At 63.8% G+C, this 57,671-nt stretch carries 46 protein-coding genes (1 of these 46 running past the window's edge); 28 read left to right on the plus strand and 18 right to left on the minus strand.

The window, feature by feature from the left end; all coding sequences use genetic code 11:
• On the minus strand, nt 1-892 hold the 5' portion of the coding sequence (locus CKW40_RS06510; protein ID WP_244571106.1) for an ABC transporter substrate-binding protein. Its footprint begins 314 nt before the window's first position; the window shows 892 of its 1,206 coding nt (coding positions 1-892); its start codon is at nt 890-892; its stop codon lies beyond the left edge, outside the window.
• Between the two features lie 185 nt (nt 893-1,077).
• On the opposite strand from CKW40_RS06510, the gene CKW40_RS06515 reads away from it, so the two are divergent.
• Entirely contained in the window at nt 1,078-2,064 is a 987-nt protein-coding gene (locus tag CKW40_RS06515; RefSeq protein ID WP_095199065.1) for an aldo/keto reductase, read from the plus strand.
• Nucleotides 2,065-2,078: 14 nt separating this feature from the next.
• Here CKW40_RS06515 and CKW40_RS06520 read toward each other — a convergent pair whose 3' ends face one another.
• The 3 genes from CKW40_RS06520 to CKW40_RS06530 are packed head-to-tail and all read right to left on the minus strand — an operon-like array spanning nt 2,079 to nt 4,790.
• A complete protein-coding gene (locus CKW40_RS06520; protein ID WP_095199066.1) occupies nt 2,079-2,597 on the minus strand; it encodes a DUF5943 domain-containing protein in 519 nt (172 codons plus the stop codon).
• Nucleotides 2,598-2,602: 5 nt separating this feature from the next.
• Nucleotides 2,603-3,877, minus strand: a complete 1,275-nt coding sequence (locus CKW40_RS06525; protein WP_095199067.1) for a metal-dependent hydrolase family protein — start codon at nt 3,875-3,877, stop codon at nt 2,603-2,605.
• A 28-nt stretch (nt 3,878-3,905) separates the two neighbouring features.
• On the minus strand, nt 3,906-4,790 hold the full coding sequence (locus CKW40_RS06530) for a fumarylacetoacetate hydrolase family protein (protein ID WP_095199189.1): 885 nt from the start codon (nt 4,788-4,790) through the stop codon (nt 3,906-3,908).
• 145 nt (nt 4,791-4,935) lie between these two features.
• On the opposite strand from CKW40_RS06530, the gene CKW40_RS06535 reads away from it, so the two are divergent.
• Nucleotides 4,936-5,637, plus strand: coding sequence for a GntR family transcriptional regulator (locus tag CKW40_RS06535; protein ID WP_095199068.1), 702 nt, complete (start codon nt 4,936-4,938; stop codon nt 5,635-5,637).
• A gap of 73 nt (nt 5,638-5,710) precedes the next feature.
• On the opposite strand, the gene CKW40_RS06540 is transcribed toward CKW40_RS06535, so the two are convergent.
• The 10 genes from CKW40_RS06540 to CKW40_RS06585 form a co-directional block, all read right to left on the minus strand.
• A complete protein-coding gene (locus CKW40_RS06540; RefSeq protein ID WP_198421138.1) occupies nt 5,711-6,757 on the minus strand; it encodes an extracellular solute-binding protein in 1,047 nt (348 codons plus the stop codon).
• 31 nt (nt 6,758-6,788) lie between these two features.
• Entirely contained in the window at nt 6,789-7,592 is an 804-nt protein-coding gene (locus tag CKW40_RS06545; RefSeq protein WP_095199070.1) for an ABC transporter permease, read from the minus strand.
• The gene (locus CKW40_RS06550) at nt 7,589-8,458 is read right to left on the minus strand and encodes an ABC transporter permease (protein ID WP_095199071.1); all 870 of its coding nucleotides are present in this window, start codon (nt 8,456-8,458) and stop codon (nt 7,589-7,591) included. Before CKW40_RS06550 ends, CKW40_RS06545 begins: the two co-directional genes overlap by 4 nt.
• A gap of 1 nt (nt 8,459) precedes the next feature.
• Nucleotides 8,460-9,458 carry an ABC transporter ATP-binding protein gene (locus CKW40_RS06555; protein ID WP_095199190.1) on the minus strand — a complete coding sequence of 333 codons (999 nt, stop codon included), beginning with the start codon at nt 9,456-9,458 and terminating at the stop codon, nt 8,460-8,462.
• Between the two features lie 178 nt (nt 9,459-9,636).
• Complete coding sequence (locus CKW40_RS06560) at nt 9,637-10,728, minus strand: ABC transporter ATP-binding protein (protein WP_095199072.1); 1,092 nt, start codon at nt 10,726-10,728, stop codon at nt 9,637-9,639.
• Between the two features lie 4 nt (nt 10,729-10,732).
• Entirely contained in the window at nt 10,733-11,662 is a 930-nt protein-coding gene (locus CKW40_RS06565) for an ROK family protein (RefSeq protein ID WP_179297846.1), read from the minus strand.
• Complete coding sequence (locus CKW40_RS06570) at nt 11,662-12,705, minus strand: SIS domain-containing protein (RefSeq protein WP_095199074.1); 1,044 nt, start codon at nt 12,703-12,705, stop codon at nt 11,662-11,664. Before CKW40_RS06570 ends, CKW40_RS06565 begins: the two co-directional genes overlap by 1 nt.
• A gap of 57 nt (nt 12,706-12,762) precedes the next feature.
• The gene (locus CKW40_RS06575) at nt 12,763-13,575 is read right to left on the minus strand and encodes an ABC transporter permease subunit (RefSeq protein ID WP_095199191.1); all 813 of its coding nucleotides are present in this window, start codon (nt 13,573-13,575) and stop codon (nt 12,763-12,765) included.
• Between the two features lie 71 nt (nt 13,576-13,646).
• Nucleotides 13,647-14,534 carry a carbohydrate ABC transporter permease gene (locus tag CKW40_RS06580; RefSeq protein WP_095199075.1) on the minus strand — a complete coding sequence of 296 codons (888 nt, stop codon included), beginning with the start codon at nt 14,532-14,534 and terminating at the stop codon, nt 13,647-13,649.
• Nucleotides 14,535-14,632: 98 nt separating this feature from the next.
• Nucleotides 14,633-15,901 (minus strand): ABC transporter substrate-binding protein, encoded by a 1,269-nt coding sequence (locus CKW40_RS06585; RefSeq protein WP_095199076.1) that lies wholly within the window; start codon nt 15,899-15,901, stop codon nt 14,633-14,635.
• Between the two features lie 178 nt (nt 15,902-16,079).
• On the opposite strand from CKW40_RS06585, the gene CKW40_RS06590 reads away from it, so the two are divergent.
• Together CKW40_RS06590 and CKW40_RS06595 are read left to right on the plus strand one after the other, a co-directional pair.
• A complete protein-coding gene (locus CKW40_RS06590; protein WP_095199077.1) occupies nt 16,080-17,120 on the plus strand; it encodes a Gfo/Idh/MocA family protein in 1,041 nt (346 codons plus the stop codon).
• Nucleotides 17,117-17,911, plus strand: coding sequence for a GntR family transcriptional regulator (locus CKW40_RS06595; protein WP_095199078.1), 795 nt, complete (start codon nt 17,117-17,119; stop codon nt 17,909-17,911). Before CKW40_RS06590 ends, CKW40_RS06595 begins: the two co-directional genes overlap by 4 nt.
• 65 nt (nt 17,912-17,976) lie before the next feature.
• Here the strand turns inward: CKW40_RS06595 and CKW40_RS06600 are convergent, their stop codons facing one another.
• A complete protein-coding gene (locus tag CKW40_RS06600; protein ID WP_095199192.1) occupies nt 17,977-20,805 on the minus strand; it encodes a type VI secretion system ATPase TssH in 2,829 nt (942 codons plus the stop codon).
• Between the two features lie 336 nt (nt 20,806-21,141).
• Here CKW40_RS06600 and tssA point away from each other — a divergent pair, with 336 nt between their 5' ends.
• The 17 genes from tssA to CKW40_RS06685 are packed head-to-tail and all read left to right on the plus strand — an operon-like array spanning nt 21,142 to nt 41,361.
• Complete coding sequence (gene tssA, locus CKW40_RS06605; RefSeq protein ID WP_095199079.1) at nt 21,142-22,314, plus strand: type VI secretion system protein TssA; 1,173 nt, start codon at nt 21,142-21,144, stop codon at nt 22,312-22,314.
• Nucleotides 22,315-22,320: 6 nt separating this feature from the next.
• Entirely contained in the window at nt 22,321-22,860 is a 540-nt protein-coding gene (gene tssB / locus CKW40_RS06610) for a type VI secretion system contractile sheath small subunit (RefSeq protein ID WP_095199080.1), read from the plus strand.
• A gap of 3 nt (nt 22,861-22,863) precedes the next feature.
• A complete protein-coding gene (gene tssC, locus CKW40_RS06615) occupies nt 22,864-24,366 on the plus strand; it encodes a type VI secretion system contractile sheath large subunit (protein WP_095199081.1) in 1,503 nt (500 codons plus the stop codon).
• Between the two features lie 48 nt (nt 24,367-24,414).
• Nucleotides 24,415-24,870: an Hcp family type VI secretion system effector gene (locus CKW40_RS06620; RefSeq protein WP_095199082.1), complete on the plus strand. Its 456-nt coding sequence runs from the start codon at nt 24,415-24,417 to the stop codon at nt 24,868-24,870.
• Nucleotides 24,857-25,612 (plus strand): type VI secretion system baseplate subunit TssE, encoded by a 756-nt coding sequence (gene tssE / locus CKW40_RS06625; RefSeq protein ID WP_095199083.1) that lies wholly within the window; start codon nt 24,857-24,859, stop codon nt 25,610-25,612. The genes CKW40_RS06620 and tssE overlap by 14 nt, the downstream gene beginning before the upstream one ends.
• Before the next feature lies 1 nt (nt 25,613).
• On the plus strand, nt 25,614-27,488 hold the full coding sequence (gene tssF, locus CKW40_RS06630; RefSeq protein ID WP_095199084.1) for a type VI secretion system baseplate subunit TssF: 1,875 nt from the start codon (nt 25,614-25,616) through the stop codon (nt 27,486-27,488).
• On the plus strand, nt 27,452-28,537 hold the full coding sequence (gene tssG, locus CKW40_RS06635; protein ID WP_095199085.1) for a type VI secretion system baseplate subunit TssG: 1,086 nt from the start codon (nt 27,452-27,454) through the stop codon (nt 28,535-28,537). The genes tssF and tssG overlap by 37 nt, the downstream gene beginning before the upstream one ends.
• Nucleotides 28,534-30,000, plus strand: a complete 1,467-nt coding sequence (gene tagH / locus CKW40_RS06640; RefSeq protein ID WP_095199193.1) for a type VI secretion system-associated FHA domain protein TagH — start codon at nt 28,534-28,536, stop codon at nt 29,998-30,000. Before tssG ends, tagH (CKW40_RS06640) begins: the two co-directional genes overlap by 4 nt.
• Nucleotides 30,001-30,003: 3 nt before the next feature.
• On the plus strand, nt 30,004-30,456 hold the full coding sequence (tssJ, locus tag CKW40_RS06645; protein ID WP_095199086.1) for a type VI secretion system lipoprotein TssJ: 453 nt from the start codon (nt 30,004-30,006) through the stop codon (nt 30,454-30,456).
• Between the two features lie 39 nt (nt 30,457-30,495).
• On the plus strand, nt 30,496-31,830 hold the full coding sequence (tssK, locus tag CKW40_RS06650; protein ID WP_095199087.1) for a type VI secretion system baseplate subunit TssK: 1,335 nt from the start codon (nt 30,496-30,498) through the stop codon (nt 31,828-31,830).
• A 4-nt stretch (nt 31,831-31,834) separates the two neighbouring features.
• Nucleotides 31,835-33,157 (plus strand): type IVB secretion system protein IcmH/DotU, encoded by a 1,323-nt coding sequence (icmH, locus tag CKW40_RS06655; protein WP_095199194.1) that lies wholly within the window; start codon nt 31,835-31,837, stop codon nt 33,155-33,157.
• A 1-nt stretch (nt 33,158) separates the two neighbouring features.
• Nucleotides 33,159-36,695, plus strand: a complete 3,537-nt coding sequence (gene tssM / locus CKW40_RS06660; protein ID WP_095199088.1) for a type VI secretion system membrane subunit TssM — start codon at nt 33,159-33,161, stop codon at nt 36,693-36,695.
• Nucleotides 36,677-37,219 (plus strand): type VI secretion system-associated protein TagF, encoded by a 543-nt coding sequence (tagF, locus tag CKW40_RS06665; RefSeq protein ID WP_244571100.1) that lies wholly within the window; start codon nt 36,677-36,679, stop codon nt 37,217-37,219. The genes tssM (CKW40_RS06660) and tagF overlap by 19 nt, the downstream gene beginning before the upstream one ends.
• Entirely contained in the window at nt 37,219-38,316 is a 1,098-nt protein-coding gene (locus CKW40_RS06670) for a DUF2169 family type VI secretion system accessory protein (protein WP_095199090.1), read from the plus strand. The genes tagF and CKW40_RS06670 overlap by 1 nt, the downstream gene beginning before the upstream one ends.
• Nucleotides 38,313-39,338: a beta-ketoacyl synthase N-terminal-like domain-containing protein gene (locus CKW40_RS06675; protein WP_095199091.1), complete on the plus strand. Its 1,026-nt coding sequence runs from the start codon at nt 38,313-38,315 to the stop codon at nt 39,336-39,338. The genes CKW40_RS06670 and CKW40_RS06675 overlap by 4 nt, the downstream gene beginning before the upstream one ends.
• On the plus strand, nt 39,335-40,402 hold the full coding sequence (locus CKW40_RS44555) for a PAAR-like domain-containing protein (RefSeq protein WP_244571101.1): 1,068 nt from the start codon (nt 39,335-39,337) through the stop codon (nt 40,400-40,402). The genes CKW40_RS06675 and CKW40_RS44555 overlap by 4 nt, the downstream gene beginning before the upstream one ends.
• A 53-nt stretch (nt 40,403-40,455) precedes the next feature.
• Nucleotides 40,456-41,361 carry a hypothetical protein gene (locus tag CKW40_RS06685; RefSeq protein ID WP_095199092.1) on the plus strand — a complete coding sequence of 302 codons (906 nt, stop codon included), beginning with the start codon at nt 40,456-40,458 and terminating at the stop codon, nt 41,359-41,361.
• A gap of 60 nt (nt 41,362-41,421) precedes the next feature.
• Here the strand turns inward: CKW40_RS06685 and CKW40_RS06690 are convergent, their stop codons facing one another.
• From CKW40_RS06690 to CKW40_RS06700, 3 genes are read right to left on the minus strand one after another with little or no spacing between them, the layout of a single operon-like run.
• A complete protein-coding gene (locus tag CKW40_RS06690) occupies nt 41,422-41,757 on the minus strand; it encodes a hypothetical protein (protein WP_095199093.1) in 336 nt (111 codons plus the stop codon).
• Nucleotides 41,757-42,182: a DUF6484 domain-containing protein gene (locus CKW40_RS06695; RefSeq protein WP_095199094.1), complete on the minus strand. Its 426-nt coding sequence runs from the start codon at nt 42,180-42,182 to the stop codon at nt 41,757-41,759. The genes CKW40_RS06690 and CKW40_RS06695 overlap by 1 nt, the downstream gene beginning before the upstream one ends.
• Nucleotides 42,183-42,191: 9 nt before the next feature.
• Complete coding sequence (locus CKW40_RS06700) at nt 42,192-44,516, minus strand: type VI secretion system Vgr family protein (protein WP_095199095.1); 2,325 nt, start codon at nt 44,514-44,516, stop codon at nt 42,192-42,194.
• Between the two features lie 249 nt (nt 44,517-44,765).
• Between CKW40_RS06700 and tagH (CKW40_RS06705) the strand changes: the two genes are divergently transcribed.
• The 7 genes from tagH (CKW40_RS06705) to CKW40_RS06735 all read left to right on the plus strand — a co-directional run bounded on the left by tagH (CKW40_RS06705) (nt 44,766) and on the right by CKW40_RS06735 (nt 57,610).
• On the plus strand, nt 44,766-45,818 hold the full coding sequence (gene tagH / locus CKW40_RS06705; RefSeq protein WP_095199096.1) for a type VI secretion system-associated FHA domain protein TagH: 1,053 nt from the start codon (nt 44,766-44,768) through the stop codon (nt 45,816-45,818).
• Between the two features lie 249 nt (nt 45,819-46,067).
• The gene (gene tssL / locus CKW40_RS06710) at nt 46,068-47,558 is read left to right on the plus strand and encodes a type VI secretion system protein TssL, long form (protein ID WP_095199097.1); all 1,491 of its coding nucleotides are present in this window, start codon (nt 46,068-46,070) and stop codon (nt 47,556-47,558) included.
• Nucleotides 47,559-47,580: 22 nt separating this feature from the next.
• Entirely contained in the window at nt 47,581-51,144 is a 3,564-nt protein-coding gene (gene tssM, locus CKW40_RS06715; protein ID WP_095199195.1) for a type VI secretion system membrane subunit TssM, read from the plus strand.
• Between the two features lie 159 nt (nt 51,145-51,303).
• A complete protein-coding gene (locus CKW40_RS06720) occupies nt 51,304-52,083 on the plus strand; it encodes a PP2C family protein-serine/threonine phosphatase (protein ID WP_095199098.1) in 780 nt (259 codons plus the stop codon).
• A complete protein-coding gene (locus CKW40_RS06725) occupies nt 52,083-54,677 on the plus strand; it encodes a serine/threonine-protein kinase (RefSeq protein WP_095199099.1) in 2,595 nt (864 codons plus the stop codon). Before CKW40_RS06720 ends, CKW40_RS06725 begins: the two co-directional genes overlap by 1 nt.
• A 108-nt stretch (nt 54,678-54,785) precedes the next feature.
• Nucleotides 54,786-55,196, plus strand: a complete 411-nt coding sequence (locus CKW40_RS06730; RefSeq protein ID WP_179297847.1) for a DUF1036 domain-containing protein — start codon at nt 54,786-54,788, stop codon at nt 55,194-55,196.
• A complete protein-coding gene (locus CKW40_RS06735; protein ID WP_095199100.1) occupies nt 55,193-57,610 on the plus strand; it encodes a M23 family metallopeptidase in 2,418 nt (805 codons plus the stop codon). Before CKW40_RS06730 ends, CKW40_RS06735 begins: the two co-directional genes overlap by 4 nt.
• The last annotated feature ends 61 nt before the right edge of the window (nt 57,611-57,671 follow it).

Here is a 57,671-nt window from a genome sequence, read left to right on the forward strand (position 1 = left end):
TGGAGGACTCGCCCCAGCACACCGGCACGCAGCTCATCGCCACCGGTACATCGGCCGAAAGCTGCTTTTCCTTCCAGATGCCAGGGTCGACGCCGAACAGGAAATAGCTTTTTGCGGCCCCGAGTTCGAGCGCCTGCGGCAGCGCCGTCAGCGTTGAATCGCCATTGTACCAGAAGTGGATGATATCCGGATTGAGGCTCTTGGCCCGCGTCAGGAAGGGCGAGAAGTCGGTCGTGTCCGGCGGATAGAAGATGATGTCGGGGACATCCTGGCCTTCCGCCTTCAGTGCCTTGTAGTAGTAGGACGACAGGAACTGGCCGGTAGCATCGTTGCCGACGATCATCACCGATTTCCTCGGCTTGAAGCCAAGCAGCGGCTCGAGCAGGGACAGGACACCACGCGCCGTCGAGCCGGAGCGCTGGAATTCCTGCGGTTCGGACTGGAAGAGATAGTGGTCCTCGCCGCCCGGCTTGACGGAATCCGGGTTGAGGATTTTCGCCAGCGTCGAATTGCCGGCGAAATGGATGATCTTGGCCGGCTGGGTGATCTTGGCCATGGCGAGCGTGAAGTCATGCGTTTCCGAGCCGAAGATCGCCTGCACCTTGACGTCGCGCACCAGTTCCTGGGTGGCGGCGATCGCGGTGGCGATATCGGTGCGGTCGTCGCGCTTGACCATTTCGAGCTTGTAGGTCTTGCCGCCGACCTTGAAGCCGCCGGCATCGTTGATCTGCTTGACGGCCAGGCCGACGCCGGCCGGCAAGGTATGGCCGGCGGAAACGAACGAGCCCGATTCCGCCGCGACGACGCCGATCTTGACGATATTGTCCTCAGCCCACGCCGGATGAGCGAGCGCGCCAAGGCACAAGGCCGCCGAGGCGGCCAGTTTAAGCACGGTTTTCAATTTGAGATCCTCCCGACTCCAAATCATTGCAGTCTTACCTGGTTGTCATACAACCCTGTAATCTGGTAAATCTTACGAACGGGGATGTCAATCGCATTGCCATGCGATAAGAGGCTTCCCGAAAATCAGAATCGCAGAGCCGGAATTGCCGGCAAGCCGCAGTCAGGAACAACAAGATGCAATCACGGAAATTCGGCCGCACCGGCAGATCAGTCAGCGAAATCGGTTTTGGCGCCTGGGCGATCGGCGCCGCCTGGGGTGAGGTCAATGACGACGACGCGGTCGCCGCCCTGCATGCCGCACTCGACGCCGGCGTCACCTTCCTCGACACGGCCGACGTCTATGGCGACGGCCGCTCGGAGAAGCTGATCGCCAGGGTGATGAAGGAGCGCGGCGGCGAGCGGCCGTTCATCGCCACCAAGGCCGGACGGCGGCTGCCGGTGCAGACCGTCGAAGGCTACAGCCTGGAAAACCTGACCGGCTGGATCGACCGCAGCCTGAAGTACCTCGAGGCCGACACGCTCGACCTGGTGCAACTGCACTGCCCGCCGACCGACCTCTACTACCACCCGGAGGTGTTCGAGCGGCTCGACCGTCTCGTCGAGCAAGGCAAGATCCGCCATTACGGGGTCAGCGTCGAGCGCGTCGATGAGGCGCTGAAGGCGATGCAATATCCCGGCGTCGTCAGCGTGCAGATCATCTTCAACGCCTTCCGCCAGCGTCCGGCCGAACTGTTCTTCGACCAGGCGAAAAAGAACGATGTGGCGATCATCGCCCGCGTGCCGCTGGCCAGCGGCTTGCTGTCCGGCAAGTTCAAGGCCGACACCAAGTTCGAGACCACGGACCATCGCCTGTTCAACCGCAACGGCGAAGCCTTCGATGTTGGCGAAACCTTCTCGGGCGTGCCCTATGAGGTTGGGCTGGCAGCGGTCGAGAAGATCCGGCCGCTGGTTTCGGGCGACACGACGATGGCGAAATTCGCGCTGCGCTGGATCCTGATGTTCGACGCGGTGAGCGTGGTCATCCCCGGCGCCCGCAACCCGGCGCAGGCGGTTTCCAATGCCGAAGCGGCAGCGCTTGCGCCGCTGTCGGATGCGCTGATGGCCAAGGTAAAAGCGATCTACGACCAGGACATCAGGCCCTACGTGCATCAGCGCTGGTGATTGGTTTCGGCAGGCTACAGGCTAGCTTCGAAATCGAACCGGCAATGGTCATGCCGGCCATCGCAGGCGCAATAGGCCTCCTCGCATGCGATTGCCATCGGGTCCGCAATGCCGAGCAGGAATGAGAAGGCGCCGGTGACGAAGCCTTCGAACATGTAGCAGACGCGCTGGCCGGGTTGCTGCCCGGCCTCCAGCGCGAAGACCGAATTGCGCAGGCTGATGCTGCCGCGACGGCCGGCGAGCTCATCGATCGAGAACTGGCCCCAGCCGCGCTGCGACAGGCGCTGGAAATAGTGGCGGAAGGTGGCCTCGGGATCGAGACCTTTGACCCGCACCTGCGCCTCGCACCATTCGACGGCGGACTTCGCCGTCGAGCCCCTCAGGATGGCGCGGTAGACTTCACGGCCGAGGGCTGCCTCGACCGCGAGGTGATTGTTCACCAGGAAATGCCTGGGCAGATAGACCATCGGCAGCCCGTCGGTCCGCCAGATGCCGCTGGTGTCATCGACGTCGATCGGAACCGCGGGCTGCATGATACCTAGGCCGCCTGCCGCTGCGATGCGACCGAGGCCGACTGGTCCTTGTAGAGCTCGCCATCCTTCATGATGACGATGAGGTTCTTCTCATGCACCATCATGTCGAGGTCCTTCAGCGGGTCGCCATTGACCAGCAGAAGGTCGGCGATAAAGCCTTCCTTGACCATGCCGAGTTCGTCGCCGAGGCCCATCACCTGGCCGCCAAGCCGCGTGCCGCATTGCAGGGCTTCGCTGGGCGAATATCCCAAGAGGTCGACGAAGTGCTTGAGGTCGCGCGCGTTGGTGCCTTGCGGCGTCTGCGCGAAACCGTAGTCGCCGCCGATCAGTGCGCGCACGCCGCGCTTGCGCAATTCGGTGTAGACCTTGCGGCTGTCGTCGAGGATGCGCTGCATGCCGAACTTCACCGCCATCTCATGGGTGAAGCCGAAGGGCTCGCCCTCGTAGAGCGTGCCGTAGATGATGCCGATCGCCGGGCCGACGAAGATGCGGTCCTTGGCCGATTCCAGCGCGTCGAGCGCCTCCTCGTCGGCGGATTCGCAGTGGTAGATGACGTCGACGCCGCACTTCACCGCGCGCTTCACCGAACCGGCGGCACGGGCGTGGCAGTTGATCTTCTTGCCGAAGTCGCGTGCCACCTGCACCGCCGTCAGCACTTCGGCCTCGCTCATCACGGTGAGGCCGCCATGCGCGGCGGGGCTGAGATCATCGCCGGAAATGTTGATCTTGATGTTGTCGGCGCCTTCGCGGCAGCACAGCCGCACCGCCTTGGTGATCTCCTCGACGCCATCGGCGATCATGCCGAAGCTCTCGTGGTACATATGCTGCTGGCGCTCGTCGCCGAGGCCGCCGGTCACCGTGATCTCCGGACTGCCGGCGCGCATGCGCGGCCCCGGCAGGCGGCCGGCATTGATCTCGTTGCGGATGACGATATCGAGCCGGAGCTTCGAGGTGGCGGCGCTGTAGGCGCTGGTGAAGCCATGGTCGAGCAAGGTTTTGGCGTTGCGCATGGTGAGCAGCAGATGCTCCTCGGGCGGGATCAGGCCGAGGTCGGAATCCTTGATCGCGCCGCCGAAGGAGATGTGGGCATGGCCTTCGACCAGGCCCGGCATCAGCGTCATGCCGCGGCATTCGACCGTCGTCGCGCCCTCGCCCGACAATTGGCCCGGCGTGCGCGCAATGGTGACGATGCGGCCATTGTCGACCAGCAGATCGGCCGGATAGGCATCAGTGCCCGTGCCGTCCCAGATCATGGCATTTCGAAACATCACTCTTGTCATGACTTCGTCCTTTCGGAGTTGGCGAGTGTTATTGGTTGACGGCCTGGGCTGCGATGACGTCGTCGGCCACGACATTGGACAGGATGCCGACGCCTTCCAGCTCGACTTCGCAGACATCGCCATGCTTCATGAACAGCTGCGGCTTGCGCGCCACGCCGACGCCGGACGGCGTGCCGGTGACGAGGATGTCGCCCGGCTCCAGCGTGATGGCTTCGCTGATGATCGAGATCAGCGAGACGACATCGAAGATCATGTCGTCGGTCGAGGCGTTCTGGACGATCTCGCCGTTGAGCCGCGTCTGGATGCGCAGGCCCTTGCCGCCCGGCGGCAATTCGTCCGCCGTGACGAAGATCGGCCCGAAGGAGCCGGTGCCGTCGAAATTCTTGCCGACGGTCCACTGCGGCGCCTTGGTCTGGAAGTCGCGGATCGAGCCGTCGTTGAAGATGGAATAGCCTGCGACATGGCTGAGCGCCTGGCTAGGGGCAATGTGGCGGCCGGCCTTGCCGATCACCGCCACCATCTCGCCTTCATAGTCGAGCTGGATCGAGGCCTCCGGCCGGCGGATCGCGGCGCCATGGCCGATCAGGCTGGTCGAGAAGCGGGCGAACAAAGTCGGATAGGTCGGCGGCACGAAGCCGCTCTCGATTGAATGGTCGACATAGTTGAGGCCGACACAGATGATCTTGCCGGGCCTCGAGATCGGCGGCAGCCATTCGACGGATTTGGCATCGATCTTGCGCCCGCAGGCCAGCTTCTCGCCGGCGGCTTGGAGCGCCGGTGTGCCTTCGGCGATCAGTTCGTCCAGCCATCCGGGAAACATCGCATCGCTGGCGTCGATGCCGCGGAACTCGCCTGCCGGCAAGGCAATCGCCAGCCCAGGTCCCCGCGACGATTTATAGGCTGCAAATCGCACTGGCCACATCCTTGCTCGTGAAGACTGGACTTTGTTGAGAAATTATATATCTGTCAACAGAGAATATATTATTTTGCATTCTGATTTTCCGCTGGGATAATGTATCAAGGCCCCTCGAAGGACGGATTCGCCCGCAGGCAAACGAATGGCTAGGGAAGGCTCGATCAATCTCACCCAGGGCGCGTATGAGGATCTGCGCGCCGACCTGCTGTCGTGCCGGATCGCGCCCGGCAGCCGGCTCAAGGTCCAGGAACTGTGCGACAGGCTGTCCGTCAGCCTCGGCGCCATCCGCGAGGCCTTGTCGCGGCTGACATCCGAGGGACTTGTCGTGGCCGAACCGCAGCGCGGCTTTCGCGCCGCCCCGATCTCGGCCGAGGACCTGCTCGACCTCACCAAGACACGCATCCAGATCGAAACACTCTGCATCCGCCGCGCCATCGAGGTCGGCGACGTCGCCTGGGAATCGCTGCTGGTCGCAGCACTCCACCGGCTGTCGCGCACGCCCGAGCACACGCCCGACGATCCGGTGCATTCGAGCGACGAATGGGCGACCGCGCATGCGGCCTTCCACAAGGCGCTGGTCGCCGGCTGTGATAGCCGCTGGCTGCTGCGCCTGCGCGACCAGCTTTACGACCAGAGCGAACGCTACCGCCGCCGCTCGGTCTCGCTGGCGCCACGGGCGCGCAACATCAGCAAGGAACATCAGGACCTCGCCAATGCTGTGCTCGACCGCAATGCGGAGAAGGCCTGCGAATTGCTGGCGGCGCATCTGGCTGTCACCACCGACATCCTGCTGGCCGCCGAAGCCGACGACCTGCCGGCGCGCAAGACGATCGAGCGGGCGTAGCGTTTCATCCAGCTTCCTCCGGCAGAAAACAAAACGCCGCTCCTGTGAGGGAGCGGCGTTCTGCGTTGCAGTCTTATTGGCGCAGGTTCGTCCAGATCCGGTCATAGGCGCGGATCGCCTTCTCGTCGCAGGACGGCGCGAAGGTGATCTTGAGATCGGCCGGCGGATTGAATTCCGGCGAGCCGCCAACGTCCGGCGCGAGCAGCTTGTTCGATCCGGCGATCCCGCTCTGGTAGCCGGTGTATTTCTGCTGCAGCGCGATGTTTTCCGGGTCCATCAGGAAGTTCAGGAACTTCTTGGCGTTCTCGACATTGGGCGCGCTGGTCGGTACGGCGACATTGTCCATCCAGCCAACAACGCCTTCCCTAGGATAGACGTATTTGACCGTCGACTTCTGCTGGCGTGTCGCCAGCGCCTTGCCCGACCACTGCTCGTGCATGACCGTTTCGCCGGCGACCTGGCGCTCGACGATGCCGTCGGAATTGTAGACTTTCACGAAGGGCTTTTGCGCTTCGAGCAAGGCGTCGAGTTCCTTGAGGTCGGCCGGATTGCTGTTGCACTGGTCCTTGCCGAGATAGACGAGTGCCAGCGATATCACCTCGGTCGGCGAGCCGAACATGCCGACCTTGCCTTTCAATTCCGCCGGCGGATCGAACAGCGGCTTCAGGCTGTCGGTCGGGCCTTTGTAAACCGCGGTATCGACGGAATAGGAGGTGGTGCCCCACACCCATGGCACGGTGTATTTCGCATCCGGATCCCAGGGCCGGTGCTGCCATTTCGGATCGACATTCTTGAAGTTCGGCATCGCCGCCGCGTCGACTTCCTGGAACAGCTTCTGCTTGACGAAGATCGGCACGAAGTCGTTGCTGATGATCATGACGTCGTAGCCGGCGGCTCCGGAACTCAGCTTGGCGAGCGCGGTCTCGTTGGAATCATAGGTGTCGATGGTGACCTTGATCCCGGTCTCGGCCTCGAACTTCTTGATCATCTCGTCCGACGTGTAGTCGGTCCAGTTGTAGATGTGCAGCTCGCCGGCGTCCGCCAGCGCGCTGGTGGTGATTGCGCCGAACATCGCGGCGGCAAGAGCTATCCTCGAAAGTCCTTCTTTCCATTTGGTCACGGTCGTTCTCCTCTGGTCTGGTCTTATTTTTCTAGGCAAGCTTGTTGCGCCGTCCGATCAGCAGGGCCGCGGCGACGAAGACGATGGAAACGGCAAGCAGGATGGTGGAGATGGCGTTGACCTCCGGCGTCACGCCGAGCCGCATCATGCCGTAGATGTAGACGGGCAGCGTGGTCGAGCCGGCGCTCGACACCATCATCGAGATCAGGAAATCGTCGAGCGAAACGACGAAGGCCATGATGGCGCCGGCCGAGATCGCAGGCAGCAGCAGGGGCAGCGTAACGCGTCGGAACAGCCGCCACTCGTCGGCATAGAGATCGCGCCCCGCTTCCTCCAATGTCCCGCCCATGTCGCGCAGCCGCGCCTGGATCGGCAGCAGCGCGAACGGGATGCAGAAGACGGTGTGGGCGATCATCAGGTTGATCAGCCCGTGATGCATGCCGAGCCCGGAGAAGAAGATCAGCGTGGTGATCGCCACGACGATCTCGGGCACCACCAGCGGCATCGCGATCAGCGCTGTCGCCGCCCCCCGCCCGAAACGCAGCCGGCCGCGTTCCAGCGCCAGCGCGCCGGCCGTGGCGATCGCGGTCGAAGCAATGGTGGCGACGATGGCAATGATGACGCTGTTGAAGGCGGCGTCGCGGATCGCGCCATTGTTGGCGACCGCGACGAACCATTTGAAGCTGAAGCCGGACCAGACGGTGACCAGCCGGCTCGAGTTGAAGGCATAGATCACCAGGATCAGCAGCGGCGCGTAGAAGAACACGAAGATCAGCGCGGTGTAGGCCGACAGGCCGGGCGTGTGCCGCCAGTCGAAAGGCTTGGCGCCGTTCATCGCCGCTCCTCCTGCACCCGGCGCGAGCGGATAACGAAGACGGTCAGCACGACGACCGTGACGACCGTCGAGAGCGCGGCGCCAAACGGCCAGTTGCGCGATGAGGTGAACTGCATCTGGATCAGGCTGCCGATGAGCAGCTTCTTGCCGCCGCCGAGCAGGTCGGGCGCCAGGAAAGAACCCAGCGCCGGCGCGAAGACCAGTGTGGCGCCGGCCAGCGCGCCGGGCCGTGCCAAGGGCCAGACGATGCGGCGGAAGACGGCGGCGCGGCTGGCGTAGAGATCGTGCGCCGCCTCGATCAGCCGGGGGTCGATGCGCTCCAGCGTCGAATAGATCGGCAGCACCATGAAGGGCAGGAAGGTGTAGACGAGGCCGAGCAGGATCGAGCCGTCATTGTAGAGCAGCGGCAGCGGATCGGTGATGATGCCGGCATGGCGCAACGCGCCATTCGCCAACCCCTCGTCTCGCAGGATCAGGATCCAGCAATAGGTGCGGATCAGCGTGTTGATCCAGAACGGCAGCGTGACGGCGAACAGCAGGATGCGCCGCCGCTCCGGCGTCTGGCAGACGATGTACCAGGCCACGGGAAGGCCGAGCACGAGGCAGATGACGGTGGTGGCGATGGCCAGGTAAATCGAGCGCAGGATGATCAGCGCATAGCTCGGCGAAAACACCAGGCTGTCGTCGAAGTCGCGCTGGTAGAGGAACTGCAGATAGGCATCGAAGGTCGCCGGCGCGGTGACGCCGCCATAGGGGTTGGCGGTCATGAAGGAATAGGCGACCGCCAGGAACAGCGGCAGCACCATGAAGATGCCGATGACCAGCATGGCCGGCGCAATCAGCAGCCAGGTGCGGTTCGGACCCATCTCAGTTCGCCAGTTCGCGTTCGACAGAGTGCGCCCAGTCGACGACGACCCTGTCGCCTGTCGAAAGCGAAGCACCGCCGCGCGAGCGCGAATGCAGTTTTGCCCCCTCCTCCAGCACGACCTCATAGAGCGTGTCGGAGCCAAGGAAGGTGATGGCTGAGACCGCGCCCGTGGCGTGCCCCTTCGTGCCGTCCGCTACCGGCGACACGACGATGTGTTCGGGGCGCACGACGATCGTCTTTGCCGGATCCCGACCAAGGGCTGCACCAGGCAAAAGGTTGGACTCGCCGATGAAGTCGGCGACGAAACGATCCTGCGGATTGTCGTAGATGTCGCGCGGTGTGCCGACCTGCAGCACGTCGCCGCTGCGCATGACCGCAATGCGGTCGGACATGGCTAGCGCCTCTTCCTGGTCGTGGGTGACCAGCACGAAGGTGATGCCGGTTTCGCGCTGCAGCCGCTTCAGCTCGCTCTGCATGCCCTTGCGCAATTTGAGGTCGAGCGCCGACAGCGGCTCGTCGAGCAGGAGCACGCTGGGCTTCGGCGCCAGCGCGCGCGCCACCGCGACGCGCTGCTGCTGGCCACCCGACAATTGCGAAGGCCTGCGGGTGGCGAAGCCTTCGAGCCGGACCATCTCGAGCGCTTCGCGGACGCGCTCGTCGATCAGCGCTTTCGGCGCGTTCTGCATTTCCAACCCGAACGCGACATTCTCGGCAACGCTCATATGCGGGAACAGCGCGTAGCTCTGGAACACGGTGTTGACCGGCCGCTTCTGCGGCGGCAGCGCGGCGACATCATTGCCGGCGATGCGGATGGCGCCCGAACTCGGCGCCTCGAAGCCGGCGATCAGACGCAGCAGGGTTGTCTTGCCGCAGCCCGACGGGCCGAGCAGCGTGAAGAACTCATTGTCGTAGATTTCCAGGTTGACGTCCTTCAGCGCATGCACCGGATCGGCATCCCGGGTCACGAAGGATTTTGACACGCTGTGGATGTCGATCATGACCGGCACATTCCTGGACTGCATGGAGACGGCCTCGAAGGCCATCACGGCCGTCTCGCGCCGCACCTAAAAATTCGCTCCAAAATTATATTTGTCAACGGATAATATATTGTTTTTGTATTTTGACACGCAGATGTGTGGCGGGCCCGTTTTTGACTTGTGTTGGAGCCTCGGCGTCTCAGAGTACCTTGCCGCTTTCGAGGTCGAGCAGGTGCATGTGGCCCATGCCGAGCGACAGCGTCGCCATCTCGCCGGGCTTCGGTGTCGCTACCGGATCGATGCGCGCCGTGGCCTCGGCGCCGGCGACCAGCACATGCAGCAGCGTCTCCATGCCCATCGGCTCGACGACCTCGACCGGAACCTTGATGTCGACGGTATCGGGCCGCTCGCGCTGCTCGGTGATGTGCTCGGGACGCAGGCCGAATTCGAGCTCGCGCCCGACATGGCCGGCATAGCGCGTGGTGCGGGAGGCAGGCACCGCGAGCGCGGTGCCATCGCCGAGCACGACCGCCAGCCTGTCGCCGCGCCCTTCCAGCCGGCACTTGAAGAAATTCATGCCGGGGCTGCCGATGAAGCCGGCAACGAAGCGGCTGGCCGGCTCATGGTAGAGATCATTGGGTGGGCCGATCTGTTCGATGCGCCCCTTGTTCATGACCACGACGCGGTCGGCCAGTGTCATCGCCTCGACCTGGTCGTGGGTGACGTAGACCGTGGTGGTGGCGACCATCTGGTGCAGCTTCTTGATCTCGGCGCGCATCTTGACCCGGAGCTTGGCGTCGAGGTTGGAAAGCGGCTCGTCGAACAGGAAGACTTTCGGCTGGCGCACCATGGCGCGGCCCATGGCAACGCGCTGGCGCTGGCCGCCGGAGAGCTGGTGCGGCTTGCGCTGCAAAAGTTCGCTGAGATCGAGGATGTCGGCGACACGGGCGATGCGCTGCGTCACCTCGGCGTCCGGAACCTTGCGGATGCGCAGGCCGAAAGCCATGTTCTGCGCCACCGTCATCTGCGGATAGAGCGCGTAGCTCTGGAAGACCATGGCGATGTCGCGGTCCCTGGCCTGGACGTCGTTGACCAGCCTGCCGCCAATATGGATCTCGCCGCCGCTCGGCCGGTCCAGTCCCGCCACCATGCGCAGCGTCGTCGACTTGCCGCAGCCGGAAGGGCCGACAAGAACGACGAACTCGCCCTCGGCGATCTCAAGATCGATATCGTGCACGACCTTCAGGTTCTGAAAACTCTTGGAAATCTTGCGCAGTTCGACATCGGCCATGGCGCTATTCCCTTGCCGCGGGCGCGAACATGTCGAGCGCCAGTGCTGCGGTGCCGATCACGCCGGCATCATTGCCATGCTCGGCTGCCACGATCACCGGCGGGCGGCCGGGCTTGAGCAGCACGAAATCCCTGACATTGTTGGCGATGCGATCGATGAAGAAGGGACCGGCCAGCGACAGGCCGCCGCCGATGATCGCCGCCTCGATGTTGAGCATGTTCGACATGATGCCGATCATCTGGCCGAGCCAGCGCGCCACCTCGTCGACGACCTGCAGCGCAATCGGCTCGCCTCCCTTGGCCAAATCCACGACGGTCTCGGCGTCTTTGGCATCCGTGTCCGGCTTGAGCTGGCGATAGCGGTTGACCAGCGCGCGGGCGCTGGCCAGGTTCTCGACCATGCCCGGCACCGGATCGGCGATGTCGGTGCGGGCCGGGTCGAGCGAGATGCAGCCGAACTGCGGCGGCAGCCCGTCCGGGCCGTCAATGACCTTGCGGTCGATGACCATCGACCCGCCAATGCCGGTGCCGAGCGTCAGCAGCGCAAAGCGCGAGTACGGACGCCCGGCGCCATGGCGCATTTCGCCATGGGTGGCACTGACGGCATCGTTGCGGACAACGGCCGGCACGCCGAAGCGGATCGAGAACAGTTTTGATAGCGACCCCTTGAGCAGTGCTGGGATCGCCGGGCAGCGGCCGTTGAGCATGCCGGTCTCGGGATTGGGCGTGCCCGGAACGCCGATGCCGATGGCTGTGATGTCAGGAAACGCCCGCCTCAACTCTTCGCTGGCATTGGTGACCAGATGGACGAAATCCGAGAACTCGATATCGCGATGCACCGGCACCGCGCCGCGAGCGAGGACCTTGCCTGAACCATCGACGACACCGAGCTTGACCAGGCTGCCGCCAATGTCGATTCCAACAGCGGTTACCATCAGGCCTCCTTGCGGATGCGCACGTTGAGCCGCTTTCCGAGGTTGGGGTAGATCATCTTGTCGGGATCGATGCCGCGCGCGATCGCCAGTTCGCAGCCATACCATTGCAGCGGCATCGGCGCCCAGCAACCGGCCAACAATTGCTGTTTTGGCTCTGTCGGCCAGCTCACCGCCAAATCGAACCGTGTTGGGTGGCCGGAGAGGTTGAGGACGACCGCGCGCGGTCCAAGTTCGGCGAGCGCCTCGCCGAGATTGGCGGCGACCTTGGCCTCGGTCTCGGTCTGCGCGATTGCGATCACCAGGCTGTTGTTCGTGGTGCCGTAGACATGCCCGTGCAGAGCCTCTTCGGTATCGAATCCAGCGGTGGGCACGCCGCTGATCTCGGCGATCTTGAGCGACGTCTCGAGCGCAGTGCCGAGATGCGTCGCCTGACCTGCGACCAGAATGTAATCGGGGACGCCGAAGCGGGTGACCAAGTCTTTCGCTGCAACCAAGCCGGTTTCCGCCGTCTGCTCCAGTTGCGCGAGCAGCCCCGACACATCGACCGGTTTGCCGGCAAGCTTGGCAGCGACGGCCAGCACCGACATGACGGTGGCGGTGTAGCCCATGGTCTTCGGCCCGACCGTCTCCGGACCGATCGGCATGACGATGATCTCAGCGCCGGTCTCGGTGATCAGGCTGCCCGCCTCGCCGGTGATCACAAGGGTCGGGAAACCCAGCTGCACCGAGAGACGCACCGCCTCGATCGTGGTGATGCTCATGCCGGACTGCGAAGCGGCCAAAACCAACGTGCACTGGTTTGACGCCCTGGGCGGCAGGCGCAGGAAAGCCTCCGGCTCCTTGGCGATCACCGAGGCGCCCGTGCCCTCCTCCAGAGCCTCGGCGCCGGCCAGAAGCGCATTCATCGACGAGCCGGTGCCGAGCAGCACGATCCGTTCCGGCTTCTGGCGCAGGCTGGCAAAACTGTCGAGCTCCGCGCCGATTGCCGCTGGCAGGCTGGTGAGCGTCGCGGGCTGCCGGCGGATGTAAGTGCCTATCTGCATCTCAGTGTTCCATCAGTTCGAAATTATCGGTCTTGTTAAAATCTGTCGGAGGTCCGGTTATTTGCTGTAGCCCTTGCTGAGGCCGCTGATGAATTGCCGCGAGAACAGGGTGAACAGCAGCACCAGCGGCACCGCGCCAAGCGTCAGCGCGGCGAGCAGGGCCGGATAGTCGTTCATGAACTGGCCGACGAATTGCTGCACGCCGAGTGTCACCGTCTGGTTCTGCCGGCTCGGCGCCAAGATCAGCGGGAACCAGAGATCGTTCCAGACCGGCAGCATGGTGAGTGCCGCGACCGCGGCGAGGCCCGGCCTGACCAAAGGCAGCACGATCCAGAAGGTGCGCAGCTCGCTCGCGCCATCCATGCGCGCCGCTTCCTTGAGATCGGTCGGCACGGTGCGGAAATAGGTAACCATCAGCGTCACCGCGATCGGGATGCTCATGGCGGTGTAGACGAGGATGAGCGCGGCAAGCGTGTCCATCAGCCGCCAGGCCAGCATCATCTGGATAAGCGGGATGGTGCCGAGCCTAATCGGCAGCATGATGCCGAGCACGAACAGGCCGCCGAGCAGCGAGGCCAGCCGCACGCGGTATTCGACGAGCGCAAAGGCGGCGAGCGTCGACAGCACCACGGTCAGCCCGATCGTCGTCACCGTGACGATCAGGCTGTTGCGGTAATTGACGATGAAATTGCCGCGGGTGAAGACGCGCCTGTAGCCTTCAAGGCTGAAGGTTTTTGCCGTCGGCAGGTCGAACGGGCCGCCGAAGATCGCCGGCGTTGTCTTCAGCGAATTGATGATGACGATCAGCACCGGCCCGATGGCAAGCAGCACGAACAGGATCAGCAGCGCGTGCACGATGATGCGCTCCATCGTCCAGGGTTCGCGGTCCTGGCGGCGGCGGGCGGCTGGTATGGTGAGGTCCGGGGCGCTCATCTCAGCTCCTAGACCGAATAGGATTTCAGGCGGCGCTGGATCAGCCAGAAATAGGCCGCGGTGACCAGCAACACGGTGAGGAAGATGACGGTTGCGACCGCGCTACCCAGATCGAGATCGGCAAGCTGGCCGCTCGAGCCGAAGAAGGTGCGGTAGAAGTAGGTGCCGAGAATATCGGTGCTGTAATTCGGCCCGGGCGCCGAGCCGTTGAGGGCGAAGACCAGGTCGAAGCCGTTGAAGGTCCAGATGTAGGTGAGGATCGCGATCAGCCCGAATTGCGGCGCGATCAGCGGGAACTTGATCTTCCAGAAGGTCGTCCAGCCACCGGCGCCATCGATGTTGGCGGCTTCGACGAGCTCGTTGGGCACCGCCAGAAGGGCGCTGTAGAGGAAGACCATGGGGATGCCGAAATACTGCCAGACCGACATCAGCGAGATGGTGGTGAGTGCGGTCGATTCCGTGCCCAGCAACGGAAAGCCGACCAGCCCCCAGAGCGGGTTGATGATCAGCCGCCAGACGAAGCCGACGATGACCACCGACAGCGTCGCCGGAATGAACAGCAGCGTGCGGTAGATGCCTTCCGACCGCGCCAGTTTGCCTGACGTCAGCAACGCCGCCAAAAGCAGGCCCATCGGCACTTCGACGATCAGATGGATGGCGAAATACTGCATGTTGTTGAGCAACGCATTCCAGAAGCGGGCGCTGATGGTCGGGTGGGTAAACAGGCGCACGTAATTGGCAAAGCCGACGAAGGTGTCACCCGAAGCGCCGCTGGTCTGGAAGAAGCTCATGACAATCGAGGTCGCCAACGGCAGCACGGCAAAGACCAGATAGACGGCCAGCGCCGGCAGCACGAACAGCAGCAGGTTTCGGTAAGCGGCAGCGGGAGATATCAACGGAAAACCTCATCTTCACGCCGGCCATGATGGCTGGCGCGCCGTCAGGCTTGCGCATGCCCTGCCCTCTGGCAAGGCATGCGCGAAGCGAAGCCGGATTACTTCTTCTGCGGCCCGTACCAGGAGGCGAGACCGGCCTGGAGTTCGGTCGCGACCTGCTGCGGCGTGACGTCCGACTTGGTGAACATCACCTGCAGCAGGCGCCAGGTCTCGTCGTCGAGCGGCGGCGTGCCGGCGCTGAGGCGATCAAGCGCCAGGCGTGGCGTCAGCTCGGCGCCCTTCTTCAGGTCGGCGAAATCCTGCGCCAGCTTGTTCTTGTAGGTCACCGGCTTCGAGCTCATGGCAAAGAAGCCCGGGGCGGCGTTCACGTAGAGTTCCTGGAATTCAGGCCCGGCAACCCAGTCGAGGAAGGTTTTTGCGGCTTCCTTGTGCGTGCTCTTGGCGTTGATGCCGATGCCCATGTCGGGCATTTCCTGCAGATAGCGCTTGTCGCCCGCCTTCGGCACCGGCGGCCCGAAGACGCCGACATTGAGGTTGGTCGAGGTCACCTGGTTGATGTCCCACGAACCGTCGGGGAGGATCGCCGCCTTGCCGAGCGTGAACAGCTGCGTCATGTCGGCATAGTTCAGGCTCTCCTGGCCGGCGGGCAGGAACGGCTTCCAGGCGGCGAAGGCGGCGATGGCGTCGACGAATTCCGGATCGGTCAGCTTCTTCTTGCCGTCGATCAGGCCAAGCCGGCCCTCCTCGCCTTTCCAGTAGGCGGGGCCGATCGAGTAGAGGCCATTATAGGCGAGCTGCCAGGATTCGGCCGCGCCATAGGCCAGCGGCGTGTAGCGGCCATCCTTCTTGATCGCCTGGAGCACATCGATGAACTCGGCGCTGGTGGTCGGCACCTTGAGGCCCAGTTCCTTGAAGATATCGGCATTGTAGTAGAAGCCAGCGAGCACGGCGGCGACCGGCAGGCAGTAGGCCTTGTCGTCGGCGCCCGACCATGCGGCGCGCGAGGTCTTGTCGAAATTCGCCAGGCCCGGCAGGCCTTCGAGCGACTCGAAATAGCCGCGCTTGATCCATTCGCGGTTCACGTCGAAGGGCCGGCAGGTGATCAGGTCGCCGCCGGCGCCGCCTTCGATCTGCGACTGGATGGCGGCGTTGTATTCATTGGTGTTGATCGGCGCGAACTCGACCTTGATGTCGGGATGCTTGGCTTCGAAGGCGGGCAGGATGGTGTCCTGCCAGACGGCGATGTCTTCGGTGCGCCAGCTGTTCAAGGTGATGGTGACCGGGTCGGCGAACGCGGCGCCGACACCGCCTGCAAACATCACGCCGAGCGTCGCCGCCAGCGGGACCGATACATTTATGGAACGCATTTTCCTGCTCTCCCTCAAGATGGTGCCTCGTGTGGATTCACGATTTTGCACTGTTGCCTCGGACCATACCTACTGATACATCTTGTGACAAGTGGTATTGTGTTGTCTTTTCCATCGAGCAGGTGCTGCCTAGGGCTGAGGGCACCAGCTGATGGCAAAAAAATCTGGGAGGATTTGAATGATTGGCGTTGGAATTCTGGGCTCGGGCTTCATCGCCGAGACCTATGCGGACTCGCTGCTCGACGTGCGCAATGCCGAGCTGGTGGCCTGCTCGTCGCGCAGTTTCGAACGCGCCACGGCCTTCGCGAAGAAGTGGGGGCCCAAGGTCACCGCGCACCGGGATATCGACGCGCTGTGCGCCGACAAGGCGGTCGAGCTGGTGGTGATCGCACTGCCCAATGAAATCCATCTCGAAGCCGTCAGGATCGCTGCCAAGCACGGCAAGGCCGTCATCTGCACCAAGCCGCTGGCGCGCACCGGCAAGGAAGCGCAGGAAATCCTCGACATCGTCCAGCGCGCCGGCATCTGGCATGGCTATGCCGAATGCGCGGTGTTTTCCCCCAACATCGCCAAGGCCCACCAGATGATCCAGGCCGGCGGCATCGGCAATCTCTTGACCATGCGGGCGCGTGAGGCGCATTCGGGGCCGCATGCGCCGCATTTCTGGAACGCCGAACTCGCAGGCGGCGGCGCCCTGCTCGACATGGGCTGCCATACCGTCGAAAGCGCCCGCCACTTCTTCGGCAAAGACAATCTCATCACCGAGGTGATGGCGTGGGGCGCGACGCTGGTGCATGGCGACAAGACGACCGGCGAGGACACGGCGATCGCGCTGCTGAAATTCGCCGGCGGCCAGCTTGCCACGATCGAGTCCTCATGGATCGAGAAAGGCGGCATGCAACTTCGCCATGAACTGGTCGGCTCGGCCGGCCGCATCGTCACCGACACATCGGTCGGGCCGGTCTGGGGTTTCATCGAGAAGCCGGTCGGTTATCTCGTCGAGAAGGCCGACGCCGAGACCGGTTGGGTCTATCCGGTGCCCGAGGAAACCCGTGCCTACGGTTTTTCGCAACAGATGCGGCATTTTGTGGAACACTTCGCGGCGGGGACGACACCGCTGGAAACCTTCGAGGACGGCGTCATCGTCAACCACATAATTGACGCCTGCTACCGTTCGATGCGAACGGGCGTATGGGAAAAGGTGAAGGCGGATGGATGACTGAGATGGAGGGCTCGCCACTGCAGTCGGACGGACCGGAGCCGCTGTGGCGGCAAGCGGCCGATGCGATCCTGCAGGAGATCGCCAGCGGCAAGCTTGCTTCGGGCGCGCGGCTGCCGGCCGAGCGCGACCTGTTCACGCGCATGTCGATCTCGAGGGTGACCTTGCGCCGGGCCCTGCAAAGCCTTGTCGAGGAAGGCGTGTTGACGCCTTCGCACGGACGCGGCTGGTATGTCTCGGCCAAAGTGCCGAAGGAATTTCCCAACACGCTGGAATCGTTCAGCGAGACCGCCAGGCGCCTCGGCCTGACGCCCTCCTCCGACGTGTTGCGCGCCGAACAGGCGCCCGCCTCGCTGGACGAGGCCGAGGAGCTGTCGATCGCGCCGGGTGCTGCGCTGTTTCATCTGGAAAGGATCCGACGCCTCGACCAGGTTCCGGTCGCCGTCGACACCTCATTCTTTGCCGCAAGCCTCGTCCCCGATCTCAGCCATATCGACTTTCGCAACGCCTCGCTGTTCGGCCTGCTGATCGATGCCGGTGTCGACCTGGCGCGCGCCGAAACCACGATCGAGGCGCATGGCGCCGATCCCGTGCTGGCGCGCCATCTCGACATCGATGTCGGCAAATCCACCCTGGTCATGCGCCAACTCATTGTCGATACGGCCGGCCGGCCGCTGCTGTCCTCGACGATCCGCTACGCCGGCGACCGCTATCGCCTGCGCACGTCGTTCTCGCGCACGGGCAAGACCGTCGCCCCTCGTATTCCGCCGGCACGGGTGGATCGCGAGTAGCGGCCCGGGAAGGCGGGAGCAGAGGGCGAAGAGGTCGCATGGGGTAGGCCTGCCACGATCAGAGCCTACTCGAAGGAATAGGTGAACCCTTCCTTGGAGGCGCCGACGGTGACCTTTGTCATCTTTTCGCCGGCGAGCGACCGGTTGAGCACGCCGCGGCTCAGTTCCGGCAAGAGCGTGTTGGTCAGGATGGCATCGATCATGCGTCCGCCGGATTCGATCTCGGTGCAGCGGGCCTTGACCAGATCCATGACACCGTCGCCGATCACCAGTTCCGCATCATTGGTTGCCCGCAGCCGGCGCGCGATCTTGGCGAACTGGTGACGGGTGATGGCCTCGATCATGGAATCCGAAAGCGGATAGTAGGGAATGGTCACCACCCGGCCGAGGAAGGCAGCCGGGAAGACCTTCAGCAATGGGCTGCGCAAGGCGGTATCGAGATCGTCGAGCCCGGCCCGCAGCGTGCCATTCTTCGTGCGGTCCATGATGACCTCGGAGCCGACATTCGAGGTAAGCAGGATCAGCGTGTTCTTGAAATCGATCCTGCGGCCCTCGCTGTCGTCCATCATGCCCTTGTCGAAGACCTGGAAGAAGATTTCGTGCACGTCGGGATGCGCCTTCTCGACCTCGTCTAGCAGGATGACCGAATAGGGTTTTCTGCGCACGGCCTCGGTCAGGATGCCACCCTTGCCGTAGCCGACATAGCCGGGCGGTGCGCCCTTCAGTGTCGAGACGGTGTGCGCCTCCTGGAACTCGGACATGTTGATCGAGATCAGGTTCTGCTCGCCACCATAGAGCGTTTCGGCCAAGGCCAATGCGGTTTCGGTCTTGCCGACGCCCGAGGGGCCGCAGAGCAGGAAGACGCCGACCGGCTTTTCCGGCGCGCCGAGCCCGGCGCGGCTGGTCTGCACGCGTTTGGCGATCATTTCCATGGCGTGATCCTGGCCGACGACCCGCTCCGAAAGCGTGGTGGCGAGCTTGAGCGCCTTTTCGGTCTGGCTGGACAGCATCCGCCCGGTCGGGATGCCCGTCCAGTCCTGAACGACAGCCGCCACGGCATTGCGGTCGACGGAGGGTAGGATCAGCGGTGTTTCGCCTTGCGCCTCGGCCAGTTCGGCCATCAGCTCGCGCAACCGGGCAAGGTCGGCCACCGGATCTGACGGCGCAGGATTGGCAGCCGCCGGCACCTCGGCCTTGGCTTTGGCCGCCTTGGTCTTCGTCGTTTCAGCCTTCGCCGTTTCGGCCTTGGGCGGCTCAGCCTTGGACGACTCAGTTTGGGGCACCTTGGTCTTTTCCGCGTCAGTCGCTGCCGTTTCGGTATCGGCCTCGGCGGTCGCCGCCGTATCGAGCGGCACGCCCTCGCCGCGCAGCCGGGCGCGCAATTCGAGGATCTCGGCAACCAGTGCCTTTTCCCGATCCCAACGCTGCTGCGCGGCGGCCAGGGTTGCCTCGCTTTCGGCAAGCCCGGTCTCAACGCGTGCTTGCCGCTCTGTCACCTCGATGCCGATCGCGGCCTCGCGACCGATGATGCCGCGCTCGACCTCCAGCGCCTGGCGGCGGCGCAGGATGTCTTCGACCTCGGCCGGCGTGGCATGCTGCGATATGGCGACACGGGCGCAAGCGGTATCGAGGAGGCTCACCGCCTTGTCAGGCAGTTGCCGTGCCGGGATGTAGCGATGCGACAGGCCGACCGCGGCCTCGATCGCCTCATCGAGTATCTGCACCTTGTGGTGCTGCTCCAGCATGCCGGCCACGCCGCGCAACATGAGGACGGCCACCGCTTCCGACGGCTCGTCGATCTTGACCACCTGGAAACGGCGGGTCAGCGCCGGGTCCTTCTCGATGTGCTGCTTGTATTCGGCCCAGGTCGTTGCCGCGATGGTGCGAAGTTCGCCCCGCGCCAGCGCCGGTTTCAAGAGATTGGCCGCGTCGCCGGTGCCGGCCGCGCCGCCGGCGCCGATCAAGGTGTGCGCTTCGTCGATGAACAGGATGACCGGCGTTTCGGACGACTGGACCTCGTCGATGACAGCCTTCAGCCGTTTTTCGAATTCGCCCTTCACGCTGGCGCCCGCCTGCATCAATCCGACATCGAGCATGCGCACGCTGACGCCTTGCAGCGTCGGCGGCACGTCGTCCGCCGCGATACGCAACGCAAAGCCCTCGACGACCGCGGTCTTGCCGACCCCGGCCTCACCGGTCAGGATCGGGTTGTTTTGCCGGCGTCGCATCAGGATATCGACGATCTGCCTGATCTCCGGATCGCGGCCGACGACCGGGTCGATCTTGCCGTCGCGGGCGCGCTGGGTCAGGTCGGTGGCGTATTTGGCCAGCGCCGAATCCCCGCCCGGCCCTCGTTTCATCGGCGTTTCTGTGGCGGGCGTCGCCGGAGCGGCGCCGGCTTCGAGCGAGCCTTCCGTGACATCGGCGAACCGCGCAATGACCGCGTCGGCGTCGATCTTGTCAAACTCACCGCTGATCTTCGACAACAGGCCTTCCAGCACCGGCGTCTTCAGGCAGGCAAGCAGAATATGCGCGCTGCGGACTTCCTCGACGCCGAACTCGAGCGTCGCGAGGTTCCAGGCTTCTTGGATGGCATGAAAGATATGGTCGGAGAATTCCTCGATCGATGTGGCGCCATAAGGCAATTTGTCGACGGCGCGCGTCATGTCGGCCGTGAGCCGGCTCGCATCCACGCCGGCATCGGCGATGATCATCTGCACATCCGAGCGGTCGGAAAGCACCAGTTGCTCGATGAAATGGACGAGTTCGACGTAAGGATTGCCACGCAGCTTGGCGGCGTCGGCAGCAGCCTTGAAGGCGCGGACACCCACAGGATTGAGCTTGCCGACCAGTTCCTTGCGCTTGAAAGTCTGCGATGACCGGCGCTGTTCCATCGAACGTGCTCCTGCGATCTGCCAGCCGATAACGTGCCACATAAGGCGTCACTTGACAAAGCGCGTGATGGACCGATGTCGGGATGCCCGGTTTAGCCGGCTCCTTTCCATTTGTGGAAAGTCCCGCATTACAGGCTGGAAACAGCCACGAAATTGAATGCCTCTCCGCAATGCGGTTCGCATGCAGCTTTGGCAATCATACCACGGATTTCGGCCCTCGAGAGCGATCGCATTTAGCTTCTGTTAATTTTTGAGCAGTCGTTGAATTGTGGTAAAGTGCAACCGTGTGATAACGTCGCGTCACTTACGGTTTGAGGCCGGTCGCTGGGGGTTTGTGTGCTTGATGTCGCACTCTGGCTTAGTCCGCTCGACGGTGGAAATCCGTCAGGGGAGGATTTGCGCAACGACCCGGCTTTTCATGAGCTGGAGCGCCTGACGGAGCCGGAAATCAAGGTCGTCCACGACGGCAACAACAAGCCCACGTCGCAAAGCACCATTCCGGTCGACTGGTCCGCCGTACTGGCAAAGGCGGCGGAATTGCGCGCGCATGGCCGCGACCTGCGCCTGCTGGTCATCGTCACGCGGGCGCTGGCCAATGAGGACGGGCTAGCCGGGCTCGCGCAGGGGTTGAGCCTCATTGCGCAGACCTTCGATCAGCATTGGGACACCATGCATCCGGCCCTGCGGCCCAACGCTGCGCCGCGCGATGCCGCCTTGCGCCGCATCAACGCGCTGCTCGACCTCCAGAACGGTCAGGACGGTCTGTTGGCGAACCTGCGGCAGATGATTTTCTTTACGCCGCGCTCGATCGGGCCGATCAGCGGACGCGACTTGGAACAAAGCGCGCTCGACGACCGTGTCATGCTCCAGGAAGCCGCCTCTGGCTTGAACACGGCCGAAAAGGCGGCACTGGTCAGCGCACACGGGCAATTGTTGAACCGGGTACGCGCCGGATGTGCGGCACAGATCGATCAGGCCGGTGCGGAGATGGTCACGCTCGTCGCCGACGCCCGGGCAGCGATCGCGGCCCTTGATGCGGTCGAAACCGCCCTCAACGCGCGCCTCGAGGGCGGTGGCGCTCCTGTTCCGGAATTAAAACGGTTTCTGCAGCGTTTGCTGACGACCCTCGAACGGAACGCGGCAGCCGGCGCCGTGGCGAATGGCGCGGCCAAGCCGCCCACCCCGGCAGAACCGCCAACGTCTGCTCGAAACGGTCATGGAGCCGATACTATGGCAAGTGCGGCAAGCTACACGGAGACCAGCACCGGGCTTCCCGACCGGATCTCCTCGCGCGACGACGTGGTGAAATGCCTCGACCTGGTCGTCGCCTTCTATGACCGCACCGAACCGTCGAGCCCGATCCCACATCTGGCGCGGCGCGTGCGCCGCATGGTGCACATGGATTTCGTTGAGTTGATGGAAGATCTCGCCCCGTCAGGGCTGAAGGAATTCCGGCTCCTTGCCGGCGTTCCCGATGTCAAGAAGACGGCTCAGAAGGATGAAAGGTAACAGCACATGCCAGCCGAAAGCAAAGCGAAGGTCATCGAACGAAATCGCGCGCCGCGGGTGCAGATCGCCTACGATGTGGAAACCTACGGCAGCCCGACGACGATCGAATTGCCGTTCGTCATGGCCGTGATGGCCGACCTTTCCGGTGCTTCGCAGACCAGGGAAGCGTCAAAATCGGTGCTGGACCGGGCCTTCGTCGAGACCGACGCCAACCGCTTCCCCAAATTTATGGAGGCGCTCGGGCCGCGCGTCAAAGCCCGGGTGAAGAACACGCTGCCGCAGGCCGAAGGCCAGGAGCGCGACGAGGAGCTGGCGCTCGATCTCACCTTCACCAAGATGGGCGATTTCGCCCCGGACAAGATCGCCGAGCAGGTGCCGCAACTGGCCGAGATCCTCAAGATGCGCCGCCAGCTCGAGGAACTGCTCGGCTTCATGGATGGTCGCGTCGACGCCGAAAAGCGCATCGCGCAGCTTCTGAACAACGAGCCGTTGCTTGGCAAGATCGCCAACCAGGCGCTCGCCGACGACGACAAGGCAGGGGAGTAAACCATGGCCGAACAGCAAAAGACTGCCGCCGTCGCCGAGGCCGAAGCCATCGACCTTGGAGAATTCAGCGGGCTCCTCGAGAAGGATTTCAAGGTCAAGAAGGACGACAGCGAGAAGCTGCAGCAACTCGTGCGCAATCTTGCGCTCGCGGCGCAATCGCGTTCCGAGACCACGACCATTTCGTCGAATGCGATCAAGTCGATCAAGTCACTGATCGCGGGCATCGACAAGATGCTGACTGCACAGGTCAACGAAATCCTGCACGCACCGGAAGTGCGCGAGATGGAAGGCACATGGCGCGGCCTCTGGTATCTGGTCAACAACACCGAAACGGATCAGAAGCTGAAGATCCGGGTGATGAACATCTCCAAGGAGCAGCTGGCCGACACGCTCGAAGACTATGAAGGCCAGATGTGGGACCAGAGCCCGATCTTCAAGAAGGTCTATACGGACGAGTATTCGATGCTGGGCGGCGAACCGATCGGCTGCGTGATCGGCGCCTATGAATTCTCCAACCACCCGCGCGACGTCGGCCTGCTGCGCAACATCTCCGGCATCTGCGCCTCGGCGCACACGCCATTTATCGCCGCCGCCTCGCCGCGGCTGTTCCGCATGGACAGCTGGCAGGAATTGCCGAACCCGCAAGACCTGCAGCAGATCGTCTCCAACCCGGCCTATGCCTCGTGGCAGTCGCTGCGCGAGAGCGAGGACGCCCGCTATATCGGCCTGACCATGCCCCGTGTTCTGGCCAGGCTGCCCTATGGCACCGATACCGTTCCGGTGAAGGGCTTCACCTTCGAGGAAGAGGTGCAGGGCGATCACAACAAATATGTCTGGATGAACGCCGCCTTCCCGATGGGCGTCAACATCAACCGCAGCCACAAGCTTTTCGGTTGGGGCACGCAGATCCGCGGCGTGGAGAATGGCGGCACGGTGCTCAATTTGCCGGTGCACAGCTTCCCGACCGATGACGGCTCGATCGCGATGAAATGCCCGACCGAGGTCGCCATCGACGACCGGCGCGAGGCCGAACTGGCCAAGCTCGGCCTGATGCCGATCCTGCACCGGAAAAACACCGATCTGGCGGCCTTCATCGGCGCCCATTCGCTGCAGGACGACGAGACGCGCGCCGGCCGGCTGGTCGACCCCGATGCCCAGTCGAACGAGCGGCTGAGCGCCAACCTGCCTTACCTCTTCCCGGTCTCGCGCTTCGCGCACTACCTCAAGGCCATTGCGCGCGACAAGGTCGGTTCGTTCAAGGAGCGCTCCGACATGCAGATCTGGCTGACCGAGTGGATCAACCGCTACGTGCTGGCCAACCCGGCCTTCGCCGACGACAAGGCACGCGCCAAGCGCCCGCTTGCCGCGGCCGAAGTCCAGGTGGACAGCGTCGAAGGACGGCCGGGCTACTACAACGCCCGCTTCTATCTGCGCCCGCATTACCAGTTGGAAGGCATCAACGCCTCGCTGCGGCTGGTATCGGAACTGCCGTCCGTGAAGACCTGATTTGCAGCAACCAGACCTTGTTTTGTTTGAAAGCGGTGGAGAAAGACAATGCCAGTCAAGATCGATGGTTTTCTGAAGGTTCCTGATATCAAGGGCCCAAGCACCCGCGACGGCCACTCGGACGAAATCGAAATCCATGGCGTCGACTACAAGATGGTCGCACCCTATGACCCGAATTCGCTCTCACGCCGTGGGCGCGTGTCGATGGGCATGATCAAGTTCATCAAGCACTACGACAAATCCTCGCCCTATCTGAAAAAGGCACTGTTCGAGAACAAGGCGCTGGATGAAGTGGTGTTCTCCGCCCGACGGACCATCGATGGCGAGACCAAGGATTACCTCGTCGTCACGCTCACCGAGGCCTCGATCATGGAATACGACATGTCGCAGGCCGAGGATGAGGAAGACCTGATCCAGGAAGAGGTCAGCTTCGCCTACAAGAAGATCAAGTTCGTCTATGACGGCAATGATGAAGCCGAAATGGATGTCTATGTCGGCAAGTGAGGTTCGGCGGCCCGGCGCGGGCAAGCAGCAAATCGCGGGCAGCCTGCGGGCAAAAAGCGAGGCTGTCCAACCGTCGCTATGGGATCGCCTCGTCAATGACCTGCCGGGCCTGACCTCGGAGATAGACGGGCTGCGCCATGTCCTGCTGGACGAGCTTGGCGCGGACCGTCTCGATACGCTCGTCGCCGGCAGTGCGCGCACCATCGACGCCGATACGGAGCTGACGCCGGATCAGAAACGGCGTCTGCACCGTCTGGCCTTTCAGACCCAGCACCGCGTCGAGATCGAAAGCCGAGGCGTGGTGGTATCGGCCCGCGTGCTCAGGGAAGCGGTGCGGCGCGACATCGAGGCGCTGTTCAACACCGAGCGCTTCGAGGCCACGCCGCTGCTGTCCGACCTGGAGAATGAGCAAATGGCGGACAATCCGCCGTCGCTCGCCGATTTTCCCGAGGTGCGTCGAAGCGTGGTCAATTACGGCGTGCCGTCCTTCTCGGGGCGGTCGTCCCGCGACTTCGACCGTGATGTTCTGGCGCGCGAAATCCGCTCGGTGCTCGCCACTTTCGAGCCGCGCCTGCAGGAAAGCGCGACGAAGGTTACCGTCACCCTGGGCGATAAGACCGTGGGCCTGAAGATCGAGATCGATGCCGTGCTGATCATGACGCCCACACCGGAACGCATGCGCCTGCGCACGACGATCAATCTCGACAACGGCTTGGCGCGGACCGAAATTAGGGACGCCTGAGATGGATCGGGTCTTCGTCGAATATTACGAGGAAGAACTGACCCACATCCGCGGCCTTGCGGCGGAATTCGCCGACATGCATCCGGCGGTGGCGCGCAACCTTTCCCTCGATACGGTGCCCTGCCCGGATCCCTACGTCGAACGGCTGCTGGACGGCGTCGCCTTCCTCGCCGCGCGCACCCGGCTGAAAGTCGACGCCGAGCGCTCGCGATTTTCGCGCAGCGTGCTCGAAGTCCTCTATCCCGATCTGGTCACGCCGGCGCCCGCGACGGCAATCGCCGTGCTGAAACCCGGCCAGCAGGTGCAGACCATGCCCGCCGGCCACGTCGTCAAGCGCAACACGCGGCTGGTCTCCAGCCTGCAGCCCGGCCTGTCGACGCGCTGCACGTTCTCCACCGCGCAGGACATGACGCTGTGGCCGATAGCCATCACCTCGGTCAGCTATTTTCAGGATCGCAGTGCGCTGGCCGCGGCCGGCATAGGGCCGATCGGCGGCACCGGCGGCGAGGCGGCGCTGCGCCTGGCGCTGACGCGGACCGGAAAAGGCAAGCTCGATGAATTGGCGCTCGACCGGCTTGACCTTTATTTTGCCGGACGCACCAAGGCGCCGCTTCTGTTCGACGCGATTTTCGGTGCCTGCATGGCTGTTGGCGCTCGACCGGAAGGCAAGACCAACCGGCTGTCGCCCTTGCCGGCACCCGAAATGGTCGGCATCAGCGACGACGAGGCTTTGATGCCGCGCACCCGCCCGACATTCGAAGGGTACCGGCTGCTGCGGGAATACTTCATCATGCCGGAGCGCTTTCACTATGTGCGGGTCCTGGGGCTGCAGCCGGTGGTGCGCAAATGCGAGGCCGGACTGGAGATCATCTTCCTGTTCCGCCGCCCGGTGCCCGAACTCGCCGACCTGACGCCGGCGGATTTCGAACTTTTCGCGACGCCGATCATCAATCTGTTCGAGCGTGAGTGCAACGTCGTCGAGCTCGATCAGCGCAAAACGCGGCAGGTGCTGCATGCCGACCGCACGCGGGCGCGCGACTTCGAGATCTATCGTGTGCTCCGCGTCGAGGATGCCGACAGTGAAGGCAGCGACGCCGAGATACCGGAGTTGTTCAGCCTCGGGCAGAACCGCGGCAGCGGCTGGGTCTATTCCACGGAACGGCGCCCAAGGCGGGCAACGGAGGACGAACGGCGCGATGGCCTGACCCGCACATCATATACCGGGGACGATGTTTTCCTGGCGGTATCGCGACCGCTCGCAAGTCCCGCGAACCGGCCGTTGAAGCGTCTCGACATCATGGCGCTTTGCACCAACCGCGATCTGCCGATCCTCGACGACAATCCGACCTTGACGCTCGAGGCCGGCGACCCGGTCGAATCCGTTCGGCTGCTCGGTGCGTTGCGTCCGCCGCAGCCGGCCATCCCCGCGGCGCTGCCCGCCGGGGCCGATGGCGAATCCCGGGCCGACGATCTCGCCTGGCGAATGGTGGCGCAGCTGGCGCTCAATTTCTTGAGCCTCGCCAAGGAAGGCCGCGGCGTCGACCCGCTGCATGCGCTGCTCGATCTCTATGCCGACCGCGGCGATCCGAGCCTTGCCCGCAACGTGCATTCGATCGTGCGTATCGACTCGCGCTCGGTGATCGAACGGCTGCAGATCGACGGGCCGATGTGTTTCGGGCGTGGCACGGAAGTGACGTTGCATATCGATCAGTCGGTGCTGGCCGGGCAAAGCACCTTGCTGCTCTCGGCCTTGCTGGCGCGGCTGTTTGCCCGTCATGCCGGAATAAACGGCTTCGTGCGGACCCGCACGCGGCTGCTGCAGAAGCAGGAGGATGTGCCATGGCCGATGACGCCCGGCAATCGCTACCTGATCTAGACAGGACACCTGATCTGGACAAGATCGGCCCGGACCGGGCCGAAGCTCCGTCCGAAGCGTTCGACTTTTTCGAACTGCTGCGCCGTCTCGAACAACGGGGCGGTCTGTTCGGCCATTCCGGACGCCCCGACCGCGAGCCGGCAAGGCTCGGCCAGCATGTGCGGCTGGCCTTTTCCGCGCGTGACCTGGTGCAGTTCCGCGAGGCCAGCGACAAGGCGCCGGCGCGGGTCACGGTTGCGAATCTCGGCCTGTTGGGACCCGAGGGCCCAATGCCGCTGCATCTGACGCGCTGGGTGCTCGACCGCCTGTCGCAGCGCTGGTTCGCCGGCGCCGACGCACAGCAGACCAGCGACACGACGTTCGTGGACTTCGTCAACATCCTGCAGCACCGCATGATTGCCCTCTATTACCGGGCATGGGCGGATGCGCATCCGGCGGTCCAGGTCGAGCGCGCGGTCGGCGGCCGCGTCCGCGCCATGCTTGAAGCGATGGCGGGGATCGGACTTCCCGGCACCCAAAATCCAGATCTCGACACCGTCAAGCTCCGCCAGGCGGCGTCGCTCGCCAGCCAGGTCGACGGCCCGGAACGGCTGACGCTGTTCCTGGCGGAAGCCTTCAGGGTGCCAGTTCAAATCAAGGAATTCATCGCCGCCTGGATCACCATACCGACCGGGCTGCAGACCCGCCTGGCAAAAGCCTATGCGGGGCTGGGCAAAGGGGCGACGATCGGCCCGCGCGTTTTCAGCCGGCAAAGCAGGATCGAATTGCGCGTCGGCCCTCTTGGCCTCGAGGAGTTCAAGGCGTTCCTGCCGGGCGGCCCGCGCCTCAAACTGTTCAAGCAGGCCGTCCGCGACATGGTCGGGGAGACGCTCGACGTCGACCTGCGCATCGTGCTGGCGCGCGACGCCGTGCCGCCGCCCCGTATCGGAGCGGTGCAGCTCGGCCGGACCGCCTGGCTTGCGCGGCCCGCCGAAAGGGGCGATGCTGACGATCTGCGGCTGCGGACAATTGTCGGATGGCGGCCGGAAATGGCGGGGGTCGCGGCATGAGCCTGCTGCTGACGCTGGAGCAAGGGCCACGCACCCAGGCGGTACGGCAGACCCGGCTGGACGAAGGCGAGCTGGTGATCGGCCGCAGCGCGGACGCAGGCTGGCAGATCAACGATCCCGACATGTTCGTTTCCCGCGCCCATTGCAGGATCACGGGCGGGCGAGACGGCTATTTCGTCACCGACACGTCGAGCAGCGGGCTGTACATAAACGACTCCGACAGCCCGCTCGGTGCCGGCCAGTCGACGCGCCTTCAAAGCGGCATGCGGCTGAGACTTGGCGACTATGTCGTCTATGTCGACCTGCAGACGCCAACCGCCCAGGCACAAGCAGCCAGCCAGCCGGTTCCGGAACGCCTGCCGCCGGGATCGCGGGCGCCGTTGAACATCGGCAGTGACGACTTCTTTTCCGCCAAGGTCGAGGAAGAGCCGCGACGGCCGCGTCCGGCCGATCTGCCGAACCCGTTCGAGCAGCCGGTTGCGGGTGCTTTCGAACGTGCCGCCTCCAGCCAGCGCAGCTCGCCTGCTTTCGATGACCCGTTCAGCCTCGATCCGGTTTCGACGCCTGTGTCGAAAGACGCCGCGCCTTACCGCGAACCCAACGGCGCGGCGGGCCAGACGGACCCATTCAGCCTCGACCCTGCGCCGTCCCTCGGCCGCGGTGCCCAACTCGCTCCGGGAAAGCCGTCCGATTTCAGTGATGATTTTGGTTTCGGGCCAGCCGCCACAGCCGGTTCGGCAAACGGCGTCAGCCAGGCCGGACAGCGCGAGCGCGTCGCCCAACGATCCGCCAATCCCTGGGATCCGCCTATGCAGGCAGCTGACGCCCCTCCTCCAGTCCGCACAGGTGCCGCAGCCACGCCAGCCCGCCCGCCGGCAGCGGCGCAGCCGGGAGACATGGCGCTGCGCTCAGCATTCCTGCGTGGCATGGGCGTCGAGGAAGCCGATTTTCCCGGACGCGACAGCGTCGCGGAAATGGAGAAGTTCGGCCGCGAATACCGGCTGATGATGGAAGGCCTGATGCAGCTTCTGCGCAAACGGGCCGAGGAAAAGGGAAATGCCCGCGTCGCCCAGACCGTGGTCGGGGCTTCCGAAGTCAATCCGCTCAAGTTTCTGCCGACGGTCGACGACGCCATCGTCACGCTCATCGCCGAACGCAGTCCCGGATTTCTCGCCGGCGAAGCGGCTATCGCCGACGCGGTTCGCGATCTTGCGCAACACCACGTGCGCGCCTGGCGCGGCGTGCAGGCCGCTTTGCGCCGGATGGTCGACCGTTTTGACCCGGCCGCGATCGAGGAAGAGCTGAAATCGAATTCGGCGATCGGCACCCTTCTTTCGGGCGGGCGCGGCGCCAAGCTTTGGGAGCTTTACCAGAAACGCCATCGTGAAATCGCCGAGAGTGCCGAGAAAAGCTTCCTTGGCGAGATCGGCGCCGATTTTCGGGACGCATATGAGGAGGAGTGAAACATGATCGACCGACGCGAATTCATCGTTGCCCTGGGCGCGACCGGGCTGCTTGCGGCTTGCCAGAGCGGCCCGCCGAAACCTTCGGTGATCACGGTCAACGTGACCGGTGGGGCCGGCATGAACCCGGGACCAGGCGGCGGTGACCGGCCGGTGACAGTTCTCGTCATGCGGCTGCGCAGCACCGGCAAATTCAATTCCGCCGACTACTTCGCGCTGCAAGGCGATGCCGGCTCGGCACTGGCCGGCGATCTCATCGGATCCGACCAGATCGCCGTCGGGCCGGGTAAATCCGCGTCCAAAACCATCACCGTCGAGCCGGACGCCACGGCACTGGGCTTCGTTGCCCTGATCCGCGAGCCGACCGGCAAGAACTGGCGGACGACCAAGTCGGTGTCGGCGGGATCGAAATTCACGATCAACGTCACGATTGGCAGCGGCGGCATTTCCGCCTAGCGGCCGGAGCAAGGGGAGCTCAATGCAGAGAGTAATGGCATGAGCGATGCAAACAGGGTGCTGTGGTCCGAAGGCCTTTTCCTGCGGACCCAGCATTTCCAACAGCAGGATCGCTTCTTCGAAGCGACAGTGCGCGGGGCTTTACAGGCCGGGCAGTTGCATACGTTCGGCTTTCAACAGCTGACGCTGGACCAGGCGTTGCTGGAGGCCGGCCAGATCTCGATCCTGTCGGCACGAGGCATCTTTCCGGACGGAACGCCTTTCTCCATTCCCGACATGATGGACGCGCCGCGGCCGTTGCCGGTCACCCCGGACACGGGCGCCGGACCGGTGCTGGTCGCTTTGCCGCTGGAGCCGCCCGGTGGTGTCGGCTTCGATCCGGCACACGCGGCCGCCTCGGGAGCGCGCTATCATGGGCGGATCGTTTCGGTGCGTGACGCCGTCCAGGGCGGCTCGGATCCCGAAGAAATCGAAATTGCCCGTCCGCAGGCGCTGTTGCTAGCGCCCGGCAGGTCGGTCGGCGGCTACACGGCCTTGCCGATCGCCGACCTCAAGGGGATGCGAGCCGATGGCGGCGTCTCGCTGGACGAGGCCTTCCTGCCGCCGACACTGGTGACCGGCGCGGTGGCCTGGTACCGGCAATTGCTTCAGGAAGTCGTCACCGGACTCGACCAGATCGCCGAGGCGCATGGCAAGATGGTCATGGGCGGACCGGGGCGCAGCGTCGAAGACCTGCTGATGCTTAATCTCGCCAATGCGGCGCGGCCGCGGCTGGCCCATATGCTGGCGCAGGATGTCTTCCATCCGGCCGAGCTTTACCTGGAACTTGCCGGGCTCGCCGGTTCGATGGCGACCTATGGATCGAGCGCGCGGCGGCTGGGCGAGTTGCCAGCATATGATCACATGGCCCCTGGCCCCGCCTATATGGCGCTGGCGGACGCACTGCGCTCGCTCATCCTCAGCCTGCGCTACATCGAGCCGAAATCGCGAGCGCTGCCGGTCATGCGGCATTCGACCAATGTCTGGAAGATCCGCATCGACAATCCGAAGCTTCTGGTCGCCAGCCGCATCGTCATCCGGGTTGGTTCGGAGCTGTCGGAAGACGCGCTGCGCAAGATCTTCGTCAACCAGGCGACCGTCGGTTCGGCCGACCAGTTCGAGGGCCTGTGGAAATCGCGTCTGCCCGGCATTCCGCTGAAACCGCTTCATTCCCAGCCGCGCGAGATCCCCTATGACGGCGATCGGCTGTGCCTCGAGCTGGACCAGAAAAGCGAGTACTGGGCGTCGCTGCTCGATGCCCCCGGCTTCGTCATCGGCGTGTCGGGCGTGTTGCCAAGCGAGCCGCAGGTGGACTGCTACTCGGTGAACAGGTGAGATGATGAGCCGCGATGATCCTTTCGGACTGTCGGAGGATCGCGAACGCACCCGCATACGTTTGACCGGCGCGCCGACGCCGCGGCCGATGGCGCCGCTCTTGCCGGGCGCGGCGGTAAAGCGGTCTCGCACGCATCCGAACGCGCTCGTCAACGCTTTCGCGCCCCTGCTCGAGTTTGCTCCCGAGCTTGAAAGCGCGCTGGCGCCGGAGAATCCGGAAGCGTTGCGCACCCGTCTGCTCGAAGAACTGGTCCGGGCACGCGACACGGCCATGGCGACCGGGTCCTCACTGGAGCGGGCCGACCAGGCGGCCTGGGTGGTGGCGGCGTTGCTCGACGATCTCGCCCTGAACACGCCTTGGGGCGGGGCCAGCGCCTGGCCGCGGCAGCCGCTTGTGGTGATGCTGCGCGGCGATGTCGATGCCGGCACGCAATTCTTCACGCGTCTCGACGAGCTGGAACGCCATCCCAACCGCGACCGCGAATTGCTGGAGTTGCAGTATGACTGCATGGCGCTCGGCTTCCGCGGCAAATATCGTGTGCCCGGCCGGTCAGGCGACAGATCGCTCAACGCGGTTCGCGTGGCGGCGGCCCGCTTCCTGCGCGATGCCGACGCCGAAGGCGCGCCGCTGTCGCCAAACTGGAAAGGCGTGATCGCCTCCGACGAGCCGCAGCGCTTCATCGTGCCGATCTGGGTCATGGCGCTCGGTGCGGCGGTCATCGCCACGGCCATCCATGTCGGGCTGTCGATGGGGCTGAGCAGCCAGGCAGTCGAACTTTCAGCCCTTGTGCGCGCACTGCCGCCGCCTGAACGCGGCGACATCAGCCGGACCTCGCCCAAGGTCGACGCCCCGCCGCCGGAAAAAGTGGATTTTGCGCTGTTGCCCGAATTCCAGGCCGGAGCGCCGGCCGGCCTCAAATCCGCGCTCAGCGGCACCGAGAGCGTTTCGCTGGCCAAGCTGGTCATCCAGGCCTCCAACCCCGAACTGTTCCAGTCGTCGCGGCCACAACTGACCGACGGCTTCGAGCCGCTGATCGCTTCGATCGCCAAGGTGATCCTCGCCAATCAGGAGCTGATCGGGAACATCACGGTGATCGGTCATACGGACGGCGTTCCCTTGCAGAAGACCAATCCGCTGTCGACCAACCAGCGGCTGTCGGAGGCGCGCGCCCAGACGATCGCCGACATGCTGGTCCAGAACGGCGTGCCGCAGGACCGCGTCCATTCCGAGGGCCGCGCCGCCACGGACCCGGTGGCCAGCGACAGCACGCGCGAGGGGCGAGCCTTGAACCGCCGCGTCGAGGTGCTCGTCGAAAAGAGGCTGTGAGATGTTCATCCTGCGCTTCCTCTGGGCGGTCCTGACATCGCGCTGGCTGTGGACGCTGGTCGGCATCACGCTGCTTTCCCTGGTCATCTGGGTGTTCGGCCCGATCGTCAGGGTCGGTCCCTATTCGCCTTTCGATTCCGACAATGTGCGCATTGCCATGATCGCGGGGCTGATCATCCTGTGGCTGATCTGGCTGATTATCGCGCAGCGCCGGGCGATCCGCGCCAACCGCATGTTCGTCGCCGAGATCGCCGCACCCGTGGCGGAAAAGCCGCTCAGCCCCGGCGAAGAGAACGTCGCCGCCGTGGGTGCCAAATTCGCCGAGGTGATGGCCGAACTGAAACGCCGCAAGCTCGGCGGACGCAAGTTCCTGCGCGAGATGCCGTGGTATGTGATCGTCGGGCCGCCGGCCACCGGCAAGACCACGGCCTTGCGGCAGTCCGGACTGAATTTCCCGATCGACCTCACCGACGATCTGCAAGGCGTCGGCGGCACGCGCAACTGCGACTGGTTCTTTTCCGAGAGCGCGGTTCTGATCGACACCGCCGGCCGCTATGTCCAGCAGGAGAGCCAGCCTGATGTCGACGCGGCGGAATGGCTGGGTTTCCTCGACCTTCTGAAGAAGCATCGCGGCCGCCGCGCGCTCAATGGCGTGATCGTCGCGCTTTCGATCGACGTGCTTTCGGAGGGCGACGAAGCCATCAAGGCGCATGGCCGCAAGATCCGCCGCCGGCTGGCCGAGCTCAACGACCGGCTCGAAATCCGCCTTCCGGTCTATCTGATGCTGACCAAGGCCGACCTGATCAAGGGTTTCGAAGCGTTCTTCGGCGGCCTGTCGACCGCCTCGCGCGAACAGGTCTGGGGAACGACCTTCGCGCTGGATGCGCGCGTCGATGCCAAGACCATCGAACGCGAGATTTCGACACTGGCGACGGAACTGGAGCGGCGGCTGGTGCCGCGCCTGGAGGATGAGGACAAGCTCGCCGCCCGCGCCGAGATCTTCAGGTTCCCCGCCCAGCTGTCCAGCCTGTCCGAACCGATCCAGGTTCTGGTCGAGGCGATGTTTGGCGAGAGCCGGTATGAAGAGGCCGCCTGGCTGCGCGGCCTCTATCTGACATCGGCGACGCAGGAAGGGGCGCCCATCGACCGGCTGACCGCGGCGCTGTCTTCGTCCTTCGGCCTGCCGCCACGGCGGGCCCTGCCCGCGCCAAGGGTCGAGAAGCGCAGCTTCTTCCTGAAGAACCTGCTCACCGACGTCATCTTCAAAGAGGCCGGCCTCGGCACGTTCGATCCGCTGGCGCAGCGCCGCCGCGCGTGGATCTGGCGCGGTGCAGCGACCGCATGTGCAGCGGCCGCCCTGCTGGCCGGCGGGCTGTTCACCTGGTCCTATTTCGACAACCGCAACGCGATCACGGCGCAGGCGAGCCAGTTCGAAGCGCTGCAAACGCCGCTGACCGCAACTGCCGCAAATCCTGCGTCGGTGCAGCAGCCTGCCATAGACGGCGCGCTCGAAGCGATGGACGCGGTCGCAAGCGCCCGGACAGCACCGCCGGGCGCCCCTCAGGATCTGCTGGGGCCATCGGCCTCGGCGGAGCTGGTGCGGGCACAGACCGACACTTACGATCACGCCCTGCGCAACGTGCTCGAGCCACGCATGGTCGCACTGCTCGAGGCGACCATGTGGCGGCAGATCCGCGATCCGGATTTCATGCTCGGCGCGCTGAAGACCTATCGCATGATGACGGGTCTGTCGCAGATGGATCCTGATTTCGCCCAGAACTGGTGGGTGAACAGCCTGCCCGAATTCGCGGCCGCGGCACCGTTTCCGACCGCCGATGCCGAAGAGCATCAGCTTGCCGCCATCCGCCGCATGGCGGTCGACGAGAGCTATGTCGCGCCCGACCAGGCGCTGGTCGCCGAAGCGCTGAAAACGGTGTGCACGATCTCGTTGCCGGCGCGGGCCTACAAGCAGTTGCTGGCCGATCCGGAGGTGGCCGGGCTGAAGGAGTGGATCCCCGCCAATTTCGCCGGTCCCAATGGCGGCAAGGTGTTTGCGCGGCGTTCCGACAAGACACTTCGCGTCGGCATTGCCGGAGCCTTTACCTATACCGGCTTCCACGACGCCATTCTCGACCGCGTCGACGATGTCGCCGCCCAGGCGGCGCTCGATCGTGCGGTTTTCGCCGGCGGCTGCTCGGAGAATTCCGAGACCTCGGTCTCGGCGCTGTCCGAGGACATCCTGAAGCTCTACTATGACGACTACATCGCGCAATGGGACAGCTTCCTGCGTGACATGCGGCTCGCGCCATTGACCGATCTCAATGTCGCCAGCGAAAACCTGAAGGATCTCTCGAGTGCCGATTCAGCCCTGAAGCGGCTGCTGACGGCGATCGTCCAGGAGACCGAACTGACGCGTTCCGACGAGGCGCCTGCCGACGACAAGGCAGCAGCCAAGGGCGCTTCGAAACTGCTCGGCAAGTTGGGAAAACTCGGCAAGCTGGCGACAAGCGGTGCGAAACTGCTTCCACGCGCCGGCTCAGCCACCGAGGTGGACTTGACCGGGAATCTGGTGGCCGCGCATTTCAAGCCACTGAAGAGCACCATTGCCGAGGTCGACGGCCAGCCGCCGGCGCTCGATGCCGCCGTCGTCGCGCTGACCGCGCTGTCGAACGTGCTGCAGACGGTCACCGCCAACCCCAATCCGCAGGATGCCATCAAGAAGCAGGGCGGACTTGCCGAGCTGACGGGTGCGGTCGCGAGGCAAGCGCAGATCCTGCCCGACCCTATCAACGCCTGGCTTGGCGGCATTGCCGGCGACACCAGCAATTTGACGCAGAAGGCTGTCACTTCGGAGCTCAACGCTATCTGGCGGGCGGACATACTGCCGTTCTGCCAGGCCGCTTTGGACAACCGCTACCCGTTCAGCGCCGACAGCGCGGTCGACGTCAACGTGCGCGATTTCGCCCGCCTGTTCGGGCCGGCCGGGCTGATCGACGGCTTCATCAACGACCACCTGATCAACTATGTCGACACCACCAGCCAGCCATGGAAATGGCGCGCCGATTTCGGCCTCGATCCTTCGGCGCTGGCGGCGTTCGAGCAGGCCAGGCATATCCGCGACGATCTCTTTCCCGGAGGGACGGGACCGGTGATGAGCTTCACGCTCGAACCAAAGGACCTGTCTCCCAACGTCACGCGCGTCACGCTCAATCTCGATGGCCAGACGCTGGTCTACTACAACAACGCGACGCGGCCGCAACCGATGACCTGGCCCGGCAAGGACGGCACCGGGGTCATTTCGCTCGCCTTCCAGCCCATCGACGGATCGCCCGAAATCATGCTCAACGAAACCGGCAGCTGGGCATGGCTGAGGATGCTGCGCAGCGGCCGTTTCGCCGGCACGTCGCTCTCCGATGTCTACAGCCTGCGCCTCGGCACGAAAGGCATGTATGCCGATTTCGAGCTCAAGGCGGCCAGCGTCGAGAACCCCTACAATCTGGAGATGTTCAAGAAATTCTCATGTCCGCCGCAGATATGATCTTGCCTGGCTTTTACGGCAAAATGCCCGCCACCGGCGATTTCGTGACGCGGCGGCTGTCGGGCGACTTTGTTCGCGGCTGGGACCGCTGGCTGGCGCAGCATCTCGTCCCGCTGTTCGGCTCGGATTCCTGGCCCCACACAACCGCGTTGCGCTTCCTGGCTGGCCCGGCATCCTTCGGCGCATCGGCAGGCATCGTCGTGCAAAGCGCCGATCGGGTCGGCAGGAAGTTTCCTTTGAGCGTCGTCGCGCGGCTTGCCGAGGCTTCCATTCAGCTCGCTGACGCCGACGCGTGGTTCTCCCAGATCGAAGCGGCGGCCATCGCCGCCCAGAACGGCGAGCTGACGCCGGACGAGTTGGACGCGATGCTGGCCGGACTGCCGGTACCATCAGCCGAGCCCGGTGAAGAGATCATCAGCGGCATGGTGATGTGGACGGCCCGTTCGGACATTTTCGACCTCGATCCGCAATCGCCGCAGGCGGTTCTGGAGCAGATCCTCGCCGCCAGCTGGGAGACCACCTGATGCAGATCTGGAACCAGATGGGCTATCCGCACCAATTCACCATGGGCATGGACAAGGCCGGCCATGAATGGATTGTCGTGGTCGTCAAAGGCACGTTCGACTTCCCCGCAACGCCTGGCGGACAGGTAGAGAAATCGGCCGAACAAGTGCCGCTGGTGATGGCCGACACACAAACCGGCGTGCCCGGCTATTCGGCCACGCTGTGGGAGACCGACTTCGCCTTCCGCAAACCGCGCTGCGATGTGATCGCCAATGGCTGCGCCTACGCGCCGGGCGGGCGCCCGGCCGAGCGCGTGCCGGTCGGCATAAAGGTTGGCAATTGGTCAAAACTGTTCGAGGTCGTCGGCCACCGCGAATGGCGCTCGATCGGCCCGGTTTTCACCGCCACATCGCCGCAGCCCTTCCTGAAACTGCCCATCTCCTACGACGTCGCCTGGGGCGGCGTCGACAGGCTGGATCCGGAGGACAAACTCCCGGGCAGCTACAAATACAACCCGGTCGGCACCGGCTGGTCGCGCACCAAGAACCAGCGCCTTATTCCAGGCCTGCGGCTGCCGAACACCCAGGCGGTCGGCGAAGAGATCCGCTCGCCATTCGGCGACTACAAGCCGATGAGTTTCGGGCCGATGGGACGCGGCTGGCCGGGTCGGATCGAATATGGCGGCACCTATGACGACAACTGGACCAAGAACATCTTTCCGTTCCTGCCGCCGGACTTCGACGAGCGCTATTTCCAGTCGGCGCCATCAGACCAGCAGATCGACCTGCCAAGAGGTGGCGAGGACGTGCAGCTGGTGAACCTGACGCCCGAGGGACGCACAGGGTTCCGGCTGCCGGCGACGGCGCTGCCGCTCACCTTGTTCAAAGGCCGCGCCAAGTCGTTCGAGGGTGAGGTCCATCCGGACGCAATCCTGTTCGACCCCGAGAACAGGCGGTTCTCGCTGGTCTGGCGCGTGTCGCAGCGGATCGAGCGAACCATCCTCGACTTCACGGAAGCTTGGGTCGGCCCACCGACGCCGGCCATGCTGAGGGCGCGCGCGACAGGCCGTACCTATATCCGCGCCAACGGCACCGCGCCGGAGGAGGAAGACGCATGACCGCCCCGATCGAGATCGTTTCGGTTGGCATGGTGACGGCCGTCGGCCTCGACGCACCCTCTGCTTGCGCAGCAATGCGCGCCCGGCTCGACGGCTTTCAGGAAACGCGTTTCGTCGGCTCGCCGGCGGGATGGCTTACGGGTGCACCGGTGCCGCTGCCGCGCAACTGGATCGGCGAGAAACGCATGGCCCACCTGGCAGCCGGGGCCATAACGGAGGCTTTCGACAATCACCCGCAAGCGCGAGGGCAGACGGCGCTGATCCTTTGCCTTGCGGAAGAAGATCGGCCCGGCCGGCCGGTACGGGACAATCTTGCACTGCTGCGCCGGATCAGCGAGATCGTTGAAATAGAACCGCATCTGCGCTCTCGCATCGTGGCTTTTGGCCGCCCGTCCGGACACGTCGCGTTCGACCAGGCGCGCAGGCTGATTGCATCGGGCGAAGCGCCTTATGTCATGATCGCGGGTGTCGACAGCTATCTGACAGCACCGACGATTTCCCATTATCTCAGCAAAGGCCGCCTGCTGACGGCAGACAATTCGAACGGCTTCATTCCAGGCGAAGCTGCAGCGGCGGTACTGTGCACCCGTCCACGCAATGGCGGTTTCAGGCTCTTCGGGCTCGGTCTTTCGCGCGAGGCGGCCTCGATCTACAACGACCAGGATTTGCCATTGCGCGCCGATGGCATGACGGCTGCCTACGATGCGGCGTTCCACGAGACCGGCATCGAGATGAACCGGCTCGGCTATCGCATCGCCGACCTGATCGGCGAGCAGTACTGGTTCAAGCAGACCGCACTGGCCTCGATCCGCCTCTTGCGCGGGCGCCACGAGTTCCAGGACCTGTGGTCACCCGCGGAGTCGCTGGGCAACATCGGGGCCGCAGCCGTTCCGACAATGGTCGGCATGGCCTGGACCGCGGCCGGCAAAGGATATGCCGCCGGCAATCCGGTTCTGATCGAGGCGTCGTCCGATGCCGGCGCCTGCGGTGCCGCGGTGTTCGCTTACGGGAGAACGGCATGACGGTGTATGCCAATGGCCTCGAGGTTGCCTGCAAGGCGCAGGCAAACCAGGTTATCGCGGCCTTTCCTTACGTCTGCTTCACGCCGCCGCAAACGCCGGCAACCCCACCCGGCGTTCCGGTTCCCTATCCGACGTTTGGGATGGACAGCGACACGGATAACGGCACCGGCACGGTCAAGATCGGCGGCAAGACGGTCACGCAGAAGGACAAGTCCTATTACACCAAATGCACCGGCAACGAGGCCGGCTGTGCGCCCAAGAAGAATGTCATCACTTCCGTGAACACGGGCAAGGAATACGCCCATGCCTGGTCGGGCAACGTCAAAATGGATGGCGAGCCGATCAGCCGTTTCAGCGACATTTCGTCGAACGACCATGCCTCCCCCACGGCCGGCGGACCGCCAATGCCTAAGGTCGCCACGGCCACGCAAGCGACCTTCAAATGCTCCGATCTCGAAATAAAGCCTTACAAGGAGCTGGAATGCCCGGACGGCTACGAGAAGGAGCATACCGTCGAGGTCCAGTTCTTCACCGCCGAAGGCGTTCGCGACCTGACGCTGGATTGCTGCAAGGCCTATGACGACAAGGAAGCGCCCTGCATCTGCATGAAGGCAAAATGGCTTGCCGGTGAGGGTGCGAAGGCCAAGGCGGCCAAAGTGCCCACGAAGAAGATAATCGGCAAGAAACGCAAAACGCCGCATTATTTCAAGTCGGCGGAAGCCCGCAACTGGCTGAGGGACAATCCGGCCGGCAAGCTCGGTGATTTTACCGACAAGTGCGTCGACAGCACGGTCAAGTACCTGGATGACCCCAAAATCCCGCAAGTCGTGCACACCGAGGCGACGGAGTGCCTGAAGATCGCCAATATGGAATACATGAAGAAGAGCATGAACAAGTCCGAGCAGGAGGTCAAAGACAAGAAGGCTTGCCATGGGACTTGTCCGAAGGCGAAGGATCAGGCCCGCCTCGTGCAGGTTGCGAAAAAACGCCTGAAGAAAGCCGCCGGAGGAGAGTCCGTGGTCGTGACGGCGGCGGACGTCGCTCCCTCGAAAGTATCCTGTTAGCCGGACGACCGGGCCTCGGGGAACCGCGGCCACATCTCAGGAGGATGACGCGGATGAAAATGGACAAGGAAGACCTCGAGGGGTTCGCAACCGATAGCGATACGGACATCGAATGCCTTCAGATCGCGCCCTTGGGCGCAGGCAAGGCGGCCATTCTGTTCCTGCTCAGCGATGCCGACTATGTCACGACGGTCTCGGTGATCTTCATCGTCGATGATTTCAACCCCAAGACAGCGCGGGGCTTCCTGGTGACCTCCGAATGGCTGATGTCGCTTTCGGCCGCGCCTTCGGGCGAGCTGTTCGCGCTGGAGGCCACCACCTGGATCTGGCGCAATGCCGATGCCAACTGGACGCGTGACAAGGTCAGCGAGAAGAGCCTCAGGCAAGTGTGGGCCGAGGATTCCGGCGGACCGATTGCCGTCGGCACGGACGGCGTGGCGTACCGGTGGGCCGGCTCGCGGTGGCAGCCCATCGCCCCGCTTGGATCCAATGAGTATCTGGACGTTCACGGGCACCCGAAACACGGCATCTACGCCTGCGGCGAGATGGGCACCATTCATCAGCTGGTGGGCACCGGCTGGCGCGCGCTGGATGTGCATCGGCACGACCGGTTTCGCGGCATCGACATCGCGCCGGACGGCAAGATAAGGGTCGCGGGCGACGACGGTGTCTGCCTGCGCATCGCGGATGAGGAAGTGACCCAAATCGAGGCCGCTGCTGACATGACCTATCTGGCCGTGCGCAATTTCAAGGGCAAGACCTACTGGGGCGACGAAGCCGGCGTCAATATCGAGGTGGCCGGCGCGCTCGAGCCATTCGAGGACACCGGCATAGCGTCGGACCTGCGCAGCGATGGCGAATTCCTGTATGTGGCCGGCATCGACACTGCCTGGCGCTTTGACGGCAGCAAGTGGAAAACGCTTACGCTCGTCTATGACGAAGGCCTTCGGCTGACGTGACCGCGCCGGGTTGAGCCGAGTTCCCGTACCGACAGGGCAGGTGTCGGCACGGCACAATCGCTAATGCCCGTTCTCCGATAGATACGCCCGCACCTTGGCGAGGTCGAGCTCGGCGATCCGCTTTGGCGCCCCCTTCACCAGCATGCGGAGCACGAACATTTCTCCGGCCTCCGGGTATTCGGCATAGAGCAGTTCGGCGATCTCCTGCCCCACTTGGCCAGCGACGCGAAGACCATCGAGATGAGCGTCGAGCCGTTCGACAAGGCGTGCGAGCCGCTCTTCGTCCATGTCGGGGTTTTCGTCGGGATGCAGCAAATGGTGGTCGTAGACAGTCCAGAGAAATGCCGCCATTTCCGCATGCTGCCGCACAATCTCGCGCAGAACGACCTTCGGCATCAGTTTAGGTTCACCGACCCGCCGCGGATACGGTTCGTGGCGCTGGCATGGCTCGTCACGTAGGTGCCGCGAATGGTGATGCGGCCGTCCTTCTCCATGATGATCGTCGCCTTGCCACAGCGAAGCTCCACGCGCTCGTCACCCGTTATGGTTACGCGCTCTCCGTCGCGTATCACCTGGGCTACGGCGGACTTGCGTGCCGGCTCGACAATCCGGCCCACGATGAGCGGCCGTTTCGGATCGCCCTCCTGGAAAAGCAGCGCCACCTCGGCTCCGATCATCGCCGATGTCAGCTCAGTCAGACTACGTGCCGGGATCGCTGTTTCCTCCGGATTTCCGGGAAATACGACCAGTGGCGCGTCCTCCCCGAAACCCAGGAATATGCCGATCACAACGCCTTCGATTCGCTCTACAACCTGTGCCATCGTCCGCCTTCAATTCTGCTTTATTTCCGAACCCTTCATGGTGATGTCGCTCGAGGCCTTCACATTGATCTTGCCCGAGCCCTTGATGGAAATGTCCTTGCCCTCGATGGTGATCGTGCCGTCTTTCTTCATCGTGATCGTCGCAGAACCGCATTTCAGGGCAATGGAATCGCCGGCCTCGAGCACAAACGTCTTGCCTACATTTACGTTTGAGTCCTCGCCGACCCGGAACATGCTGCCCTTTGCCACCTTGAGCTCATGGGCCGCGCCGATTTCGGTGACATCGTTGCTCGCGATCTTGGTGTTGCGATCCTTGCCGATCTGGGAAACCTTGCTCCCGGCAATTGCGAAACTCTGGTCCGCGCCAATCTGGACACTCTGGCTGGCGGCGATTTCCCAACCATCCGAAGCACCAATGTTGTGGCTTTGCCCGGCACCGACCGTAACCGAGCGTGTCGCGCCGATGGTGTTTGTCTGCGGGCCGCCAACGCTTCGTGTCTCGGACGCACCGACCGTATCGATGCGGGCAGCGCCGACGGTGACGGTCTGGACAATCCCCACCGTCTGCGAGTGGTTGGCGTCGATATTCTCCGTCGAGTTCGACACGACGTGGATCGTCTCATTCGCCCCCACCGTCAGCGAGCGGTTCTTGCCCACCGTCTCGGTGTCGTTGTTGCCGATATTCGTGGTCTGGTCGACGCCGACCTTGACCGTCTTGTTGTTGCCGACGTCCTCGTCGAGGTTGTGGCCGACGGAATGCTTGGCGTCGTGGTCGATGCGGTCGGACTGGTCGTGCTGGACGAGCTTGGTGCGGTCGTGCTTGATCAGAAGGTTGTTGTCTTTCTGCGCCTGGAAATTGACCAGTTCGGAGCCGGCCTTGTCCTCGAACATCAGCTCGTTGTAGCCGCCGCCGCCTTTCGAGGAGTTGGATTTCCACCCTGATTGCGTCGCGTTGCCCGGCAAGCCGTAGGGCGGCATCTGCGAGGCGTTGTAGACTCTGCCGGTGATGATTGGCAGGTCAGGGTCGCCTTCGAGGAAGTCGACGATCACCTCCTGGCCGATGCGCGGTATCTGGATGAAGCCCCAGCCGCTGCCCGCCCAGGTCTGCGAGACACGCACGAAGCAGGAACTGTTTTCGTTCTTCTTGCCCAGGCGGTCCCAGTGGAACTGCACCTTCACCCGGGCATATTTGTCGGTGAATATCTCCTCGCCGGAAGGACCGACCACCGTCGCCGTCTGCGGCCCGCGCATGATCGGCCGCGCCGTGATCCGCGGAGCGCGGTAGGGCAAGGCAGTCGGCGCGACACCCAGCACGATCTTGTAATTCTCGCTGTGGGCCTCGTTCTGGGTTCTGTAGCCCGGATCGAACAATCTGTATTCGGCGCTGATCACCAGATACTCCTGGTTCTGGTCATCGCGCGGAAAGCTCTCCAGCTTGAACGTACAGCCGGAATGGAGGCCGCGCACGGTTCCGACCGCGGTGATGCGCTGGTGCACGGCCTGGAGTTCCTCGCGCCGGATACCGGCCAGGGTGTCGCCGCGCCCAACATCGAGATGCGCCCCGGGCTGGCGATAATTCTCGGCGGAGGCTTCCTTGTGGCTGAACGGCTGGGCGGACTTCGCCATCAGGTCGGCGCCAGGCTTCTTGAAATCATAGTCGGTATGGGCATAGGCGCCCGGCCGCACCGAACTGCCGGGAATCCATTCGGTGATGTATTCGACGTCGCGCCGCGAGCCCTGCCCCTCGAAATTATAGAGTATCTTCTCGTAGCCCGGCGCCGGCTTCAGCTTGCTCATCGCGTCGCACAGAACGAGCGTGTGCTTGCCCTCGTCATGCTCGAAGAAATAGAAGATGCCTTCGTGCTCGAGCAGGCGCTGCACGAAATCCAGATCGCTCTCGTCGTACTGCACGCAATATTCGCGCGAGGGGTACGACCCTTGCAGCCGCTTCTCGAATTTCGCCGTTCCGTATTTCGAGAAGATCTTTTCTACGATCTCGACGGCGGTCATGTTCTGAAAGATCCGGCAATCGGTCGTGTTGCCGAGAAACCAGAGCCACGGCCTGACGACCGCTTCATAGTAGGCGAGCCGGTCCTCGATGCGGGTCAGGCGAAACTCGGACACCAGGCCGCTGAACCAGCGTTTCGGATCGGATTCGCCTTCGACTGAAACCATGCCGCCCAGCATCTTCAGCGGATCGATATCCGCCTTGGGGCTGACGAACCCGACCGTATAGGCAAAACACCGGCTGATCTCGTCGCGGCCGACAAGATGCGTGAAGGTCAGGTCGGCGCCGGCCGGCGTCTGCACAACCGTGGCACGTTCGTTCGGCATGGGTCGTGCCCCTCCTGGACGCGGCCGCCGGCGCGGTGGGTTGAAGTTCCCGCCATCTGATCAGGAACTTTTCAGGGCCCGCCGCACCAGGCCATGTTGAGCCTACCACATGTTGTCGCGCCTACCAAAGAGCATGCACGACAGCAAAACCTTACCATGTCGATGCATCGGCTCGAAACGCCGCTGTCCTGTTGGATGTGCAAACTGCTAGAATGTGGAGTATCGGTCAGCATTCGGTGGCGATCCTGGATGTATATCAGCCTGCAAATCAACAATGTCGACGCCTTGCCTGCGGGCATCTCGACCGGCTACGCGGCGCGGGATCGCAGCTTCGAAATCGGACGCGATGCTTGCGACTGGACCTTGTCGGACCCCGACAAATTCATCTCGGGACGGCATTGCGAGGTCCGCTACGAGGCAGGCGCGTTCTGGCTGCACGACGTCTCGCGCAACGGAACCTACATCAACGGATCCAACCAGCGCATGACCGGCCCGCATCGGCTGGGCAATGGCGACCGGATGCTGATCGGCCGTTATGTCATCTTCGTCTCGATCGACGAGGAGCGCGCCGCGACAGGTCATCCCGGCCACGGTTCGACGCAGCGGGAAATGCCCGTCGCGATCGGCCGGCCGCTGGAATTCGGAGATGGGCCGTTCTTCAACCCCGCGGAGCAACGGTCCGGGCAGCGCGGTCCGGCATCGACGTTCCCGTCGCAGCCGCCCCTACCCTCGACCAGGGATGAAGTGCTGCGGGAAATCGCGATCGCGGCCGGCATCTCGCCGGAACTGCTGCAATCGCGCGACCCGCATGAAGTTGCCGCCGAAATCGGCGCGGTGCTGCGGACGGTGGTCGAGGAACTAGCTTTGCTGCTGAAGGCGCGCGCGGCGGCGAAAATGCTGGCCAAGAGCACGCAACGAACGATGATCAGCGCCGCCGACAACAACCCGCTGAAGTTCGTTCCAGGAACCGACGACATCCTCGAGATCATGTTCGCACGGCGCCGGGCCGGCTATCTCGATGCCAGGCGCAGCATCGAGGATGCATTCCGCGATCTCAAGACGCACGAATTCGCCACCTATGCCGCCATGCAGGCCGCGCTGTCGCGGCTGCTCGACGACCTGTCTCCCGAAGCGATCGGAAGAAAGCTTCCGCCGACGTCGTTCTCGTCGAAGAAGAGCCAGGCCTGGGACGCTTTTGTCGCGACATGGCGAACCATGGAGGAAGCGCACGAGAACGGCATGTTGGACATATTCCTGGCCTATTTCAGCGAAGCCTATGCCAAGGCCGACAAGCAGAAATAGGCCGGCATTCGGTTCCAATCGAGAGTTTCTGAGATTACGATCGCATACGACAATTCGCCAAGCGGGTAAGGCTCATCGACCTGGGGGTCTGCGGCAAATGTCATCATACGGCGGGATAGTAAGGTGTAGCCGACCGTCCTCAAGACACTGCCCTGGTCGTCAGGGCCTGCCTTTGTTTTACTTGATCGCGAGCCGCCTTGCGCCGGTCCGGCAAGCGCGCGGGTGTCGGGCGCAGACGGACGACCGGCCATGAACTCGAAAGACGATCCTTTCGGCCCGCCGGGCAAGACCGTCATTCGCGCCACGCCACGGCGCGAGCGAAAGCCGACGCCCACCCCTCAGGCGCCCGTCGTCGATGGCGGGCACCCCTCGCCGGTCAGGGAATCGACCGTGTTCGATCCCGGCGTCGGCCGGCATACACCGCCGGGCTGGACATCCGGGACCGTGATCTATCAAGGAACTCCTCCCGCGGCGGCGCCGACTTCGGCTCTGCGGCAGGAGACCCTGCTCAATGTCACGGACAGCGTCAGATATTCCGCGGCAAACCCGATCCTTGCCGCGGCCGCACCATTGCTGATGCTGTTCGGCCAGCTCAGGCTTATCCCCGTCGAGAGACAGGCGGAGCCGTTGGCCGAACATGTCACGGAGGCGATCGACAAGTTCGACAGGATACTGGAGAAATCAGGCGTTGCCGAAGAGGATGCGCGGATTGCGAAATTTGTCCTGTGCGAAACTGCCGACGACCTGATCGGCAACCTGCCCTGGCCGCGCAAGGACGCCTGGGCGCAGCACAGCATGCTGTCGCAGTTCTTCCACGTCGAGCCCGACGGCACGGGCTTTTTCGAAGCGCTAAACAAGGTCCTGGCCAGCCCGGAGGCCCATTACGACCTGCTCGAACTGATGCATGTCTGCCTGTCGCTGGGGTATGAGGGCCAGTATCGCGGCCTGACACGCGAGGACAGCAATCTCGAACGCGTTCGGCGCGACGTTTACGAAACGCTTCGCTATTTCAAGCCTCGCGCGGACGAGGACATCTCGCCTCGCTGGCAGGGCCTGGCGACGACGATGACGCAGTCGTGGACACGCCTGCCGATGTGGGCCGTGGCGGCAGCGGCATCGGCGCTGCTGACAGCGGCGTTCTTTGCGTTGCGGGTCTTCATCACCAATGAAGGCGATGCCACCGCCGGTGAATTGCTGGCCCTCAACCCGTCGACGCCGATCGCCATCGAGCGCGCCAGCGTGGCACCGTTGGCCGAGCCAGCGAAAGTCGTCACCCCTCCCGCAGCCACCACCACGCAGATCGATCGCATCCGCTCGGCACTGGCCAAGGACGTCGACGCCGGCGGACTGACCGTCGGCACGAAGGGCGACTTCATCGTGGTGGAAATCAGCAATGTCCTGCTGTTCCAGTCCGGCAGGGCCGATGCGAAACCGGAATTCCAGCCCATAGCCGCTGATATCGCAGCCGCCCTGGAACCCGAGCGCGGGCCCATCAGGATCATCGGCCACACGGACAATGTGAAGCCGCGAAAATCGAGCCCGTTCAAGTCCAACTTCGACCTTTCCGTCGCCCGGGCGAAGGCCGTCGAAGCAATGATGGCGCCGAAGTTCAGCGATCCTTCGCGACTGACGGTGGACGGCAAGGGCGAGGACGAGCCAATCGCCGACAATGCAACAGCGGAGGGCCGCGCCAGGAACCGCCGTGTCGATGTGATGATCCCGAAGGAGGAGACGTTGTGAGCAGGGCCGGTTGGAAGCGGCCATGACGCGTTGGCTGCTGCGGATATTCAGCATGATCGCGCTGGCCGGTTTTTCGGCGGCAGTGTGGTTTGCCGGACCTTTGATCCGCTTCGCCGATAGCCGTCCCCTCGGGCCTGCCTGGCTGCGCGCGGCAATCATCGGTGTGATCGTGGCAGCCGTGGCGCTCTTCTACGGATTGCGTTTCTGGCGGATACGCAAGGCGCAAAAGGCGCTCGAGACCGCCGTTGCCCGCAATGACGACAGGGATAGCGACTCGCAGGTGCTCGAGGCGCGGATGAACGAGGCGATCGCCGCGCTCAAACGATCGAGCGGCAAGCGCAATTTCCTCTATGAGATCCCCTGGTACATCATCATCGGCCCGCCCGGCGCCGGCAAGACAACGGCGCTGATCAATTCAGGCCTGAATTTTCCGCTGGCCGGTTCGGGTGATGCCCAGCCGGTCGCCGGTGTTGGCGGAACACGCGCCTGCGACTGGTGGTTCACCGACGAGGCCGTGCTGATCGACACCGCCGGACGCTACACGACGCAGGATTCCCATGCCGAGAGCGACAAGAGGAGCTGGCTCGCCTTCCTGTCGCTGCTCAAGAAATACCGCACGCGGCAACCGATAAACGGCGTCATCCTGGCGATCAGCCTTGCTGATCTCATCGGCCTTGACGACCGGCAGCTTGACGCCCACGTCGTCGAGATACGCAGCCGTCTGCGGGAAATCCACGAGACGCTGAAAATCCAGTTTCCGGTGTATCTGCTGTTCACCAAGGCCGATCTTGTTGCCGGCTTCATGGACTACTTCGGCGGTTTCGACGGGGCCCGCCGGCGCAAGGTCTGGGGCGCGACATTCCAGACCGCCGATCGCACCAGGAACATGGCGGCCGAGGCTCCGGCCGAATTCGACGCGCTGGCAAGACGCCTGGTCGAGGAGATGCCCGACCGCCTTCAGGAAGAGGCTGACCCGGCCGCGCGCATATCCGTCTTTGGCTTTCCGGCGCAGTTCGGGGCGCTGAAGGGCCGGATTGCGAGTTTTATCGCCGGCTTGTTCGATTCGGGCCGCAGCCAGGTGAACGCCAGCTTGCGTGGACTTTATTTTTCGTCAGGCACGCAAGAGGGGACGCCGATCGACCAGGTGTTGGGCGCGATCGGCCGCAGTTTCGGCAGCAATTCCCGCGCCCATCTTTCCGGTACCGGCAAAAGCTTCTTTCTGCATGATCTGCTGACGGGCGTCATTTTCGCCGAATCCGGCTGGGTCTCGTACGACAAATCGGCGGCAAGGCGGGCGGCGGTCGCCCGATTTGCGGGGCTTAGCGCCATCGCGTTGATCGCCGCGGCGGCCCTCGGAACGCTCGCCCTGAGCTTCACGGCCAACAGGTCGCTGATCGCCTCCACCACGCAGGCCATGGGCCAGTATCGCACGACGGCGGACGCGCTGCTCAAAAGCACCGAGGTGACCGATGTCGACCTCGAAAACGTCATCGGCCCGCTCGACCAGTTGCGCGATCTGCCGGCTGGGTTCGAAACCGCCGACGTGCCGACACCGATCGAGGAGACGTTCGGCCTCAGCCAGCGCGAGAGACTGATTTCGGCGTCCAAGACGGCTTACCGGCAAGCGCTGGAACGCATGTTCCGGTCACGCCTGCTGATCCAAGCCGAGCGGACGATCCAGGCCAAGATGGCCGATCCCGCCGCGCTCTACGAACCGTTGAAAATCTATCTGATGCTCGGCGGCAAGGCGCCGAAGGTCGACGACGCGCTGATCGTTTCCTGGATGAAGCAGGATTGGGAGCAGAACCGCTATCCTGGCGAAAACAACCGCGCCGGACGTGAGCAGCTCGAAAAGCACCTGCGCGCCATGCTTGCCCTGGACGACGCCTATGATCCGGTTTTCGAACTCAACCAGCCGCTCATCGAAGCCGCTCAACGATCGCTCGGGCGCATGAGCCTTGCCGACCGCGCCTCCGCATTGATCAAGTCGGCGGTCTATTCGGCAGCGCTGGATGATTTTTCGGTTTCCGTCAAAGGCGGACCGGAAGCGCAGTTGCTGTTCGAGCGTGTCGACGGCGGCGATCTCTCAGGCCTGCGTGTTCCCGGCCTCTATAGCTGGAACGGCTTCAACCATTTCTATCTCGGACAGCTCTCGCATATTGCGCAGATGCTGGTCGACGACCAATGGGTGCTCGGCGGCGGCGGCGAGCAAGGCGGCATCGACCAGGCGTTGCTCAAGCTCGGCCCCGAACTTCTCGATCGCTATGGCAAGGAGTTCGCAACAGCTTGGAACAGCGTTCTCGATGGGTTGAAGTTCAAAGCGATGCTGAAGGACAAGCCGCACTATGTCGTGCTTTCCGCCGTCGCCTCGCCCAGCTCGCCGATCGAACAGCTGTTCACGGCGATCGCCAACGAAACCGCCCTGACGCGGAACGCTGCTTCCGGCCAGGACGCTGGCACAGAGGGTGAGGACGGCACGGTTCAAGACCAGTCGCAAGACGCGGCAAAGATGGCCAAGGGTCTGGCTCGCATCGGCATACAAATCGCCACCGGAAAATCGCAAAGCCGTGCCGGGACAGGATCCGTGGCAGCGCAGAACCAGAATCCCGGGGCCAACATCGAAGCGCAGTTCAAATCGTTCCAGGCCCTGGTCAGCGGCCCTGCCGGACACCGCCCGATCGATGCCTTGACCCAGAATTTCCGCGACATTTATCAGAGCCTGCAACTGGCGACCGACGTTCCCTCCCAGACGGAGCGCGTCAACGCAAATCTGCAGCTCCAGATAGCCACCCTTCGCGCCAATGCCTCGCGACTGCCCAAGCAACTCGCCAGAATGATCAATGCGACGGCGAACGAGTTCGAAGGCAACGCCACCGAAACCTCGGTGGCAAATTTGAACCAGATGCTCGACCAGGCGGTCACGGCTCCTTGCGAGGCGGCGGTCAACGGCCGTTATCCGTTCGCCGGCAATAGCGCCGAAGACATGGCGATGGCGGATTTCGCGAAACTGTTCGCACCGGGCGGGCTGATGGACCGGTTCTTCGCGCAGAATCTCGCATCGCTGATCGACATGAGCGGTCAGGACTGGAGCTGGAAGCAGGATGCCCGCTTCGGCCGCGACCTGTCGAAATCGACGCTGAAAGACTTCCAGCTGGCGGCCGAAATCCGCAGCGCCTTCTTTCCCCAGGGCGGTTCGACGCCTTCGGTCAGCATCACCTTCACGCCGTTCTCACTGCATGGCGATGCCGATGCGGCGGTGCTCGATGTCGATGGTCAGACGGTCCAGAGCAACCAGGCGAGCAGTGCGCCAAGCATAGTGACCTGGCCGAGCGGAGCGGCCTCAGGATCGGCCAGTCTGAGCCTGACGCCGGAGATGCCGGGCCGCGAATCCCGCATCAAGTTCGAAGGGCCATGGGCGCTGAAGCGGCTCATGGACAAGGCGACCATCACCGGCACCGACAGCAATGTCCAGGCCCGCTTCGTGATCGGCGGGCGCGACGTCACCTATACGATCCAGACTGGCTCCGGCCCCAGCCCCTTCCTGCTTCCGGCGCTTTCCGATTTCAGCTGTCCGAAGGCGTTTTGAGATGGGCGTCGCGCTTTTCAACGCGTCGACACTCTGTGTGAGCCGCAGGCGTCCGGACCTTAATTTCGATACTTTAATGGTCGAGCCTGTGGCAGACTGGCACGAGCGAGCGCCCGGGAGCGCGCCGCAGAGGACGCTTGAGACGCGTTTGGTGGCAAGGTGAGCGATGTCGCCCTTCCCTTTGACAGCTTTGGCGTGAGCCACAAGGGCTGTGTCCGCGAGGTCAACGAAGACAATTATCTGCTCGAGCCACAAACCGGGCTTTGGGTGGTGGCGGACGGTATGGGTGGGCATGATGCCGGAGAGGTCGCCTCCGCCAGCATTGTCGACCATCTCGCCACGATCGGCATCGCAAGCTCGGCTCCGGATCTGCGGGCGCGCTTCGAGGACAGGCTGAGCCGGGCCAATGCCGAGATCCGCGGCATATCGGAATCGCGCGGCATAACCATCGGCTCCACCGTCGCCGCGCTGTTGGCGATGGACGGACGGTTTGCCTGCCTGTGGGCCGGCGACAGCCGGGTCTACCTGATCCGCAACGCCGCGATCTCGCAGATTTCGAAGGACCACACCGAGGTGCAGGAACTCTTGGACCGAGGCATGATCAGCGCGGCCGAGGCGCTCACCTGGCCACGCCGCAATGTCATCACGCATGCAGTCGGCGTCAGCGACGACTTCGTCATCGACTTCCAGCAGGGTGAACTGATGCCGGGGGACATTTTTGTGCTGGCCACCGATGGGCTGACGGCACATGTCACCGACGCGGAGATCGAGGCGGCGGTGGTGTCGGCAACGCCTCAGGCGGCCTGCGAAAATCTGCTGGAAACGGTGCTGGCGCGGGGCGGAACCGACAATGTCACCATTGTGCTGGTGAAGATTGGAAACGGGCGCAATGGACAATCGCTCAATCCTGATCTGTCCAGAGCGGAGGGCCGAGGCTGATGAGCGCCGACGACAAGACGCGAATATCGCCGCAGGTCGCCAACACCGCCGTCGGCACGCAGCTCAGCGGCATCTACGAATTGGACGAGCGCATCGCATTCGGCGGCATGGGTGAGGTCTACCGTGGCCACAACATCCAGACCGGAGACCACGTCGCGATCAAGATCGTGCTGCCTGAGTTCGCCCGTGACCAGACGATCCTGTCCTTGTTTCGCAAGGAGGCCTCGATCCTCAACCATCTGTCGCATGACGCGGTCGTGCGATACCACGTCTTCACCATCGATCCCGGCATCGGCCGTCCCTATCTCGCCATGGAATTCGTCGACGGCGAGTCGCTGTTCGATATCATGCGGCGCGGGCCGATGCCGACGGAAGCGGTGCGCAAGCTCTGCCATCGCCTCGCATCCGGCCTGAGTGCCGTGCATCAGGCGGGCGCGATCCATCGCGACCTCTCGCCCGACAACATCATCCTGCCGGGAGGCCGGGTCGACCGCGCGAAGATCATCGATTTCGGCATAGCGCGATCGGCGACCGTGGGCGGGGAGACGCTGATCGGCGGAAAGTTCGCGGGAAAGTACAATTACGTTTCACCCGAACAGCTCGGGCTTTACAGCGGCGACGTCAGAGAACAGTCCGATATCTACAGCCTTGGGCTGGTGCTGGCCGCCGCTCTGCGCGGCAAGCCGATCGACATGAGCGGATCACAGTTCGAGATCATCGAAAAGCGCCGCACCGTGCCCGACCTCTCCGACATCGACGAGGATTTCCGTGGCATTGTCGAAGCCATGCTGCAACCGGATCCGCAGGACCGGCCGGTCAGCATGGCTGATATCGCCAGGATGACGCGCGACGAAGACGAAGCGACAACGCCGCCGGCGTCCAGGACACCCCGCGAGCGGCCGGCTTTGCCACCGGCCGGGCATACCCTTATCCCTGATCCCAAGGCACAGCCCCAGCCCTCAAATGTCGCGGAACACAGCGCGGCGACGGCAACGGGTCCGGGCGAGCAGCGCTTCGTCCCGCATGTCCGGCCCGCGCATTTGTCCGAACCGCGGCCTCCGGCGGCCCCCAGCCCGCCACGGATGGCCGCCCGCAATGTCCCCGCAAAACCCGCAACAACCCGAACCATCGCAATCGCTGCCCTGGCGACGCTGGCTGTCGCTTCAGGCGCCGGCCTTTACCTGGGCGGCTTCATGACGCCTGCGCCGCAGACTGTCGGCAAGACGTCGCTTTCGCCCGAACCATCAAAGCCTGCGCCAGAACCATCGAAGCCGATCCCGACGGACAAAGTTGCAAACGCCCCCGAGCCTCCAAAGCCGGTACCACCCACGCAGCCGGAGGCCAGCGTCCCGCCGGCTGAAAATCAGCCAAATGCCGCCGCGGTTCAAAAGCCGCTGCCGGCCAAGCCCACCGAAATCCCCTCCCAAGCCGAGGAGCCCACCAAGCCGCCGGCAATGGCAGCACAACCACAAACAGAGGCGAGCGCGCCATCGGCTGGAAGTCAGACAGATGCCAAGCCCGTGCAGACGCCGGAGCCGGCGAAGCCCACTGCCTCCGCGCAAACCGAAGAACCCACGAAGCCATCCGTAACTGAGGCGCAGCAGCCGCCCGCAAAGACACCGCCGCCACCCCAGCCGGATACGATGACCAGCGACAGTCAAACTTCGGCTCCGGCGCCTGAGACTGCTCCAGCCCCACCGGCCGTTGCAGCCCCGCCAGCCGCGAAAGTCTCAACGCCGCCGCCGGCCCAGCCAGAGGCCGTGGAGCCCCCGAAGCCCAAGCCTCAGATCAGCCCGCCGGCAGCGCCCAAGGCGACCGTGCCGGCGCCTAAGCCCACTGCGAGCCAGACGGATGCCGCGAACGCCGAGGGCCAAAACGCCTCGCCACCGCCAGCCAAACAGCCGGACCAGGCTGTCATCGCATTGAATGTGCCCAAGCCGGCGATCCCTCCGGTCGTCGACGACCTCGCGCAACGTGTCTCCTGGGTTCGCGACTTCGGCGGCGGCGACTGTTTCTATGCGACCATGACATCGTCGGCCGACAAGGCCGCCGCGATCGAAGGTTTTGGCACGGCGGTGCAGCCATTCGAGCGGATGCTCAGCGATTTCCAGGCAAAATTCCATGTCGAACCCGACATCAGCGTCCGCCTCATCGAGCCTAGCCAATGCGAAGTCACCAACTTTCTGCGCTTTCTCGGGCAGAGCGCGGCCGACAAGCCGCAGCTTGTTCTCGACCGGACTTCGGTGCCTGATGGTACGCCGATCAGCGGCACGCTGGTGACGCGCGGCGGGCTCATTTCCAGCGTGCTGCTGATCGATCACAAAGGCATGGTGTTCAATCTCGACGACCGCATCGTCGCGCAATCGGACAAGGCCACCTTCAGCATTCCGATTGGCCTCGGCGCCGCCGACAAGGCCACTGGGAAGGCCGTGCCGCAGATCATCATGGTGATCACCGGCCCGCAGGATATCCAGGCGGCGGCCATCTCCACGCCGATGCCGGCCTCGGTGGTGCTGCCGAAAATTCTCGAGGAGATCGAGACCGACGGATCGCAATTTTCAGCCACTGCCAAGTATTTCCGGCTCGGCGGATAGCATGGACGCCCGATGGAACTCCGCCGCGCGTGTTTGCCTCACTCGTCTGCCGACCTGCCGATAGGGCAGCGTGATCCGGCTCGAGCCCTGCTTGCCCTGACCGGCCGCATGAGGCTCGCGATCATGGCGGGAGCGGCATTGCTGGCCGTTCTGACGTCCGGCGAAGCGCGCGCCGAATTCACGGTCTGCAACCAGACACTCGACGTCGTCAATCTCGCGGTCGGCCAGAAGGTCGACAATGCGGACCAGACCGACGGCTGGTGGACCATCGGCGCCAATCAATGCGTCAACGTCATCCGCGAGGAACTGACGAACCGCTACGTCTACATCTATGCGACTGATGTGTTCGGCCATGCGATCCTGACCGGGTCGACCGAGATGTGCATCGAGCGGCGGCGGTTTTCGATCCGCGGCATCGACGAATGCTGGCAGCGCGGCCACATCGCGGCGCAATTTCTCGAAGTCGATACGCTCGAACAGGTGCGGTGGACCTTCTTCCTGACCGGAAGCAACCCGTGACGCACAGTATCGACACCAGCTTCAGAGAGAAAAAACAGGCGCGCGCCGCACTGCGCAGGCGCACGCTTTGGCGCAGGCTGATTGCCGGGTTCGCCTTGGTTGTCCTGCTTTCCATCGCCGCCGGTTTCTACCTCACCGCGGACTATTGGTCGTTTGGCGACGAAGACGAAGAATTGCACGCGGTCGAAGGTGTGGACGATGTGCCGGCCGATGCATCCGTCTATGTGCCTGCCATCATCGACCTGGCGGGGGATCCGATGTGGATTACGCTAGCGCCCGATGCCGACACGGCAAGCAAGGGCCATACGGTGGCGCGCCCGGCCGAGCTTGACAGTTCCGGCGCCTCGCCGCAGATCGAGATCCTCACCGACGTGATGCTGAGTGCCAGCGAAAAGTTCATGACGACGATCCCGTCGACGCAGGAGGACTTCGCGTTCTTCCAGGCACAGCGGCGGACCGCTCCGACATCTCCGGCTGCCGCACCCACCGAGCAGGCCGCTCCGCCTGCCCCGGCGGCGGCACCGAACGACCAGCAGGGCGACCTGGACAATGACCTTCAGGCGGCACCCGAAGCGAGCGAGGCCCCGGCCGGTTCGGCGCCCAAGGCGGATGCCGACGACCCGGAGGCCGGCTGGGGAGAGACCATCGATCAGGGCGAAGCAGCGCTGCCCGCCTTCAAGAAGACCCAGATCGAGAACAATACGACCGTCGCAACCGTGACCAGCGAGTACCAGCGCTTCGAGGCGACCGAAGACACGTTCGTGAAGATCCTCAACGACCGCAGCCTGGACAGTGTTGCGCTCGATGCACATTTTTCCGCCGACGACGCCAAGCTCGCAGGCGAGGCGCTGAAGAGCCTGTTCAACCGCGACAGCCTGGAGCCGGGTTATGTCGTTGCCATGCGCGGATTCCGGCCGAACCGCGAGACGACGACAATGTCGCTCATGCAGGTTTCGATCTACGCCAAGAATGTCTTTGTCGGCACGCTGACGCGCAATGCCGCGGGCGCCTTCGTGTCCGGCGTCGACCCCTGGGTGCGCGAGGACCTGTTCAACTATTCCGGTACCGATCAAGGCGGGCCCAAGCGGCAATACCGCCTGCTCGACGCGATCTATTCGACGGCCGCGCGCAACAAGGTTCCAACCGGCGTCATCGGCGAGGCGATCATGTACCTGTCGCGAGGACAGGACCTCGACGCCTTCGCCAGCGAGGACCAGCGCCTGGTGCTGATCTACTCGCAGACGCCGCGCGGCAAGGACGAGACGTCCGGGCGGGTGCTTTATGTCGGCGTCCAGGGCGGTGAGAAGACCATCGACTGTTTCGTCTTCCAGCAGAGCGACGGCCAGTTCGCCTGCGTCACCGGCAATGACGAGGTGCGCTCGCTCAACGTCGCCAACGGCATGGTCACGCCGGTGAACGGGGTGATGACCTCGACCTTCGGCCCGCGCAAGCACCCGATCCTCGGCGTCGTTCGTATCCACAAGGGTGTCGATTGGGCAGCCCCTGTCGGCACGCCGATCATGGCGGCCTTCGACGGCGAGATCAGCTTCCAGGGCGACGGCGGCAGCTATGGCAATCTGGTGAAGATCTCGCATGCGAACGGGCGCGAGACGCGCTACGCGCATATGCAAAGATTCGCCATTGCGAGCGGCGTCGGCACCAAGGTGAAGGCCGGCGACGTCATTGGCTATATCGGCACCACCGGGCTTTCGACCGGCCCGCACCTGCATTTCGAGCTCTACCAGAACGGCGAGGCGATCGATCCGCTGGGGACGGCCACCACGGTCGCCACCTATGACACTGGCAATTCCGGCAATTCCGGCGATGTCGCCGTCGAAACGCTGACCGAGCGGATCGTTCATGTCGAAAGCGGCGGCAGCGCCCGCGCCAAGAACCCGAATTCTTCGGCGACCGGCGCCGGCCAGTTCATAACCAAGACCTGGATCCGGATGATGAACACCTATCGCCCGGAACTTGCGCGCACACTGTCGACCGCCGACTTGCTCGCCTTGCGCTACGACGCCACCATTTCGCGTGAGATGGTGCGCAATCTGGCGCGCGAAGGCGAGGCCTATCTGCGGGCGCGCGGCCACCAGATCACGGCCGGCCGGCTCTATCTCTGTCATTTCCTGGGCATGGAAGGCGCGCACCAGGTGTTGTCCGCGCCAGGTTCGGCGCAACTGAGCGCCGTGCTGGGGTCGGCCGTCATCCAGGCCAACCCGTTTCTCACCGGCAAGACAGCCAGCTATGTGGTGGACTGGGCCGAAAGGAAAATGGGCCAGAAGCTGAGCCGCGTGGCCACCGATGCCACCCCCCCGCCGACGACCACGGAGATCCGCCAGACATCGCCGGAGTTCGAAAAATACAAGCAGGCCGTCACTGCCCTCATCGGCTCGATTCAGAATACGCTTTGAGCCTGCCTGCCACGGCATTGGTCGCTCAGGCCATTTGGCACCACTATTTTCAGGCCCCTCC

The organism is Mesorhizobium carmichaelinearum (assembly GCF_900199455.1).
Classification (GTDB): Bacteria; Pseudomonadota; Alphaproteobacteria; order Rhizobiales; family Rhizobiaceae; genus Mesorhizobium; species Mesorhizobium carmichaelinearum.

What these genes read in the sequence shown, in the direction of transcription:
- CKW40_RS06515 (WP_095199065.1), top strand. Translation starts at nt 1,078, where the DNA reads ATGCAATCACGGAAATTCGGCCGCACCGGCAGATCAGTCAGCGAAATC.
- CKW40_RS06520 (WP_095199066.1), bottom strand. Translation starts at nt 2,597, where the DNA reads ATGCAGCCCGCGGTTCCGATCGACGTCGATGACACCAGCGGCATCTGG.
- CKW40_RS06525 (WP_095199067.1), bottom strand. Translation starts at nt 3,877, where the DNA reads ATGACAAGAGTGATGTTTCGAAATGCCATGATCTGGGACGGCACGGGC.
- CKW40_RS06535 (WP_095199068.1), top strand. Translation starts at nt 4,936, where the DNA reads ATGGCTAGGGAAGGCTCGATCAATCTCACCCAGGGCGCGTATGAGGAT.
- CKW40_RS06545 (WP_095199070.1), bottom strand. Translation starts at nt 7,592, where the DNA reads ATGAACGGCGCCAAGCCTTTCGACTGGCGGCACACGCCCGGCCTGTCG.
- CKW40_RS06550 (WP_095199071.1), bottom strand. Translation starts at nt 8,458, where the DNA reads ATGGGTCCGAACCGCACCTGGCTGCTGATTGCGCCGGCCATGCTGGTC.
- CKW40_RS06555 (WP_095199190.1), bottom strand. Translation starts at nt 9,458, where the DNA reads ATGATCGACATCCACAGCGTGTCAAAATCCTTCGTGACCCGGGATGCC.
- CKW40_RS06560 (WP_095199072.1), bottom strand. Translation starts at nt 10,728, where the DNA reads ATGGCCGATGTCGAACTGCGCAAGATTTCCAAGAGTTTTCAGAACCTG.
- CKW40_RS06565 (WP_179297846.1), bottom strand. Translation starts at nt 11,662, where the DNA reads ATGGTAACCGCTGTTGGAATCGACATTGGCGGCAGCCTGGTCAAGCTC.
- CKW40_RS06570 (WP_095199074.1), bottom strand. Translation starts at nt 12,705, where the DNA reads ATGCAGATAGGCACTTACATCCGCCGGCAGCCCGCGACGCTCACCAGC.
- CKW40_RS06575 (WP_095199191.1), bottom strand. Translation starts at nt 13,575, where the DNA reads ATGGAGCGCATCATCGTGCACGCGCTGCTGATCCTGTTCGTGCTGCTT.
- CKW40_RS06585 (WP_095199076.1), bottom strand. Translation starts at nt 15,901, where the DNA reads ATGCGTTCCATAAATGTATCGGTCCCGCTGGCGGCGACGCTCGGCGTG.
- CKW40_RS06590 (WP_095199077.1), top strand. Translation starts at nt 16,080, where the DNA reads ATGATTGGCGTTGGAATTCTGGGCTCGGGCTTCATCGCCGAGACCTAT.
- CKW40_RS06595 (WP_095199078.1), top strand. Translation starts at nt 17,117, where the DNA reads ATGACTGAGATGGAGGGCTCGCCACTGCAGTCGGACGGACCGGAGCCG.
- CKW40_RS06600 (WP_095199192.1), bottom strand. Translation starts at nt 20,805, where the DNA reads ATGGAACAGCGCCGGTCATCGCAGACTTTCAAGCGCAAGGAACTGGTC.
- tssB (WP_095199080.1), top strand. Translation starts at nt 22,321, where the DNA reads ATGCCAGCCGAAAGCAAAGCGAAGGTCATCGAACGAAATCGCGCGCCG.
- tssC (WP_095199081.1), top strand. Translation starts at nt 22,864, where the DNA reads ATGGCCGAACAGCAAAAGACTGCCGCCGTCGCCGAGGCCGAAGCCATC.
- CKW40_RS06620 (WP_095199082.1), top strand. Translation starts at nt 24,415, where the DNA reads ATGCCAGTCAAGATCGATGGTTTTCTGAAGGTTCCTGATATCAAGGGC.
- tssE (WP_095199083.1), top strand. Translation starts at nt 24,857, where the DNA reads ATGTCGGCAAGTGAGGTTCGGCGGCCCGGCGCGGGCAAGCAGCAAATC.
- tssF (WP_095199084.1), top strand. Translation starts at nt 25,614, where the DNA reads ATGGATCGGGTCTTCGTCGAATATTACGAGGAAGAACTGACCCACATC.
- tssG (WP_095199085.1), top strand. Translation starts at nt 27,452, where the DNA reads ATGGCCGATGACGCCCGGCAATCGCTACCTGATCTAGACAGGACACCT.
- tagH (WP_095199193.1), top strand. Translation starts at nt 28,534, where the DNA reads ATGAGCCTGCTGCTGACGCTGGAGCAAGGGCCACGCACCCAGGCGGTA.
- tssJ (WP_095199086.1), top strand. Translation starts at nt 30,004, where the DNA reads ATGATCGACCGACGCGAATTCATCGTTGCCCTGGGCGCGACCGGGCTG.
- tssK (WP_095199087.1), top strand. Translation starts at nt 30,496, where the DNA reads ATGAGCGATGCAAACAGGGTGCTGTGGTCCGAAGGCCTTTTCCTGCGG.
- icmH (WP_095199194.1), top strand. Translation starts at nt 31,835, where the DNA reads ATGAGCCGCGATGATCCTTTCGGACTGTCGGAGGATCGCGAACGCACC.
- tssM (WP_095199088.1), top strand. Translation starts at nt 33,159, where the DNA reads ATGTTCATCCTGCGCTTCCTCTGGGCGGTCCTGACATCGCGCTGGCTG.
- tagF (WP_244571100.1), top strand. Translation starts at nt 36,677, where the DNA reads ATGTCCGCCGCAGATATGATCTTGCCTGGCTTTTACGGCAAAATGCCC.
- CKW40_RS06670 (WP_095199090.1), top strand. Translation starts at nt 37,219, where the DNA reads ATGCAGATCTGGAACCAGATGGGCTATCCGCACCAATTCACCATGGGC.
- CKW40_RS06675 (WP_095199091.1), top strand. Translation starts at nt 38,313, where the DNA reads ATGACCGCCCCGATCGAGATCGTTTCGGTTGGCATGGTGACGGCCGTC.
- CKW40_RS44555 (WP_244571101.1), top strand. Translation starts at nt 39,335, where the DNA reads ATGACGGTGTATGCCAATGGCCTCGAGGTTGCCTGCAAGGCGCAGGCA.
- CKW40_RS06685 (WP_095199092.1), top strand. Translation starts at nt 40,456, where the DNA reads ATGAAAATGGACAAGGAAGACCTCGAGGGGTTCGCAACCGATAGCGAT.
- CKW40_RS06690 (WP_095199093.1), bottom strand. Translation starts at nt 41,757, where the DNA reads ATGCCGAAGGTCGTTCTGCGCGAGATTGTGCGGCAGCATGCGGAAATG.
- CKW40_RS06695 (WP_095199094.1), bottom strand. Translation starts at nt 42,182, where the DNA reads ATGGCACAGGTTGTAGAGCGAATCGAAGGCGTTGTGATCGGCATATTC.
- CKW40_RS06700 (WP_095199095.1), bottom strand. Translation starts at nt 44,516, where the DNA reads ATGCCGAACGAACGTGCCACGGTTGTGCAGACGCCGGCCGGCGCCGAC.
- tagH (WP_095199096.1), top strand. Translation starts at nt 44,766, where the DNA reads ATGTATATCAGCCTGCAAATCAACAATGTCGACGCCTTGCCTGCGGGC.
- tssL (WP_095199097.1), top strand. Translation starts at nt 46,068, where the DNA reads ATGAACTCGAAAGACGATCCTTTCGGCCCGCCGGGCAAGACCGTCATT.
- tssM (WP_095199195.1), top strand. Translation starts at nt 47,581, where the DNA reads ATGACGCGTTGGCTGCTGCGGATATTCAGCATGATCGCGCTGGCCGGT.
- CKW40_RS06725 (WP_095199099.1), top strand. Translation starts at nt 52,083, where the DNA reads ATGAGCGCCGACGACAAGACGCGAATATCGCCGCAGGTCGCCAACACC.
- CKW40_RS06730 (WP_179297847.1), top strand. Translation starts at nt 54,786, where the DNA reads ATGAGGCTCGCGATCATGGCGGGAGCGGCATTGCTGGCCGTTCTGACG.